At 59.3% G+C, this 54,863-nt stretch carries 63 protein-coding genes (1 of these 63 running past the window's edge); 45 read left to right on the top strand and 18 right to left on the bottom strand.

What is annotated here, in order from left to right; genetic code table 11:
• The 13 genes from flgB to ACM64M_RS12580 form a co-directional block, all read left to right on the top strand.
• Positions 1-24, top strand: the 3' end of a protein-coding gene (flgB, locus tag ACM64M_RS12640; RefSeq protein ID WP_416229061.1) for a flagellar basal body rod protein FlgB. 330 nt of this gene lie to the left of the window's left edge; the window shows 24 of its 354 coding nt (coding positions 331-354); the start codon falls outside the window, past its left edge; its stop codon occupies positions 22-24.
• 13 nt (positions 25-37) lie between these two features.
• The gene (gene flgC / locus ACM64M_RS12635; RefSeq protein ID WP_416229060.1) at positions 38-448 is read left to right on the top strand and encodes a flagellar basal body rod protein FlgC; all 411 of its coding nucleotides are present in this window, start codon (positions 38-40) and stop codon (positions 446-448) included.
• Positions 449-450: 2 nt separating this feature from the next.
• Positions 451-801, top strand: coding sequence for a flagellar hook assembly protein FlgD (locus ACM64M_RS12630; RefSeq protein ID WP_416229059.1), 351 nt, complete (start codon positions 451-453; stop codon positions 799-801).
• Between the two features lie 29 nt (positions 802-830).
• Positions 831-1,643, top strand: coding sequence for a flagellar hook-basal body complex protein (locus ACM64M_RS12625; RefSeq protein WP_416229058.1), 813 nt, complete (start codon positions 831-833; stop codon positions 1,641-1,643).
• 22 nt (positions 1,644-1,665) lie between these two features.
• The gene (locus tag ACM64M_RS12620; RefSeq protein ID WP_416229057.1) at positions 1,666-2,409 is read left to right on the top strand and encodes a flagellar basal body rod protein FlgF; all 744 of its coding nucleotides are present in this window, start codon (positions 1,666-1,668) and stop codon (positions 2,407-2,409) included.
• 33 nt (positions 2,410-2,442) lie between these two features.
• Positions 2,443-3,234 carry a flagellar basal-body rod protein FlgG gene (gene flgG, locus ACM64M_RS12615; RefSeq protein ID WP_416229056.1) on the top strand — a complete coding sequence of 264 codons (792 nt, stop codon included), beginning with the start codon at positions 2,443-2,445 and terminating at the stop codon, positions 3,232-3,234.
• 11 nt (positions 3,235-3,245) lie between these two features.
• Complete coding sequence (locus ACM64M_RS12610; RefSeq protein WP_416229055.1) at positions 3,246-3,926, top strand: flagellar basal body L-ring protein FlgH; 681 nt, start codon at positions 3,246-3,248, stop codon at positions 3,924-3,926.
• On the top strand, positions 3,926-5,029 hold the full coding sequence (locus ACM64M_RS12605; protein ID WP_416229054.1) for a flagellar basal body P-ring protein FlgI: 1,104 nt from the start codon (positions 3,926-3,928) through the stop codon (positions 5,027-5,029). Before ACM64M_RS12610 ends, ACM64M_RS12605 begins: the two co-directional genes overlap by 1 nt.
• Positions 5,026-5,319, top strand: coding sequence for a rod-binding protein (locus ACM64M_RS12600; protein ID WP_416229053.1), 294 nt, complete (start codon positions 5,026-5,028; stop codon positions 5,317-5,319). The genes ACM64M_RS12605 and ACM64M_RS12600 overlap by 4 nt, the downstream gene beginning before the upstream one ends.
• A complete protein-coding gene (gene flgK / locus ACM64M_RS12595) occupies positions 5,319-6,659 on the top strand; it encodes a flagellar hook-associated protein FlgK (protein WP_416229052.1) in 1,341 nt (446 codons plus the stop codon). Before ACM64M_RS12600 ends, flgK begins: the two co-directional genes overlap by 1 nt.
• Entirely contained in the window at positions 6,659-7,576 is a 918-nt protein-coding gene (locus ACM64M_RS12590) for a flagellar biosynthesis protein FlgL (RefSeq protein ID WP_416229051.1), read from the top strand. Before flgK ends, ACM64M_RS12590 begins: the two co-directional genes overlap by 1 nt.
• Before the next feature lie 27 nt (positions 7,577-7,603).
• Positions 7,604-8,467: a flagellar motor stator protein MotA gene (motA, locus tag ACM64M_RS12585; RefSeq protein WP_416229050.1), complete on the top strand. Its 864-nt coding sequence runs from the start codon at positions 7,604-7,606 to the stop codon at positions 8,465-8,467.
• 61 nt (positions 8,468-8,528) lie between these two features.
• On the top strand, positions 8,529-9,476 hold the full coding sequence (locus ACM64M_RS12580; protein WP_416229082.1) for a flagellar motor protein MotB: 948 nt from the start codon (positions 8,529-8,531) through the stop codon (positions 9,474-9,476).
• Between the two features lie 29 nt (positions 9,477-9,505).
• Here ACM64M_RS12580 and ACM64M_RS12575 read toward each other — a convergent pair whose 3' ends face one another.
• A complete protein-coding gene (locus tag ACM64M_RS12575; protein WP_416229049.1) occupies positions 9,506-9,931 on the bottom strand; it encodes a hypothetical protein in 426 nt (141 codons plus the stop codon).
• On the opposite strand from ACM64M_RS12575, the gene ACM64M_RS12570 reads away from it, so the two are divergent.
• Positions 9,924-10,187, top strand: coding sequence for a hypothetical protein (locus tag ACM64M_RS12570; protein ID WP_416229048.1), 264 nt, complete (start codon positions 9,924-9,926; stop codon positions 10,185-10,187). The two genes, ACM64M_RS12575 and ACM64M_RS12570, sit on opposite strands and share 8 nt — an antisense overlap.
• Positions 10,188-10,262: 75 nt before the next feature.
• Here the strand turns inward: ACM64M_RS12570 and ACM64M_RS12565 are convergent, their stop codons facing one another.
• On the bottom strand, positions 10,263-11,081 hold the full coding sequence (locus ACM64M_RS12565) for a flagellin (protein WP_416229047.1): 819 nt from the start codon (positions 11,079-11,081) through the stop codon (positions 10,263-10,265).
• Positions 11,082-11,455: 374 nt separating this feature from the next.
• On the opposite strand from ACM64M_RS12565, the gene ACM64M_RS12560 reads away from it, so the two are divergent.
• The 18 genes from ACM64M_RS12560 (at position 11,456) to ACM64M_RS12475 (ending at position 26,864) form a co-directional block, all read left to right on the top strand.
• Positions 11,456-12,730, top strand: coding sequence for a sigma-54 interaction domain-containing protein (locus ACM64M_RS12560; RefSeq protein ID WP_416229046.1), 1,275 nt, complete (start codon positions 11,456-11,458; stop codon positions 12,728-12,730).
• A gap of 17 nt (positions 12,731-12,747) precedes the next feature.
• Positions 12,748-13,074 carry a flagellar hook-basal body complex protein FliE gene (gene fliE / locus ACM64M_RS12555; RefSeq protein ID WP_416229045.1) on the top strand — a complete coding sequence of 109 codons (327 nt, stop codon included), beginning with the start codon at positions 12,748-12,750 and terminating at the stop codon, positions 13,072-13,074.
• A 3-nt stretch (positions 13,075-13,077) separates the two neighbouring features.
• Entirely contained in the window at positions 13,078-14,733 is a 1,656-nt protein-coding gene (fliF, locus tag ACM64M_RS12550) for a flagellar basal-body MS-ring/collar protein FliF (protein ID WP_416229044.1), read from the top strand.
• The gene (gene fliG / locus ACM64M_RS12545; protein WP_416229043.1) at positions 14,733-15,788 is read left to right on the top strand and encodes a flagellar motor switch protein FliG; all 1,056 of its coding nucleotides are present in this window, start codon (positions 14,733-14,735) and stop codon (positions 15,786-15,788) included. The genes fliF and fliG overlap by 1 nt, the downstream gene beginning before the upstream one ends.
• Positions 15,772-16,434 (top strand): FliH/SctL family protein, encoded by a 663-nt coding sequence (locus ACM64M_RS12540; RefSeq protein ID WP_416229042.1) that lies wholly within the window; start codon positions 15,772-15,774, stop codon positions 16,432-16,434. The genes fliG and ACM64M_RS12540 overlap by 17 nt, the downstream gene beginning before the upstream one ends.
• Before the next feature lie 6 nt (positions 16,435-16,440).
• Positions 16,441-17,790 carry a FliI/YscN family ATPase gene (locus tag ACM64M_RS12535; protein ID WP_416229041.1) on the top strand — a complete coding sequence of 450 codons (1,350 nt, stop codon included), beginning with the start codon at positions 16,441-16,443 and terminating at the stop codon, positions 17,788-17,790.
• Entirely contained in the window at positions 17,783-18,241 is a 459-nt protein-coding gene (locus ACM64M_RS12530) for a hypothetical protein (protein ID WP_416229040.1), read from the top strand. Before ACM64M_RS12535 ends, ACM64M_RS12530 begins: the two co-directional genes overlap by 8 nt.
• 366 nt (positions 18,242-18,607) lie before the next feature.
• Positions 18,608-19,831, top strand: coding sequence for a hypothetical protein (locus tag ACM64M_RS12525; RefSeq protein ID WP_416229039.1), 1,224 nt, complete (start codon positions 18,608-18,610; stop codon positions 19,829-19,831).
• Between the two features lie 35 nt (positions 19,832-19,866).
• Positions 19,867-20,442 (top strand): flagellar basal body-associated FliL family protein, encoded by a 576-nt coding sequence (locus ACM64M_RS12520; protein WP_416229038.1) that lies wholly within the window; start codon positions 19,867-19,869, stop codon positions 20,440-20,442.
• A gap of 2 nt (positions 20,443-20,444) precedes the next feature.
• Positions 20,445-21,401 (top strand): FliM/FliN family flagellar motor switch protein, encoded by a 957-nt coding sequence (locus tag ACM64M_RS12515; protein ID WP_416229037.1) that lies wholly within the window; start codon positions 20,445-20,447, stop codon positions 21,399-21,401.
• On the top strand, positions 21,398-21,679 hold the full coding sequence (gene fliN / locus ACM64M_RS12510) for a flagellar motor switch protein FliN (protein WP_416229036.1): 282 nt from the start codon (positions 21,398-21,400) through the stop codon (positions 21,677-21,679). Before ACM64M_RS12515 ends, fliN begins: the two co-directional genes overlap by 4 nt.
• Entirely contained in the window at positions 21,676-21,987 is a 312-nt protein-coding gene (locus tag ACM64M_RS12505) for a flagellar biogenesis protein (RefSeq protein WP_416229035.1), read from the top strand. The genes fliN and ACM64M_RS12505 overlap by 4 nt, the downstream gene beginning before the upstream one ends.
• Positions 21,987-22,778, top strand: coding sequence for a flagellar type III secretion system pore protein FliP (fliP, locus tag ACM64M_RS12500; protein ID WP_416229034.1), 792 nt, complete (start codon positions 21,987-21,989; stop codon positions 22,776-22,778). Before ACM64M_RS12505 ends, fliP begins: the two co-directional genes overlap by 1 nt.
• A 10-nt stretch (positions 22,779-22,788) precedes the next feature.
• The gene (fliQ, locus tag ACM64M_RS12495) at positions 22,789-23,061 is read left to right on the top strand and encodes a flagellar biosynthesis protein FliQ (protein WP_416229033.1); all 273 of its coding nucleotides are present in this window, start codon (positions 22,789-22,791) and stop codon (positions 23,059-23,061) included.
• A gap of 3 nt (positions 23,062-23,064) precedes the next feature.
• Positions 23,065-23,874: a flagellar biosynthetic protein FliR gene (locus ACM64M_RS12490; RefSeq protein ID WP_416229032.1), complete on the top strand. Its 810-nt coding sequence runs from the start codon at positions 23,065-23,067 to the stop codon at positions 23,872-23,874.
• Entirely contained in the window at positions 23,871-24,998 is a 1,128-nt protein-coding gene (locus tag ACM64M_RS12485; RefSeq protein ID WP_416229031.1) for a flagellar biosynthesis protein FlhB, read from the top strand. Before ACM64M_RS12490 ends, ACM64M_RS12485 begins: the two co-directional genes overlap by 4 nt.
• A gap of 39 nt (positions 24,999-25,037) precedes the next feature.
• Positions 25,038-26,474: a flagellar filament capping protein FliD gene (fliD, locus tag ACM64M_RS12480; RefSeq protein WP_416229030.1), complete on the top strand. Its 1,437-nt coding sequence runs from the start codon at positions 25,038-25,040 to the stop codon at positions 26,472-26,474.
• A gap of 21 nt (positions 26,475-26,495) precedes the next feature.
• On the top strand, positions 26,496-26,864 hold the full coding sequence (locus tag ACM64M_RS12475; RefSeq protein WP_416229029.1) for a flagellar protein FliS: 369 nt from the start codon (positions 26,496-26,498) through the stop codon (positions 26,862-26,864).
• Between the two features lie 17 nt (positions 26,865-26,881).
• On the opposite strand, the gene ACM64M_RS12470 is transcribed toward ACM64M_RS12475, so the two are convergent.
• Positions 26,882-27,748, bottom strand: a complete 867-nt coding sequence (locus ACM64M_RS12470; RefSeq protein WP_416229028.1) for an alpha/beta fold hydrolase — start codon at positions 27,746-27,748, stop codon at positions 26,882-26,884.
• 9 nt (positions 27,749-27,757) lie between these two features.
• Positions 27,758-28,966, bottom strand: coding sequence for a Na+/H+ antiporter NhaA (gene nhaA / locus ACM64M_RS12465; RefSeq protein WP_416229027.1), 1,209 nt, complete (start codon positions 28,964-28,966; stop codon positions 27,758-27,760).
• 245 nt (positions 28,967-29,211) lie between these two features.
• Between nhaA and ACM64M_RS12460 the strand changes: the two genes are divergently transcribed.
• Together ACM64M_RS12460 and ACM64M_RS12455 are read left to right on the top strand one after the other, a co-directional pair.
• On the top strand, positions 29,212-29,724 hold the full coding sequence (locus tag ACM64M_RS12460) for a flavin reductase family protein (protein ID WP_416229026.1): 513 nt from the start codon (positions 29,212-29,214) through the stop codon (positions 29,722-29,724).
• A 14-nt stretch (positions 29,725-29,738) separates the two neighbouring features.
• Entirely contained in the window at positions 29,739-30,344 is a 606-nt protein-coding gene (locus ACM64M_RS12455; RefSeq protein ID WP_416229025.1) for a TetR/AcrR family transcriptional regulator, read from the top strand.
• 24 nt (positions 30,345-30,368) lie between these two features.
• Here the strand turns inward: ACM64M_RS12455 and ACM64M_RS12450 are convergent, their stop codons facing one another.
• The 10 genes from ACM64M_RS12450 to ACM64M_RS12405 all read right to left on the bottom strand — a co-directional run bounded on the left by ACM64M_RS12450 (position 30,369) and on the right by ACM64M_RS12405 (position 40,471).
• A complete protein-coding gene (locus tag ACM64M_RS12450; RefSeq protein ID WP_416229024.1) occupies positions 30,369-31,475 on the bottom strand; it encodes an S-(hydroxymethyl)glutathione dehydrogenase/class III alcohol dehydrogenase in 1,107 nt (368 codons plus the stop codon).
• 311 nt (positions 31,476-31,786) lie between these two features.
• Positions 31,787-31,939 carry a cbb3-type cytochrome oxidase assembly protein CcoS gene (ccoS, locus tag ACM64M_RS12445; RefSeq protein WP_416229023.1) on the bottom strand — a complete coding sequence of 51 codons (153 nt, stop codon included), beginning with the start codon at positions 31,937-31,939 and terminating at the stop codon, positions 31,787-31,789.
• A complete protein-coding gene (locus ACM64M_RS12440) occupies positions 31,936-34,077 on the bottom strand; it encodes a heavy metal translocating P-type ATPase (RefSeq protein ID WP_416229022.1) in 2,142 nt (713 codons plus the stop codon). Before ACM64M_RS12440 ends, ccoS begins: the two co-directional genes overlap by 4 nt.
• Positions 34,074-34,535, bottom strand: coding sequence for a FixH family protein (locus ACM64M_RS12435; protein ID WP_416229021.1), 462 nt, complete (start codon positions 34,533-34,535; stop codon positions 34,074-34,076). The genes ACM64M_RS12440 and ACM64M_RS12435 overlap by 4 nt, the downstream gene beginning before the upstream one ends.
• Positions 34,535-36,106, bottom strand: a complete 1,572-nt coding sequence (gene ccoG / locus ACM64M_RS12430) for a cytochrome c oxidase accessory protein CcoG (protein WP_416229020.1) — start codon at positions 36,104-36,106, stop codon at positions 34,535-34,537. Before ccoG ends, ACM64M_RS12435 begins: the two co-directional genes overlap by 1 nt.
• Positions 36,093-37,025, bottom strand: coding sequence for a cytochrome-c oxidase, cbb3-type subunit III (ccoP, locus tag ACM64M_RS12425; protein ID WP_416229019.1), 933 nt, complete (start codon positions 37,023-37,025; stop codon positions 36,093-36,095). Before ccoP ends, ccoG begins: the two co-directional genes overlap by 14 nt.
• Positions 37,018-37,179 (bottom strand): cbb3-type cytochrome oxidase subunit 3, encoded by a 162-nt coding sequence (locus ACM64M_RS12420; RefSeq protein ID WP_416229018.1) that lies wholly within the window; start codon positions 37,177-37,179, stop codon positions 37,018-37,020. The genes ccoP and ACM64M_RS12420 overlap by 8 nt, the downstream gene beginning before the upstream one ends.
• Complete coding sequence (ccoO, locus tag ACM64M_RS12415) at positions 37,176-37,943, bottom strand: cytochrome-c oxidase, cbb3-type subunit II (RefSeq protein WP_416229017.1); 768 nt, start codon at positions 37,941-37,943, stop codon at positions 37,176-37,178. The genes ACM64M_RS12420 and ccoO overlap by 4 nt, the downstream gene beginning before the upstream one ends.
• Positions 37,944-37,955: 12 nt before the next feature.
• Entirely contained in the window at positions 37,956-39,623 is a 1,668-nt protein-coding gene (gene ccoN / locus ACM64M_RS12410; protein ID WP_416229016.1) for a cytochrome-c oxidase, cbb3-type subunit I, read from the bottom strand.
• Between the two features lie 65 nt (positions 39,624-39,688).
• Entirely contained in the window at positions 39,689-40,471 is a 783-nt protein-coding gene (locus tag ACM64M_RS12405) for a helix-turn-helix domain-containing protein (protein ID WP_416229015.1), read from the bottom strand.
• Positions 40,472-40,617: 146 nt separating this feature from the next.
• Here ACM64M_RS12405 and ACM64M_RS12400 point away from each other — a divergent pair, with 146 nt between their 5' ends.
• The 7 genes from ACM64M_RS12400 (at position 40,618) to ACM64M_RS12370 (ending at position 47,421) form a co-directional block, all read left to right on the top strand.
• Positions 40,618-41,289, top strand: coding sequence for an OmpW/AlkL family protein (locus ACM64M_RS12400; RefSeq protein WP_416229014.1), 672 nt, complete (start codon positions 40,618-40,620; stop codon positions 41,287-41,289).
• Positions 41,290-41,698: 409 nt separating this feature from the next.
• The gene (locus ACM64M_RS12395; RefSeq protein ID WP_416229013.1) at positions 41,699-42,838 is read left to right on the top strand and encodes a tyrosine-type recombinase/integrase; all 1,140 of its coding nucleotides are present in this window, start codon (positions 41,699-41,701) and stop codon (positions 42,836-42,838) included.
• A gap of 182 nt (positions 42,839-43,020) precedes the next feature.
• Complete coding sequence (locus ACM64M_RS12390; protein ID WP_416229012.1) at positions 43,021-43,812, top strand: phytanoyl-CoA dioxygenase family protein; 792 nt, start codon at positions 43,021-43,023, stop codon at positions 43,810-43,812.
• 15 nt (positions 43,813-43,827) lie between these two features.
• The gene (locus ACM64M_RS12385; protein WP_416229011.1) at positions 43,828-44,796 is read left to right on the top strand and encodes an ABC transporter substrate-binding protein; all 969 of its coding nucleotides are present in this window, start codon (positions 43,828-43,830) and stop codon (positions 44,794-44,796) included.
• Positions 44,784-45,422, top strand: coding sequence for an ATP-binding cassette domain-containing protein (locus tag ACM64M_RS12380; RefSeq protein WP_416229010.1), 639 nt, complete (start codon positions 44,784-44,786; stop codon positions 45,420-45,422). The genes ACM64M_RS12385 and ACM64M_RS12380 overlap by 13 nt, the downstream gene beginning before the upstream one ends.
• Positions 45,410-46,129 (top strand): ABC transporter permease, encoded by a 720-nt coding sequence (locus ACM64M_RS12375; RefSeq protein ID WP_416229009.1) that lies wholly within the window; start codon positions 45,410-45,412, stop codon positions 46,127-46,129. The genes ACM64M_RS12380 and ACM64M_RS12375 overlap by 13 nt, the downstream gene beginning before the upstream one ends.
• Before the next feature lie 14 nt (positions 46,130-46,143).
• Entirely contained in the window at positions 46,144-47,421 is a 1,278-nt protein-coding gene (locus ACM64M_RS12370; protein ID WP_416229008.1) for a hypothetical protein, read from the top strand.
• 783 nt (positions 47,422-48,204) lie between these two features.
• Here the strand turns inward: ACM64M_RS12370 and ACM64M_RS12365 are convergent.
• On the bottom strand, positions 48,205-48,816 hold the full coding sequence (locus tag ACM64M_RS12365; protein WP_416229007.1) for a hypothetical protein: 612 nt from the start codon (positions 48,814-48,816) through the stop codon (positions 48,205-48,207).
• Positions 48,817-48,939: 123 nt separating this feature from the next.
• Here ACM64M_RS12365 and ACM64M_RS12360 point away from each other — a divergent pair, with 123 nt between their 5' ends.
• Both ACM64M_RS12360 and ACM64M_RS12355 read left to right on the top strand, forming a co-directional pair.
• Complete coding sequence (locus ACM64M_RS12360; protein WP_416229006.1) at positions 48,940-49,884, top strand: IS1595 family transposase; 945 nt, start codon at positions 48,940-48,942, stop codon at positions 49,882-49,884.
• Positions 49,877-50,926 (top strand): hypothetical protein, encoded by a 1,050-nt coding sequence (locus tag ACM64M_RS12355; RefSeq protein WP_416229005.1) that lies wholly within the window; start codon positions 49,877-49,879, stop codon positions 50,924-50,926. The genes ACM64M_RS12360 and ACM64M_RS12355 overlap by 8 nt, the downstream gene beginning before the upstream one ends.
• Here the strand turns inward: ACM64M_RS12355 and ACM64M_RS12350 are convergent.
• Positions 50,923-51,156: a hypothetical protein gene (locus tag ACM64M_RS12350; RefSeq protein WP_416229004.1), complete on the bottom strand. Its 234-nt coding sequence runs from the start codon at positions 51,154-51,156 to the stop codon at positions 50,923-50,925. The genes ACM64M_RS12355 and ACM64M_RS12350 overlap by 4 nt on opposite strands.
• A gap of 133 nt (positions 51,157-51,289) precedes the next feature.
• Here ACM64M_RS12350 and ACM64M_RS12345 point away from each other — a divergent pair, with 133 nt between their 5' ends.
• Entirely contained in the window at positions 51,290-51,877 is a 588-nt protein-coding gene (locus ACM64M_RS12345; protein WP_416229003.1) for a hypothetical protein, read from the top strand.
• An 11-nt stretch (positions 51,878-51,888) separates the two neighbouring features.
• Here the strand turns inward: ACM64M_RS12345 and ACM64M_RS12340 are convergent, their stop codons facing one another.
• Positions 51,889-52,797 (bottom strand): recombinase family protein, encoded by a 909-nt coding sequence (locus ACM64M_RS12340; protein WP_416229002.1) that lies wholly within the window; start codon positions 52,795-52,797, stop codon positions 51,889-51,891.
• 179 nt (positions 52,798-52,976) lie between these two features.
• The gene (locus ACM64M_RS12335; protein ID WP_416229001.1) at positions 52,977-54,155 is read right to left on the bottom strand and encodes a type IV secretory system conjugative DNA transfer family protein; all 1,179 of its coding nucleotides are present in this window, start codon (positions 54,153-54,155) and stop codon (positions 52,977-52,979) included.
• A gap of 203 nt (positions 54,156-54,358) precedes the next feature.
• On the opposite strand from ACM64M_RS12335, the gene ACM64M_RS12330 reads away from it, so the two are divergent.
• Positions 54,359-54,703 (top strand): DUF3768 domain-containing protein, encoded by a 345-nt coding sequence (locus ACM64M_RS12330; RefSeq protein ID WP_416229000.1) that lies wholly within the window; start codon positions 54,359-54,361, stop codon positions 54,701-54,703.
• Positions 54,704-54,863 lie beyond the last annotated feature (160 nt).

The raw sequence follows: 54,863 nt of genomic DNA, 5'->3' as shown, positions 1-54,863 counted from the left end.
AACCGCGCCCTGAAGGGCGAATGAAGGATGAATGACTATGCCTGACAGCCCCCGGATGACGCTGTTTTCAATGAGCGAGCGAGCCATGTCCGCGCAGTTAGTGCGGATGAACGCCGCGACCTCCAATCTTGCCAATGCGGGTTCGGTCGCATCGAGCGAAGCGGCGGCTTACCGCCCGATCCGCGCGGTGTTTTCGGTCGAGTTGGACCGCGCCTCGGGCCTTTCCGGGGTTCGCAGCGACGGGCTGGTAAGGTCCGAGATTGCACCCACCAAGCAATATGACCCTGGCCACCCGATGGCCGATGAGACCGGCCATATCTACGTCTCTCCGGTCGATGAAAGCGCCGAGATGATCGAGATCACCGAAAGCGCGCGCCAGTATCAGAACATGGTGCAGGCGCTGCAAACCGCAAAGCAGCTGATGCTCGAAACCCTGAGGAGCAATTGATTATGGATATCGCCACCAACAATGCGGTGACCCCCGCCGGATTGCAAAAGACGCTGGATCAGATCAACGCCCCCGGCTCGATCACCCGGCAGAGCGCGGCCGCGTCGCTCGATTCGACTGATTTCCTGCGGTTGATGACCGCGCAATTGGCCAATCAGGACCCGCTGGAACCGCAGAGCAACGAACAGATGCTGGCGCAGCTTGCGCAGTTTTCTTCGCTCGAAAACGAGAGCGCATCAAGAGCCTCGCTCGATCAAATCGCGGCAAAGCTCGATGCGCTGATCCTGGCGCAGGAAAAAGCGAACGCCGCCAACGCTGCGGCAGCCACCAGCCAGATTGCTAATCCCACCTGAAAATACGCATTAGAACAAGGAATTGATTGATGTCATTTTACACTTCGCTGTCCGGCATGCGCAATGCCGAAACCGACCTGCGGGTCATCTCCAACAATATTGCCAATGCCGAAACGGCGGGATTCAAGAAATCCAACGCGCAATTCTTCGACCTTGTGGCGACTGGCGGCAGCACCGATCCGCGCACCACGCCGGGGATTGGCGCAGCGGTTTCGGCAATCACGCAGGATTTTGGTCTGGGGCAGTTGGAACAGACCGGGCGCGTGCTTGATATTGCGATCAACGGGGATGGCTTCATCACCACCGCCAACGCCATTTCGGGCGACATCACCTTTACCCGCAACGGCAATCTGCAACTGGTCGCCAGCGGCGAATTGCAGGACGCCAGCGGCGATCTGGTTCAGGCCTTTGCGGTTGATGCCGCCGGCAACCCGACGACCACCGTGCCGAGCAATGTCGTGGTGCCAACGGTCAACGCCGCCGGTTCTGCCTTGGCGAGCATTTCGATCGATGATCGCGGCGTGGTCGGGGCCACATATTCCGATGGCACGACCGAGCCGGTCGCCAAGATCGCGCTCGCATCTTTCCCCGCCACTGGCGGCCTACGCCCCATCGGGCAGAGCAAATGGGAAGCAACTGCCGATTCCGGAACGGCCCAGTTTGGCGAGCCGGGGATCGGCAATTTCGGCCGGGTTTTCAGCGGCGCGCTCGAACGCTCGAACGTCGATCTGGCCGAGGAAATGGTCTCGCTGCTCACCGCGCAGCGCAATTTTCAGGCGAACGCCCGCGCCATCGATACCGCCACCGCAATTTCCCAGACCGTGCTCAACCTGCAGCGCTAATCCGCCGCGTTAGGAACCCGCCATGGACCGTTTGATCTACACCGCGCTGACCGGGATGAATTCCGCGATGGACCGCCAGCGCGCGGTGGCAAACAACCTTGCCAACGCCTCCACGCCGGGCTTCCGGCAGGAGATTTTCGCGGTCACGCCCGCAACCTTGCGCGATGGATCGATCGAAGCGCGCGCGTTGGCCAAAGGGCTGGTGCGCGGGGCCGACATGACCACTGCTCAGGTCAATCGCACCAGTCAGCCGCTGGATATAGCGGTCGAGGGAGAGGCCCTTATCGCCTATCAGGCACCGGGCGGCGGCGAGGTCTATTCGCGGCGCGGCGATTTGCGCGTGGGCGCAAGCGGGCTGCTGGCCAATGGCGAAGGATTGCCGGTGCTGGGCGAAAGCGGTGCGCCAATTACCGTGCCCGCCGGCTTTCAGCTGGCGATTGCGCCGGACGGCACCGTGCTGGCCGCCGATCCCGCTGCCCCCGATGTGGCGGCGCAGGCGCTCGACAAGATCAAGCTGGTGTCACCCGAAGGCAGCCGGTTGGTGAAAGGGATCGACAGTTTCCTGACCGTGCCGGGCGGCGGCGCTTTGCCCGGTGACCCGACCGCCCGCGTCACCCCCGGAGCGCTAGAACAATCCAACGTCCAGACCGCCGAAACGCTGGTGCAGATGATCGAGGCGCAGCGCGCCTATGAACAACGCGCCAAGATTATCCAGACCGCTGGCCAGCTCGATGAGGCAGGCAGCCGCCTGCTGAGCATGAGCTGAGCGGGACAGACTGACCGATAAAGGAACCGATCCATGCCCACTTCAGCCCTTCACGTCGCCCGCACCGGGCTAGAGGCGCAAGATGCGCGGATGCGCGTTATCGCCAACAATCTCGCCAATATCGGGACCACCGGGTTCAAACGCGACCGCGCCGATTTTGCAACGCTCGCCTATCAGGAACAGCGCGTTGCAGGGCAACAATCGACCAATCAGACTGCCTATGCCGTGGGCCTTAATCTGGGCACCGGCGTGCAGGTGCTGGGCACCACGCGGATCGAATCGCAGGGCACGCTGAGCCAGACCGGCAATCCGCTTGATCTGGCGCTGGATGGAGACGGCTTTTTTCAAGTCGAACTGCCGGGCGGAGGGCAGACCGGATTTACCCGTGCGGGCAATTTCACGCTTTCGGCGCAGGGCAATCTTGTTACCGCGCAGGGGTATTCGGTGTCACCGCCGGTGCAGATCCCGGCGGGCGCGCAGAGCATCTCGATCGCCCCCGATGGCACAATCAGCGCGGTTCAACCGGGACAGGCCGCGCCGGTACAGATCGGACAATTGCAGATCGCCAGTTTCGTCAATCCGGCGGGCTTGCAGGCGATTGGCGACAATTTCCTGGTCGAAACCGCCGCCAGCGGCCCCGCCGATGTCGGTCAGGCCGGACAATTGGGGCGCGGCAATATTCGCCAAGGGATGCTCGAAGGATCGAACGTCAACGTCGTCGAAGAGCTGGTCGAAATGATCGAAGCCCAGCGCGCCTATGAAATCAATTCCAAGATGGTCAGCGCGGTCGATGAAATGCTGCGCAACGCCAACCAGACATTGTGAGGATCATGATAATGCACGCCCCTGCAAAGTTCGCTTTCGCTGCCATGGCTGCGCTGTCGCTGTCCGCTTGCATGACCGGCGGATCGCAGCGCGAGTTGGGCTTTACCGCACCGCCTCCGCCGCTTCCGGTGCAGGTCGCGGGCGCAGATCAACGCACCCAGGGTGCCATATTTCAGGCAAGCCAGGGTTATTCCGGGTTGGTGGTCGGCAACCGTGCCCGCGCGCTGGGCGATATGGTCACGATCCTGCTGGTCGAAAGCACCAGCACTTCCAAAAGCACCAGCAGCGCGACCGAGCGCAGCGGCAGTTTCGGAATTCTGCCACCCACCGCCGGTCCGCTCGATTTCCTCAACCCCAATGCCCTTAATGCCAGCGGCGAAGGGTCGTTCAATGGAGGCGGGACAGCGGCGCAGCAAAGCCAGCTGAGAGGGACAGTCGCGGTGACCATCGCCGCGATATATCCCAACGGCACCGCCGAAGTGGTCGGAGAAAAGCAGATGGCGCTGAGCCAGGGCGATGAATGGGTGCAATTCGCGGGCCGGATCCGGCTTGTCGATATTGACAGCGAAAACACGCTGGCATCCTCGCGCGTGGCCAATGCGCGGGTCATCTACACCGGCAAAGGGTCGGTGCAGCAGGCGAGCCGCCCCGGCTGGCTGTCGCACTTCTTCAACGTAGTCTCGCCGTTCTGATGCGCCGGTATCCAATCTTGGCGGCCTTTCTGGCCCTGTTCGCTGCATTGCTTCCCGCTGGCGCTTCGGCGGAGCGTATCCGCGATCTTGGTCAGTTCGAAGGCCTGCGCGCCAACCAACTGACCGGTTACGGCGTGGTGGTCGGCCTGCAAGGGACCGGCGATGACAATCTCGAATATGTCACCGAGGCGATGCGCGGCGTGTCCGGGCGGCTGGGGCTGCAATTGCCCCCCGGTGTCAGCCCCAATCTGCGCAACGCTGCGGCGGTCATCATCACCGCCGAATTGCCCGCCTTTGCCAAGCCGGGACAGCGCATCGACATCACCGTTTCGACTTTGGGTCAGGCGCGGTCCTTGCGCGGCGGGGCGTTGATCCTCGCCCCGCTATATGGCGCCGACGGTCAGATTTACGCCATGGCGCAGGGCAATGTCGCGGTTGGCGGATTGGGCGTGAGCGGGCGTGACGGATCGCAGCTTACCGTCAATGTCACCACCGTGGGCCGGATCGCAGATGGCGCATCGGTCGAACGTGCGGTTGCAACCGGCTTCGACCGCGAAGGCACCTTGCGGTTCAATTTGCATCAGGCCGATTTCCTGACCGCCGCGCGAGTGCGCGATGCGGTCAATTCGCGCTTTCCCGGCATGGCCCGGATTGCCGACGGGGTCAGCATCGAACTGACGCTGCCGTTTGGCAATGATGAACGCGCAGAAGCGCTTTCGCAGATAGAGATGCTGCCGGTCACGCCTGCCCCGGTGGCGGCGCGGGTGATCGTCAACAGTCGCACTGGTACCGTGGTCATCAACCAGGCTGTGCGGCTTGCCCCGGCAGCGATCAGCCACGGGAAACTGGTGATCCGTATCGAGGAGTCGCCGCGCGTCGTGCAGCCCGAGCCGTTTGGCAATGGCCAGACCGCGATCGAGGAGAATAGCGAGATTACCGTTTCCGAACGCGGCGGAAGGGTTGCCCTGATGCCAGGTGCGGCCAATCTTTCTGAGATTGTCGATGCGCTCAATCTGCTTGGTGTGGGTGCATCGGATCTCGTGGTGATACTCGAAAGCCTCAAGCAGGCGGGGGCCTTGCAGGCCGAAATGGTGGTGCTGTGATTGCCGCCACCACCTCTGCCATCGTGCCAACTGCGCTCAGCCCGGAGCGGCAAGAACTGCGCGATGCGGCGGAGGGTTTTGAGGCGATCATGATCCGCAAATTGCTGGAAAGCGCGCGCGCATCGAGCTTTGCCGAGGATACTCCGCTGACCGGTGGGGGCATGAAACAGTTTGAAAAAATGCGCGATGAAAACTTTGCTGACATTGCCGCGGCCTCGGGTGCCTTCGGGTTTGCCCGGAGTATCGAGGAACAGCTTGCGCAATATGTTGATGGCACTGGGGAAGAATAATGCCCACCAGCCTCATCACAATCGGTCGCAGCGGAGTGGCGGCAGCGCGCGCCAATATAGAGCTGACCGCGCAAAACATCGCCAATGCGGCGGACCCCAATTATTCGCGGCGCACCATCGGGCAAAGCGAATTTGTCGGCTCGGCGCGGATCGACCGGCTTCAGCGCAGCACCTTGAACGGGGTGCGGCTGGACGGGGTGCAGCGCGCCGAAAACGAATTCACCCAGCGCCAGGTCCGGCTGAGCACGGCGGATCTCGCGCGGGTTGAGGCCGAAATGGCGGGCCTGCGCGATGCTGAAACCGCGCTCGAAGGGTCAGGCCTGTACGAAGGGCTGGTCGATTTCGAAGCCGCGCTGACCTTGTTGGAAAGCGACCCGACCGATTCTGCGCTGCGCATTGGAGCGCTCGAAACAGCGCGGCAATTGGCCGAAACGTTCCAGTTTGCCGCGACCGAGCTGCAAAACGCGCGCGGTCTGGCCGAAGCCGAAGTGGCCAGCGGAACTGAGCAGGTTAACGCTGCCGCCAGCGAACTGGCGCGGATCAATGTCGAACTGGTCAACGCACGCGAAGCCACCGCCGGCCGCGCAGCGCTGCTCGATGCGCGCGACGCAGCGCTGCGTGACCTGTCCGATGATCTGGGGATTGAGGTCAGTTTCGATCAGTTTGGCGCAGCCGAAGTGCGTATCAATGCACCCGGCAACCCTGTTCTGGTGAGCGGCAACAGCGCCGCCGCCATCGGGACGACCATCGCCGCTGATGGATCGGTTGTATTCGACATTGGCGGTGCCGCTTTTTCCCCGGCAGCAGGCGCGCTCGCCGGACATTCGGCGGCGCTGGCGGGCGTGGCCGCGCGGTCGGCAGAGCTTGACGCCGCCGCCGCTGACACGATCACCCGCGCAAACGCTGCGCAGGCCTCCGGAGCCGCGCTGGACGGTTCGCCGGGCCAACCGCTGTTTTCGGGTGGCAATGCAAGCGACATCGCGCTGGCCCTCTCCAGCGGTGCGGGCCTTGCTCTGGCGCCCGCAGGGTCGCCCGCAGGCAGCCGCGACACCGCCAATCTCGGCAATCTGATCGCCGCCCTTGGCGCAGATGACGGCCCGATTGCCTCGATTGATCGCACGCTGTTGACGCTGTCCAGCCGGATCGCCGGGCTGGATACCACCCGCGACGGGTTGGCTATCATCAAATCCAGCACCGAGGCGGCTTTGCTCAATGAAACCGGAGTCGATCTGGACGTCGAAGCGGCCAATCTGATCCGTCTGCAACAGGCGTTTGAGGCGAATAGCCGCGTAATTCAGGTCGCCACCGAATTGTTCGACACCATTCTGGGGCTGGGCTGATGACCACGATAGGCAATTCCACCGGCGCATTCTTTGAACGCTCGCTGGGACAGATGAGCGCTCTGCGCACTGCGATTGAGCGGTTTCAGAGCGATATTGCCACGGGTGAAAAGATTCAGCGCGGGTCGGACGATCCGGTCGGCGCGGCGCGGCTGCGGGCTATCACTCGGATCGAACGGCGCGGCGAAACCGAGGCGGAAAACGCCGCTCGGTTAGGGCAGGATCTTGGCGAAGCCTCCAATCAGATCGAAGGCGTGGTGTCGATCCTGCAACGCGCCCGCGAACTGGCGGTGGCGGCGGCCAATGATCCGGTCGGCGAAAATGGCCGCGCGGCGATTGCCGACGAGCTGGAACAGATGGCAGACGAGATGTTCGCCCGCTCCAACACCCTGTCAATCACCGGTGCGCCGCTGTTTGCCGGGACCGCCGGATCGCCCGCCTTTGTCCGCGATGCCAGCGGCGTCGTCAGCTACAATGGCAATGGGCAAAACGGCACAGTCCCGGTCGCTCCGGGCACAGAAATTGAACGCGGGGTAACCGGCGATCAGCTCTTTGAATTTGACGACAATGGCACGCCGGGCAGCAATTTTGCCGTGCTTAGCGCCCTGGCAGCGGCGCTGCGCGGCGGCGCGGCTAATCCCGCGCAGGCGGCGCAGGATGCGCTTTCGGGGATCGATGCCGCGCTGGATAACGCCAATCGCAACCAAACCGTGATCGGCACGAGGCTCGCCTGGGTCGAGGCGATACAGCAGGATCAGCAGACCCGCGCCATCGACGTGGCGGAAAAACGCTCTGCCATCGCGGACACCGATATCGCCGATACAATTGTGCGGCTGCAACAGACGCTGACCGCGCTGGAGGCCAGCCAGGCCAGCTTTGCCCGCGTCAGTTCGCTGACTTTGTTCAACGCGCTTTGACCCGCGCCTTTATCAAGGATTGATCCAGTGTACGCCGGGATAGGTATCGTTGTTCTGCTTGTGATGGTGTTTGGCGGCTTTACGCTGGCAGGCGGCGCTTTGGGGCCGGTGCTGAAAGCGATGCCGCTGGAATTGATGATGATTGGCGGGGCGGCGATTGGCGCGACCGTGATCGGCAATTCGCTGCACGAACTCAAACTGCTAGGCGGCGGGCTGGGCAAGGTGTTCAAGGGCCCCAAATACACCGATCAGGATCATATCGATGCCATTGCGCTGACCAGCAAGTTGATGAAGGTGCTGCGGTCGGATGGCGCGGTGGCGCTGGAAAGCCATGTGACCGAGCCCGAAAACTCCGCGATCTTTAGCGAGTACCCACGGCTTCAAAAAGACCCGGTGGTGGTCAATATGATCTGCGATCCGCTGACCTTGATGGTCGTTTCATCGGGCACGCTCGATACCCATGCGGTGGAGGATGTGATCGACAATGCGATCAAATCGCAGCTGCATGAAATGGACGAGCCCGCACATGCAATCCAGACTTTGGCCGATGCTTTTCCGGCGCTGGGGATTGTGGCGGCGGTGCTGGGCATCATCAAGACCATGGGCGCAATCGATCAACCGCCCGCAGTGCTGGGCAAGATGATCGGCGGCGCGCTGGTCGGCACGTTTCTGGGCGTGTTGCTCGCCTATGGCTTTGCCGGGCCGATGGCGGGGCGGCTGAAACAGGTGAATGCGCATGACCAGCAAATCTATCATTCGATCAAACAAGTGATTGTCGCCAGCCTGCATGGCTATCCGCAGCCGCTCGTGCTTGAAGCGGCGCGATCCGGCCTACCGCCTGCGCATCGCCCGAAACTGACCGAATTGCTCGATCAGATGCGGGGCAAATGACATGCCACCAAAAAGCGTAACGGCAAATCCGACCCAGTCGGGCGAGGGCAGCGTTGCAGCGATGCTCGCCTCTATCATCGTCAAGAAAATCATCGTCAGCGGCGGCGACGGACACCACGGCGGCGCGTGGAAGGTTGCGTATGCGGATTTCGTGACCGCGATGATGGCGTTCTTTTTGTTGCTGTGGCTGTTGGGCGCGACCGAGGAAGACCAGCGCAAGGGGATCGCCGATTATTTCACCCCCACGCTAATCAAGACCCGCGAACAAAGCGCCGGGTCGGACGGGCTGCTGGGAGGCAGCTCCTTGACCGATGTTGACAATTATCCGCACGCGGCGGGCCAGACGGGCACCTTGTCGATCACCATTCCGCGTGATGCCGAAGGCGGTCCAGTCGAAGGCGGGAGCGATGCCCAATCGGCTGAGCAACGCACCCGCGCGCTGCGCAAGGAAATCGAGGAAAAGCTCGAAGCACAGCAGAAATTGTCGCGGTTAGTGCGTCAGGTGCGGGTGATGCGCGCGCCCGAGGGCATTCGCATAGATCTGGTCGATGATGCCGATTTTTCGATGTTCGCGCTGGGCACCACAGTGCTGACCGATGAGGCGCGCGGATTGCTGCAGGTGATTGGTGAGACGCTCGATAGTCAGGGCAGTCCGGTGATTTTGCGAGGTCACACGGATTCGCTGCCGTGGCGCGACGGGATCACCGCCAACAATTGGTCGCTGTCCGCAGGGCGGGCCGAGGCGACGCGGCAGCAATTGATCCGCAGCGGCATCGATGGGGACCGCTTTGCCCGGATCGAAGGGGTGGCCGATACCGAGCCGTTGATCGCTGACAATCCCGCTGACCCGCGCAATCGCCGGATTTCGCTGCTGTTGCTGGACGAAGCGGGCGGGCGTCCTCGGCCGCGCAGCCGCCCCGGCCCCGCAACTCCCGGCAACCCGGCTGATCCAGAGCCCTCGCAAAGAGACATCCGCACAGTCGCTGAGGCGCGCGCTCCGACCCGGTAAACCATGCCTGTTTGGCACGGCCTTTAACCTCACCGCGCGATTGCTGCAGATGATGCAGCGTGTTTGTGCAATCGCGCGCGCCGGGCATCCTGAAATGCGCCGATCCGGCGGCAGCCGTGCTGGTCAGGCCGCAGCGGCTGGAGGATGGGGCGGGGAGAACAGGCCCATGGCGTTCCCGCTGCCGCTCGCCCCGATACCCTGCCAAAGGAGACCCCCGCGTGATCGATTCGCTGATCCATTCCATGGCCGAATTTGCCAGCCTGATATTGCCTTGTCTCGATGAAACCAAGGCCAGCGACATCGTCGAGATTGGCAGCGGGTCTGGCGGCATGTCGAAATTGCTGGCTGAACACGCGGGCAACCATGGCGGCACGCTGACCTGTATCGATCCCGAACCCGCACCCGGCTTTGCCGAATGGGCCGATACCGCGCGGACCGCACAACGGCGTGCTCACGGCGGTCGAGGATTTCCTGAAAGAGTCCGATGGGGATGCGCGGCCGCTGTATTATGTTCATGTGCCTGCGGTCTTGGGGCTCGGAATCATTTTTGACGCGGCGGCATCCTGGTCAAAGGCGCTCGCGCAATTCCTGCTGCCCTATCACGCCAATCCGTTGATCGCGCGGCAGGAGGAAAGCCGGCTGCGCAACTGGATCGAAGTGATCGATTGGCAGGACCACAGCGCCGCCGCACCGCAGGTTGAGGATCGCTGAAACGCAAGAACGCCCGGAACCCTGTAGGTTCCGGGCTTTCCCTGCTGACCAGGAGGCAAGCCTTGACGGGTCAGTTTACCGCAGCAGCGAGAGGACGTTCTGCTGCGACTGGTTGGCCTGTGCGAGCATCGCTGTCGATGCCTGACCAAGGATCTGAGCCTTGGCGAGCGCAGTGGTTTCCGATGAATAGTCGGTGTCCTGGATCCGCGAACGGGCATCGGACAAATTGGTCGAAGTCGTGGTCAGATTGTTGATCGCCGATTCAAGCCGGTTCTGGCCTGCACCAAGCGAAGAACGTGCGGTGTTCACATCGCTAAGCGCAAGGTCGACATTGGTGATAGCCGTGGCAGCATTTGTTGACGAAGACACGTCCAGCGCGGTTGCGCTGATATTGGTGCCGTCAATCGCGGTGCTGGTCAGGGCAACGCTGCGACCGGCATCAATCTGGATCGAAACCGAAACGTCTGTGCCAGCGGTGGTGCTGAACAGGGTCACGCCATTGAATTCAGTGTTGCCCAAAATGTCGCCGATCTGAGCGGCAAGCTCTGTCACTTCGGTGTTGAGAAAGCCGCGATCTTCGGCATCCAGAGTGCCGTTCTGCGATTGCACGGCCAGTTCACGAACGCGCTGCAGCATGTTGGACACTTCGTCCAGCGCGCCTTCTGCGGTCTGAGCCAGCGCAATACCGTCGCCAGCGTTGCGGATGCCCTGATTGAGCGCGCGAATGTCGCTGGTGAAACCGGTGGCGATCGAAAGGCCAGCGGCGTCATCGGCGGCGCTGTTGATGCGGCTGCCGGTTGACAGACGCTCCATCGCGGTGCCGAGCATTTCATTGGCACGCATGCTGGCATTCTGAGCGCGCAGGGCCGAGGTATTGGTGTTGATAACGGACATTGGTCAAACTCCCGTGGGTCTAGTGCAAGTGGTATGAACAGAGCGACGAGAGCCGCAGCTGCTGGAGCTTAGAGCGACCATCCGCTGGAATGTTTAAGGCACTTTTTTGCCTCTTTCTGAAATTGGGTAACCCTGAAGGCTAACGCTGATTTGCCTTTATATATGGCGGTTCCAGAGGCGCAGGCGGGTGCAGCCTAGGGACTTCTACGATGCCTTAAATTAGCCATATCTTGGCCGTTGGGGCGGCAAATCCTTTCCACCAGAAACAGGCGGGTGGAACAATGCGGGCATTTCATACAGATCAACATGGGCACGGTTCGGTTAACGGTCCGGCGTCGCGGGGTGACCAAGCAGAGGTTAACGCCAATACTCGCATGCCAGACATTGCCGCGCATGGCGCGCTGGTCGATCCAACCCTGCCCTTGCTCGCACAAAGCTGGCAACAGGAACGGCTGGTCCTTGGGCATGAGGGCACTTTTGCGCCGCAACCCGCTCCCCGGCGCAGCGATATTGTTGCCATCATTCTGGTTCATTCCGATCGCCCGGCGCTGACCCGGACTGGCTCTGCCCGAATAACGCTTGCCTATGGAGCCGCCGCGCTGGTCCCGGCGCGGGCTGCGCTGATCGCCAGCGCCGCCGATGGTGGCTGGCCGATTGCGGGCGACAACGAAAGCCTGGCGCTGCTCACCCTTGCCGAACGGATTGCCGCCAGCGAGATTCCGGTTTTGCTTGAAGGGCCAACCGGCACCGGCAAGGAAGTGATTGCGCGCTTCGTTCATCGCATGAGCCCGCGCGCAGACGGTCCCTTCATCGCGGTCAATTGCGCAGCCATGCCAGAGGCGATGCTCGAAGCATTGCTATTTGGCCACCGCAAGGGCGCTTTTACCGGCGCGTCAGACGCTGGCGAAGGATTGTTCCGCGCTGCCGATGGCGGCACCTTGCTGCTCGATGAGATCGGCGAATTGCCGCTGGCGCTGCAATCCAAATTGCTGCGCAGCTTGCAAGAACGCGAAGTGCTGCCGCTGGGCGCGACCCGGCCCATCGCGGTCGATGTGCGGATCATCGCAGCCACCAATCGCACCTTGTCCGCAGAGGTCGAAGCGGGCCGTTTCCGCGAGGATCTGCTGTACCGGCTCAACGTATTTCCCATGGCGTTGCCGGCCTTGCAAAGCCGGCCCGGTGATATTGCTCCGCTCGCCTTTGGCATGCTGCTGCGCCATGCGTGCCAGCCGGGAATGCCTTGCTGGATTTCGGTTCAGGCGTTGGCTCTGCTGGAGGCGCATGTGTGGCCCGGCAATGTTCGCGAGCTGGAAAATGTCATCCGCCGTGCGATCCTCCTCGCGGGCAAGGAACGGCACATCGGCTCTGAACATATCGTGTTCGATCGGCCCGCGCGGGCGGTCGGGGATGAGCCGCGTTACGATGCTGCACCGACGCTTGCTTCGCATGTTGATACAGCCTCGCTGTCCGATGTTGCCTTCCGTTCCGAAGCGCAGGCGATCCTGAGTGCGCTCGGTCACAATGGTGGGCACCGCGGCAGAACCGCGCGCAGCCTAGGAATTTCTGAACGCACCTTGCGGTACCGGCTCGCCTCGATGCGCGAATCCGGTCTGATCGCACCGCTTGCCATTGCCGGAGACGCAGCGTGAACGGGGTGCAGCAAGTGATGGCGCTCAGGTCGGAAATCATGTCCCGCAGCGAAGCCTTGCAGGACGTGCGTGCGGCCAGCGGCAATCCGGCCAGCGGCAATGCAGTGAACGGTGCGGGTCCGGTCGGCGGATTCGCCGATGCTTTAACCGGGGCCTTGCAACAGGTGAGCGCGGTTCAAGCTCACTCCGGCGACATGCAGGCCAAATATGAGCGCGGCGAAGTCACCGATATCGCACAGGTCATGCTGGCCCGGCAGGAGGCTGGGGTGGCTTTTGAAGCAACCTTGCAAGTCCGTAACAAGCTGATGTCTGCCTATCAGGAAATCATGCGGATGGGGAGCTGATAGATGGCTGATACCAATGTTCCTGTGCCCACTGGCGGCGCGGTAACGATGAATGCCGCGCCGCAGATGCTTGCGCCAAACTGGCGCGCGATGCTGTCCGGCTTCACCGGCCAGCCGGCCTTGCGGCGGGCTATGCCGGCGTTGGTAGGTGTGGGAGCAGTTGGGATCGTCGCAGCGCTGTATATGACGATTGCGCAGGGGCCGCAGCGGGTTCTTTACACCAGCCTGACCGATAGCGAGCGCGCTCAGGTTACCGCCACGCTGGACACCGGCGGGATCACCTATGCCATCGACAATTCCACCGGCGCGGTGAGGGTCGCCGAAGACGATGTCTATCGTGCGCGGATGCTGGTGGCGAGCGATGCGGGTCTTGCTGCTCCGGCAGGCGCCAGCGAAATGCTCGATGCGATCCCGCTGGGGTCCAGCCGCACACTCGAAGGCGAGCGGTTGCGGCTGGCGCGCGAGCGTGAATTGATGCTGACGATCCGCGAGATTGACGGAATTGAATCGGTGCGCGTGCACCTTGCAACCCCCGAACGATCGGTATTCGTGCGCCAGAACAGCGCCCCGACTGCCAGCGTGATGGTGCGGTTGGCTGGTGGACGTTCGCTCAACCAGTCGCAGGTTGAGGCGATCGTGAATCTGGTATCGGGCTCGGTCCCCGGCATGACCTCGGATTCGGTTCGGGTGGTCGATCAGAATGGCCGCCTGCTGTCCTCCGAACACGACGAGACAATGGATGCGCTGCTGCTGCAACGCGAATTCGAAGGCAAGTTGCGCGAACAATTGACTACCTTGCTGATGCCGCTGCTGGGCGATGGCAATTTCTCCAGCCAGGTGCAGGTGACGCTGGACCAGTCCGAAATCACCTCAGCGCGCGAAAGCTACGATCAGGAAGGCGCAGTTCGCAGCGAAAGCGAGCGCAATTCGACACGGTCGGCGGGCGCGGGCACCGGCGGTATACCGGGCGTCACTGCCAACACACCGCCAGCCGCAGCGCAACTTGTCGACGCCGTACCGGATCCGGCTGCGGCTCCAGCGGATGGGGCTGTCAATGTCGCCGCGACCGGCGACAGCGAAAGCGCAGTGCAGCGCAACTATGAACTGGGGCGCGAAGTAGCCGTTACCAGCACCCGCCCAGGCGGATTGGTAAAGCTGTCAGTCGCGGTCGCGGTCAGCGATGCCGCGCTCAAGGCTGCCGCTCCCCTGACCGCAGAAAAACTGCAATCGCTGATCGGTGCCGCCGTGGGTGCCGACACCGCACGCGGGGATCAGGTGCAGGTCGTGGTGAGCACCTTTGAAAGCACCGAAATGCCTGAAATGGCATTTTATGAACAGCCATGGTTTGCGGCCATCCTGCGCTATAGCGCGGCCTTGATCGCGGTGCTTTTGGTGTTGCTGCTTGCGGTGCGTCCGCTGATTGCGCGGATGCGGGGGGGCTCTGCCAAGTCAGGTGAGGATACAGCGGGAGAGGGCCGCGCGTTGACCGATCAGAGTGAAGGTCAATCCGCCGCCGCATCCTTTAGCCCGGATCAGGTCGATCTGCCGCAGCGGGTCGAACTCGCCCGGCAACTCGCCAAGTCGCAGCCCGACCGCGCGGTCGAGGCGCTGCAACGCATGCTCGAAAACCCCGCTGACCTTGCACAAAGGGTATCGTGATGACCAGCCAAGATGCAGCAGTCATGAGCGATGGGGCCGAAATGGGCGCGGCTGCGCCAGCCTCGCTGCTCAGCCGGACCGACCGCGCCGCTGTATTCCTGATGCTGCTCAGCGATGAGGAGGCCGCAGCCCTTTTGGCGCGGCTTGGCCCTGACGAACTGGAACAGATCGGCGCGGCAATGTGCCAATTGGGTGAGATCGACCGTGACGCCATGGCCGAGGCGCTGGAGGACTTTGTACGCGAAAGCTCCCGCGAGGTGTTGGCAAAACAAGACCGCAGCACTCAGGTGCGCGCCTTGCTTGAACGCTCGATTGGCCAGGCCAAGGCCGAAAGCATGATGATCAAGATCGCGCCCAAAGGCCCGCCGCGTTCGATCGAAATGGCGCGCTGGCTCGCGCCGTCGGTGCTGATCAAACTGGTTGAGGACGAACATCCGCAGGTAATCGCGGCGCTGCTGCTGTTGCTCGAACCCGGAGCCGCCGCAGAGGTGCTTTCAGCGCTGCCGCAGGATCTCCAACCGCAGGTGGTCGAACGCATCGCGCGCATCGGGCCGATTTCGCAGCAGGCGGTGGCGATGATCGACGCACTTTTGTCGCAGCGCATCGGTGCCAGCTTTGGCGCGGATACATTGACGCTGGGTGGCCCGCGCGAGGCCGCGAACCTCATCAACCTTTCCGCTGGCGATATGCGCGGCACCGTGTTGCCCGCTATCGCGCTGCGCGATGGACCGCTGGCCGAGCGCATCGAAGACGAATTGTTCACTTTTGAAATGCTGTTCGATCTTGAACCGCAAGCGATGGAGCGGCTGTTGCGCGATGTCGACAACGAAGCGCTGATCGATGCGCTGAAAGGCACGAAGGAAGACGAACGCACGCCGTTCTTCAGAGCGATGTCGAGCCGGGCCGCCGATGGTATCCGCGACGAGATCGACATGCGCGGTCGGTTGTCGCGCGGCGAAGTCGATGCGGCCAAGCGCAAGATTGTCGAAATTGCCCGCGCACTGGCCGATCAGGGTGAGATTTCGATGGGGGGCGACGATGCTGAATTCGTCTGATTGGTTCGCTGCTTTGCATGAGCCGGAAGGATCAGTCGAAGCCAAAGCACCGGACTGGATCGACCAATTGACGCAGCCGGGCGGCTTTGTTGAAGGCGGTCCCTTTGGCCGTTTGGGTGAACGGGAACGTCAAACTGCGCCCGCGCCCGAAATGTCGCCCGCGGCTACACCCGCGCACAACCTGCCAGAACCCGACCCTTTGGCTGAGGCTTTTGCCCGAGGCGAAGCAGCGGGACGCGCCGCCGCCGCCGCAGAGCATACTGCGGTGCAGGACCAACAGCGCGCCTTGCGCTTGTCCTTCCGCGAGCTTGATCAGACCGCGATGGACAGTTTGGCGGGCGAATTGGCCGAGACGGTGATCGCTCTTTGCGAGCAGGCGCTAAGCGAATTCGTGCCCGAGCCCGGACAACTCCTCAAACGCTGCCATGCCGCAGCGCGGCGACTAGGCAGCGCCGCACAGGATTGCGCGCTGCATCTGAACCCGGCGGACATTGATGCGCTGGCCCGCGAAACGCGGGATAATTGGCGCGTCGTGGCCGATGATACAATTGCGCGCGGTGGGCTGAAATTTGAAACCTCCGATGGTTCAATCAGCGACGGACCGTCCGAATGGCGGCGGGCGATTGCCACTGCATTGCGCGGGTAGGCGGCGATGCTGGCGGAATTGCAGATCGAACTGGCGCGCTTTCGCTCCGCACAGGTGGCGAGCGGACCAGTGCTCTCAGGGACGGTGGTCGCCTGCGACGGCGGCTTGATCGAAGTCGCGGGGCTGGCTCTGCCGATCGGATCGCTGGGAGCCATCGAAAACGATGTGGGTGACGAAGCGCTTGCTGAGGTTATCGGTTTTCGGCGCGGACATTCGCTCATGATGTTGCTTGGCGATACGCAGCTATTGCGCCCGAGTGCCAAGGTGCGCGCGGTCGGCTCGCCCGGCACGGTGCGAGTCGGCGATGCTCTGCTGGGCCGCGCAGTGGATGGGCTGGGACAACCGATTGACGGAGGCCCGCCGCTTGACCTGACGCAGAAATGGCCGCTGTCAGGCAAGCGCGAGGCGGCGTTGGAGCGCGCCCCAGTGCGCGAGCCGTTCGATTGCGGAGTGCGCGCGATCAATGCACAGGCGACGATGGGGATCGGACAGCGGCTGGGCGTTATCGCCGGATCAGGGGTCGGCAAATCGGTTTTGATCGACACGGTCGCGGGCCATGCCGTTGCGGATATCACCGTGGTAGCGCTGATCGGAGAGCGTGCCCGCGAAGTCTCGGATTTCGTCGCGCGGCATATGACCGGGGTGCAGCGCGGGCGGATGGTTGTGGTCGCGGTTCCCGCCGACCATGCGCCCAATCTGCGGCTGCGCGCGGCCCAATATGCGACCGCGATTGCCGAACATTTCCGCACTCAGGGAAAGCGGGTGCTGTTGGTGCTCGACAGCCTGACCCGCGTTGCCCATGCCGCGCGCGAACTGGCGTTGGTGCTGGGTGAGCCGGGGGCGGCACGCGGTTATCCGCCGTCAGCGCTGGCGGCGATCACCAGGCTGGTCGAACGCGCGGGCAATTCGGCCACATCCGGCGGCGCGATCACCGGGCTATATACCGTGCTGGCGGATGGCGACGATACTTCCGACCCGGTGGTCGATACCGCCCGCGCAATTCTTGACGGTCATGTCGTGCTGTCGCGAGCGCTGGCGCAGCGCGGACATTATCCGGCGATCGATATTCCCGCATCCTTGAGCAGGGTCATGGACGATCTGGTTACGCCGGACATCGCCGAGGCAGCGCGCAACCTCAGGGCGCTTATTGCCGCGCGCGAAGACAATCGCGATCTGGTGATGATGGGTGCCTATCGCACCGGGTCCGATCCGGTGCTCGACCGCGCACTGGCACATTCGCAGCAGATCGATGCATTTCTGATGCAGGCGCGGGGTGAGGCGGTGAACCTTGCTGACAGCCTGAGCGGGCTGGCGGCCCTGACGCAGATGACCCACGGCGAGGCGGGCCATGAGTGACGCACAGGCAAAGCGCCGTCTCACTTTGGCTAGCCGTCAGTTGACGCTGGCCAAGATTGCCCGGCGCGATGCGATGGCTGCGCTGGCCAATGCTGTCAGCGAAGCTGCCCGCAGCGAGGTGCTGGCGCAGCGCAGCCATGAACTGATGCGCGATTATGGCGGCCGCCCGGCCAGTTCGACCGGCGCGGGCCTGCGGCAGGAAAGCGGCTTTGTCCGGCGGCTTCAGGAGGTCGCGCAGCAAGCCGATCAGGCGCGCAAGGACACCGACCTTCAGGCCCAATGGCAGGCGCAATCACTGGCCGCAGCGGAAACCCGCGCCACCCGGTTTGAAGAACGGATGGAAGCCGCGCGCCGCGACATCGAAGCGCGCAAGGCCAACCGCGAACTGGCGCATGCTCCGGTTATGGCACGCAAGTTGCTGTCTTCCCGGCGAGACACTGACGAGCCTTGAGCGCGCAATTTGAAAAGGACCGCTTCGTTGATTTCCAATCTGCCCGAACTGAACGCTCGCCCGGCTGCACTGACGTCTGCAATAGCTCCCAATTTGCGGCGGGGAACAGCCAATTTTCCCGCGTTGCTGGGGGCGACGCAGGTCTCGGATGGCGGCGTTCCGGGGGCTCTGGGCAAACCTCATAGCACGGCCGAGCAAGGCTCAGATGGGCATGATGACACTCTTGCCGAGGATATAGGGCTCTCTGCCCTTGCGTTCCAATCTCCCGATCAACTCCGCATTGCTGTGCCGCCAAACGGCAAGGCTTTGCCACAATCCGGCAGTCCGGTTCCGCCCGTTGAGCCTGCGCCACTGCAAGAAACGGCGGTGGCTTCATATGAAGTTGTCCCAACCACCCAAAATCCAGCCAAGGCGAAGGTCCTGCCCAAAGGCGCAGCCGCGCCTGCGCCACTGCCGGGCGTTGCGGTTGCCCCGTTGAACGAACGCGGGCCAAAACCGGAGCGGATTGAGCACGAAGACCCCAAACTTGCATTGGCGGACAAGGGCTTGCCACCTGCATGGTCGCCGCAAGCCGCGCAGGGTGCTGTTGCTATCGAGCTGCCCGAAAAGGCGCAAGGTTCCGCCGAGCCAGCGGGGCCAGCTTCGGTTGACACCATAAGGCCAGACCCGGCGAACAAACCTGAACGCGCCGAAGTTTCGCCCACGCCTGCACTGCCCAAAGCCGACGCCTTTCAGGTGATCTCAGCGCTTGCCATTCCAGGCGCAGCTCCTGCAATCGCTGCGGCTGATGCCGCGCTGCGCGTGACCCTTGCGCAGGACGCATTGCCGCGTTTAGCGAAGGGTGAAAAAGCGCTCGGGCGGAGCATCGAACCACCGGTGCGTTTCCTGGCCGAGGCAGATGCCGCCGATCCGGGGCGCATAGGCGGGACGGCGGGTGAAAGTTCCCTGCAGTCGCAAACACAGCTGCAGTCACAGGGGCAGACATTTGGCGCTGCACCGACCTCATCATCCCTGCAGGGTTCTGCGACCCTGGCACAGGCCGCGCCGCTGGTTTCCGGGCCAGCCACCGCTCCAACGGCCCTCGGCCTTGGGGCAGAGCAACGTGGCGAGGGCCGCCCGGCACAAGCGCTTGATGCGATTGTCAATCAACTATCCGAAGCCCGCGAAATGGGACGTGCCGCACGGCCTGAAATGACCGTCAGGCATCATGAATTCGGCGCGATCACCATGCGGCTTGAGGCCGCAGGAACCGACCTGCGCGCGACCCTTTCCAGCCGCGATCCGGGGTTTGTCCCGGCTATACAGGCGGCTCTTTCAGACCGTGCTTCCGCTGTAGCCGAAACCGCGCCGGGGCAATCGCAGCGGGGCCATGAGCAGGGCGGCAATGGCGGTTCGGGAAGCGGCCCCCAATCCGGCACCGGCAGCTTTACAGAGCGCAACTACGGGTCTTCCCCAGGGTCGGGGCAAGGATCGTCTCAACCATACCGGGACCAAAGCAGTGGCAACGGAAACAAGCGCGAGAGCCCGGAGCGATCCGGTTCGGCCGATGGTGATCCCTCAGGCCTGCGCCAAGCCGGCCTGTTCGCCTGATACCGAGCGCCGTTTGAACAAGGAGCTGACATCGCATGGCCAAGTCTGACGACACCGCCGCTGCAGACAAGCCCAAGGGGGGCATGATGAAGATGGTGCTCGGCGCTGTGCTGCTGCTCGCGGTCGGTGCGGGCGGTGCGTACGGTGCATTTGCCGCAGGCCTAATCGGCGCACATCAGGAAGGCGGCCCAGATCTTCCCAAATTGGTGCGCAAGGGCGAGACCGACCCCTATGCAATGCCGACGGATAGCAAGGATGCAGCCGCACCCGTTTATGGAGAAGGCGGGAGCGAATATCGCACTGCCTATTACAGTTTCGAGCAAACGTTCACGTCAAATCTGGCGGATTCACCTGCCTTGATTCAGGTTGATCTGGCCGTGTCGACCCGCCGGGATGGGCGCGTGCTGGGTTGGGTCAAGAACCACGAACTTGCCATCCGTTCGGCCGTTCTGGTGCAGCTTGCCGCGACCCCCGAGGCGGACATTTACGATGTCGAGGGCAAGGATGCGCTGTCGAAGCGGCTGACCGATGCCATCAATGCAGTGCTTGAAGAAAACGAAGGGTTTGGCGGCATTGAGGCGGTGCATTTCAAAGGGCTGTTGGTCCAGTGAACATGTCCCCGCAATTTGCGTCGTCCTTTGCCGATGCACGCCCGCTGGCGCAGCATTGCGCCGAGCTTACTGCGCGCAGTGGACCGCGTCCCGAAGAGCGCGCTGAAGATCTTGCTGTCTGGTGCCGTGATCTCGGTCGGGAACTGGCGCAAGAATTTGGCCAAATCCTTTCAGGCGGCAAGCTGAAAGTGACGGTGGCCATGCCTGAGATCATGCTGGGCAGCGCGGTGTTCGAACGAATTGGCCCTGTTGCGGCCAACAGTCTGCTGCGCTGCGGCGATGCTGGTCAGACCATGCTGTTTTCGGTCGATATCGCCACAGTGATTGCGCTGACCGATTATTCGTTTGGCGGCGATGGCACCTTGCCCGATACTTTGCCGCCCCAATTGCCGCGTTCTGCCGCGATGCTGGCCGAACAAATGGCGGGTCTGGTCGCGCAAGTGATTGCCGTAGCCAATGGCGCGGCAGACCGCAGCAGCGGCGATGTGTTGGTTCGCAGTGAAAGCGTGACCCGGCTTAAGCCTTTTGATCCCGCTGCTGAGGTCGCGTTGCTGACCGTCACGATGGTGATGGATACAGGAACGCAGTGGAGCGCGGTGCTGGCGGTTGCTGCCGACCGGCTAGACGCGCTGCTGCCCGGCGCGGGTTCGGCGCAAGCCATGCGCGGAAACACCGCCGCCCGCAGCAACGCTTCCGATGGAGCCTTTGACGCGGTGCCATTGCCGCTCGAAGCGGTCTTGAGCCAATTTACAATGTCGCTGGGGCAATTGGAACGGCTCGCGCCCGGCGATGAAATTCCACTGGCGATCCCGCGCGAATTGCCGCTGAAAGTGGGCGAAGAAACGCTCGCCCACGGCACGCTGGGCACGCTGGAAAACCGTATGGCGCTGCGCATCACGCGCTTGCCTGGACAAATCCGGGAAACACAGTTCAACGAAAATTTTGGGGCCGCCGCATGAACGCTATCAATCCCGCTATGCACCGCTTTGGCGATGTGACCGTGCGTCTTTCGGTGGAACTGGGGCGCACGGACATGCCCTTGAAGGAGGTGCTTGCCCTAGGTGAAGGCAGCGTTGTCGCGCTCAACCGGCTGACCGATGAATTGCTCGATGTGACCGCCAATGGCCGGATCGTCGCGCGCGGCGAGGTGGTGGCGCAGGATGGCCGCTTTGCCTTGCGCATCGTCAGCCTTGTGGGCGAAGAGGAAGTGTCTGCACGCGGGAACCAACCGTCATGATGGTCGAATATTTCCTGCGGTTGGCGCTGCTGTTGCCGCTGCTGGCGGCTCTTATTTGGGGTAGCCTGCGGCTCACCCGGTTCTTGCAGACGCGATTGGTGGGCGCGCATGGCACCGGGCAGAGCGTCGCCTTGATCGAAACGACGATGCTGTCACCGGGGTTGAAACTGGCGGTCGTTCGGTTTCACGATACCGAAATTCTACTGGGTTGCACCCGCAACGGATTGGTGCGGCTAGGCGAAGCTCCGGGCCGGGCCCCGGCGCCCACGCTCGCGTCGACAACAATCAGCGAAATCGGGCAAGCGTGATGAACCATTTCCGCAGGCTCGGTGCCGCATTGTGTGTTTTGGCGTTAACCATGTTTGCGCTGGCAGACCCTGCCATGGCAGCGATAGCGACGGCGGCAGAACCAGCCGGAATTGGCGGCGCGATTGAACGCGCCCTGGGCAGCGGAGGCGCGGGCGAAGGCGCGCCGCTGAGCTTCTCGATCCAGCTCCTGCTGGTGATGAGCCTGCTTACGATCCTGCCCGCGATCGTGCTGATGATGACCAGTTTCCTGCGTATTCTCATTGTGTTGTCGATCCTGCGTCAGGCGTTGGGCCTGCAAGGCTCTCCGCCGACACAGGTGCTGGTGGGGTTGTCGCTGTTCCTGTCGCTATTCGTGATGGCCCCAACCATCGACACCGTGAATGTGGTCGCCATCGCGCCCTATTCCGCCGGAACGATCGGTGCCGATGCCGCCATCGCCAGCGCGGGCGAAGCCTTTCACACCTTTATGTTGGCGCAGACACGCGAGGCCAATCTGATCATGTTCTCGGATATCGCAGGCGTGGGCCAATTTGATGACCCGGCGAAGATCCCGTTCTCGATCCTGCTGCCCTCGTTCGTGACCAGCGAGCTCGAAACGGCGTTTCAGATCGGTTTCATGCTGTTCCTGCCGTTCCTTGTCATTGATCTGGTGGTCGCCAGCGTGCTCATGAGCCTGGGGATGATGATGCTATCGCCAACGATTATCTCGTTGCCATTCAAGCTGCTGCTGTTCGTGCTGGTCGATGGATGGGCGCTGCTGATGGGCAGCCTCGCCATGAGTTTTGCCTGAAGGACCCGCGATGCAAGAAGACGCACAATTGCTGGCGCTGGCCGATCAGACGCTGTGGGTGACGGCGCTGATTGTCGGCCCGGTGCTTTGCGCTGCGTTGATTGTGGGGCTGCTCGTCGGGATCATTCAGGCGGCGACTTCGGTTAACGAACAGACGCTGACATTCGTGCCCAAATTGGCGATCACCGCGCTGGTTTTCGTGGTTCTGGGGGGCACGATGATGGCATTGCTGGGCGATTTCCTGCGCGAGATTTTTGCGCAGATTGCACAGATTTCGGCCTGATCCATGACTGTCCTCGATCTCGGCTTTGGCGGGCTGGAGGAGCAATTGTGGCACATTCTCTTCCTTTCGATCCGCTGCGGCGCGGCCTTGCTCGCAGCCCCGATGATCGGCGGCATGGCGGTGCCGCCGCAATTGCGCGCACTGCTGGCAATTGTCTTTGCGCTGTTCGTCGGCATCTGGATGCCTTTGCCGCAAGTGCCCGAGATGATGAGCTTTGCCGCAGTTCTGGCGGTGGTCCAAGAGGTCATGATCGGCGCCGCACTGGGTTTTTTGTTGCAAGTTTCCTTTGCCGTGCCGTTGATTGCGGCAGAGCAGATCGCGGGCACAATGGGGCTGGCCATTGCAACGTCGATTGACCCATCCAGCGGCGCACAATCGGGGGCGCTAGGCACCTATTTCGGATTGATCCTGACATTGCTGTTTTACGCCATTGGCGGCCACTTGCTGTGGTTTGAGCTGCTGATCGAGAGTTATCGCGTGCTCCCGGCAGGATCGTTTGCGGTGGGGAACGTGGAAGCGCAGGCGATTGTGATGTTTGCCGGATATGGATTTGCCACCGCCGCCGCGATTGCGCTGCCGGTGGTGTTAGTGTTGCTGTTGGTGCAAGTCGTCACCGGCACGATCTCGCGCTCCGCCCCCGCGCTCAACCTCTTCGCGCTGGGTCTGCCTGCCGGGGTGCTCGCCGGGATCGCCGCGCTGATTATCGTTATGCCGATTGTGGTTGAACAATTCATCGATCTGCTGACCGTCACGCTTGAACAATCCGCCAGCCTGTTCGGACCCGGCGCGCTGGCATTGGGGGGCGCGGGGTGAGCGAGGAGACCAGCGGCGAAAAGAGGTTTGATCCGACCCCAAAGCGCAAAAGCGACGCGGCGAAGAAGGGCGACGTTCTGCGTTCAAAGGAAGTCGCCACCGCCGCCGCCATGGCGACTGGCGTTTTCATGCTGCCCTTTATCGGCCCGTGGTTGATGGATGGAATCTTAGGCGTTGCCCGAAACAGTTTTCGCTTTGACGCGGCGGGATTGGGGGAATTCGCCCCGGCTACGCTCATCATGGAAGCAGCGGGCGCGATTCTGCCACCCATTTTCGTGCTTGGTCTGGGCGTGATGATTATCACCGTGGGATCGCAAATGTTGCTCGGCGAAGGGCGCTTCGTTCCCGAAAACCTCTTGCCCAAAGGATCGCGCATCAATCCGCTGTCGGGAATGAAGCGGATTGTTGGGGTTCAGGGCCTGATAGAATTGGGCAAGTCGATCCTAAAGCTGGCGTTGCTTGGATCGATCGCGTGGTATTGGGTGTCGAACAATCTGACTGGATTGTTGGGTATCGGGCGCGGTTCGCTGGACGCGCAGCTTGGTTATGCGTGGGATACCGGGGGCGCGTTGGCGGCGATGCTGGTTGGCGGGCTGCTGGTGATCGCAGCGGTGGACTATCCGCTCCAGCGGTTTCAGCAAAACAAGCGGTTGAAAATGAGCCATCAGGATATGCGCGATGAGCACAAGCAATCCGAAGGTTCACCCGAAATGAAGATGGCGCGGCGTCAGCGGCAGCGTGATCTGGCGCGCGGAAGCGTCGGCAAGGCCATGAAAGAGGCGCAATTCGTGATCGTCAACCCGATGCACTTTGCCATTGCACTGACCTATGATCCTGCGCTTGCCCCTGCGCCGGTTGTGCTGGCCAAAGGGCGCGGCGAAACCGCGCTGGCGATGCGCGAACTCGCAAGCGAGGCGGACCTGCCGGTGCTGCATTATCCGCAGCTCGCCCGCGCCATCTATTTCACCACCCGCAACAATCAGATGGTGCGTGAGGAATTGTATATTGCCATCGCTGCATTGGTGGCGTTCGTGCTGTCGCTGAAGCGCGGGGAGAAACCACGGATGCCGCGTGTCGAAGTGCCCGCAGAATTGCGTTTTGATGCGGACGGAAGGCCTGAATAAATGGCTTAAGCCCATGCGCAAACGTCCGTCCTGAAGCGTATGGATAATCCCGGCTCATCAATCATCTCGGCCTTTGGCGCAGGCAGCGGCGTGGACTTTGTCCAGCTTGCCAGCGATCTGTCGGAGGCCAGTTTCGGATTTCAGCGCGGCAATATTGAGGCGCGCAATGAAGCGCTGACCGCGCGTATTTCCTCCGCTTCATTGCTGCGCAGCGCGTTGACGGACCTCGCCAGCGCCTTGGGCGACCGGATTCGCACGGGCGATCTGGCCCCGCGCGCCGCCATCGGCAATCCGGCTGTGGCGAGCGTTTCGACCACACCGGGGCTGACCCCGACGGGCACCTATTCGCTCGAAGTCAGCCAACTCGCCAGCAGTCAAACCTTGGTTTCCAAAAGCTTTGGCGCGAGCAGCGATCTGGTTGGCGAGGGCACTCTGCGCATCAGGTTCGGCACCGTCGATGGCGCGACTTTTGCCGAAGACGGCGCGCAAGCTCCGCTCGAAATCACGGTTGAGGCGACCGACACGCTGGCGACGCTGGCGGCAAAGATCAACTCTGCCGGCGGCGGCACGCTCGATGCCTATGTCGCCAACGGCACTGGCGGTGCCCAGCTGGTGATAAAGGGACAGGAAGGGGCCGCAAACGGCTTTACTGTCGAAGGGGAAAGCAGCGCATTGTTGCCGATCCCTGCGCAAGGCGACCTGTCCTATCTGTCGTGGCAGCCCGCCACCGATTCAGGGGAGTTGCGCGCGACTTCGAAGGACGCGCTTTTCGCGCTCGATTCGGTGCCTCTGAGCAGCGCGAGCAATGCGGTGACGGGCCTGCCCGAAGGGATCCGTCTGAACCTTACGGGCACCAATATAGGCGCGCCGACCACGATCAGCTTTGCCAACGATTCTTCGGCGATCACCAGCGTGATGACCGATTTCACCGCCGCGCTCAACGATCTGGCCGGATTGCTCAATGCAGAAGGCGCGGCCTTTGGTGGGACTTTGGGCAATGATCCCGGCACACGCGAATTAAAGCGCGATCTGGCGCGGCTGACCAATGAAACGGTGATGCCGGGGGCTGATGCGGGAGAGCCTTCGACGCTGGCCGATCTTGGCCTCTCGCTCAATCGTGACGGGACGTTTGAACTGGATGCGGCGCGGCTGAATGATGCGATAAATTCCAACCCCGATGCGGTCGCCGCCATGTTCACGACCGGCGCATTCGGAGTGTTTGCCACCATGGACAATCTTGCCCGTGACAACAGCCTGCGCAGCGATCCGGGATCACTGGGCGGGTCGCTGGTGCGGTATGAAGCGCAGATTGAACGCAATGATGACCGGTTGGCGCGGATTGCCGATCAGCAGGAAAATCTGCGCTCGCGCCTGACCCGCGACTTGATCGCAGCGGAGCGCCGTGTAGCAGGCTCTCAGTCCACGCTCAGCTTCCTTCAGCAGCAGATCGACGCCTGGAACGGTTCGTCCAACTAGGTTGACGATGCGGTGATGCAGATGCTTTTTCAAAACCCAGCGCAGGCCTATCGCCGGGTCGACCTCGACGCGCGGATCGAGGCGTCGACGGGTGAAAAACTGACGCTGATTTGCCTTGAAGAAGCGATTTCGGCCTTGGCGCAGGCGCTGCTTGCGCTTGAACGCGGACGGGATCGTTCGCCGACCGAGCCACTGTCGCGGGCGCATGGAATTGCCATGTGGCTGGCGCGCAGCGTTGCTCCGCAAAACCCTCTTTATGGGCCGATGACGCAATTCTATGGCGGGTTGGCGGCTGCCATAGCGCGCAACATGCAGCAGGCTTCGCTCGAAGAATTGGCGCAGGTGCGCGAAGATTTCGCCGATCTGCTCGCCGCTGCAAAAGCAGTCTAGGCCGGGATCTGAGATGCTTATGCGTCGGCGATTATCCGCGCGGCATCATCGGGGTCTTCGAGCGGGTGGAAATGGGTGCGGTCGGGGCGATAGAGGTCCCGGCCATTAGGCAACAGCGCCGAGAGTTTCGGCCATGTTGGCGAGCTCTTGAAATCGTTCAGATCGCTCTGCTGTGCCCGCACCACCAATGCTGGCGCCGCAACTTTTGAAGCCGCATCGAGAATGCCCCGATTGCTGCGGCTGGAGGCGTAGACGCTGGCCTCCATCTCAGGCGAACAGGCGAGCACATAGCCGCCGCTTTCAACCTGCTTTAGACCATAGCGGCAATAATCTTCAAACACGCGGGCATTGAACAGAATATAGGGATCACGCGGAGCAAAGCGCTCCATCATGGCCTCGGGTGAGGCAAAGTCGCGTTTCCGGCGGATTGCAGGATGCGGCGCGTCCGCTGTGTATGGCGCAGCGTCTTCGGCATAGAATTCTGGTGCAAGAATGACGGGATCGAACAGGACCAGCTGGCTGAACGCTTCCGGCCGATCAGCCGCGCATTGCACCAATGTGTGCGCGCCCATCGAATGGCCAATGCCCACTGCACGGCGAATGCGCAATTGATCGAGAAAAGCGCTGACATCGTCGGACAATGTGCGCCAGTCGTCGATCGGCCCGCCGTCGCTGCGACCATGGCCGCGAATGTCTAGCGAGATCACCCGGCGGTCGGGGAAATGTTCTGCCACCGCATCGAAAACGCGCCCGTGAAAGCCCGTGGCATGCGCAAAGAGCAGCGGCGGCTGCTGGTTGCCGGGCTTTGCGCGCCACTCGTAATAGGTAAGACTAATGCCATTGACCCTGACAGTGCGGGTGGTGGGCTGACCCAGTGTTGGCATCAAAGCGTCCTAATCAAGTGCTGGATTGGCACCAGCCTTGGCTTGCCCCGCAGCTTCGGGCAAGGCTGCTTTGAGCAGAAAATAGCCTCCAATCGCGGCTATCAGCGATCCCGAAAGGACGCCCAGCTTGACCGCATCGACCAGTTGAGGATCAGCAAAGGCGAGATTGCCGATAAACAGGCTCATCGTGAAGCCAATCGCCGCGAGCAGCGAGAGCCCGTGGATCTTGCGCCAGCCCACGCCTTCGGGAAGCTTGGCGATGCCCGCCTTCACCGCCAGCCAGGCAAAGCCGACGATGCCCACTTGCTTGCCAATCAGCAGGCCCAGCGCAATTCCCAGAGGCAGCGGCGCAAGCAAGTCGGCGAACGATAGACCAATCAAGGTCACGCCCGCGTTGGCAAAACCAAAGATAGGGATGATGACGAATGCGACCCATTTGTGCAACGCGTGCTCCATGTGTTCGAGCAGGCGAGAACCGTCGCGCGCCGCCATTGGCACCATCATCGCGGCGGTCACTCCAGCAAGCGTGGCGTGCACCCCGGATTTGAGCACGAACACCCACAGTACGACCGTCAGAAGGACATAGGGGATGGCGCTGGCGATCCTCAGTCGTCCGATGGCAAACAACAACGCGAGGGTGATACCGCCGCCGATCAGCATATCGAGCTTGATCTCGCCCGAGTAAAACAGCGCGATCACCATAATCGCTCCGATATCGTCGATGACCGCGATAGCCAGCAACAATGCTTTCATCGCCACCGGCACGCGCGGGCCGAGCAGTGACAATATCCCCAGTGCAAAAGCGATGTCGGTTGCCGCCGGGATTGCCCAGCCACCAATGCTTTCTGGCGAATTGAAATTGAACGCGGCGAAAATAAGCGCCGGGATTGCCATCCCGCCAATCGCAGCGGCCAGCGGGAGCGAGGCCTTGTCCCAGCTCGACAATTGCCCGCCCATAATCTCGCGCTTTACCTCGAGGCCGATCAGGAAGAAGAAGATCGCCATCAGGCCGTCATTGATCCAAAGGATCAGAGCCTTGTTGATGGCGAAGTCGCCAAAGGACACATTCAGCTTTGTCTCCAAAGTCCCGAAATATGCCGGCGCAAGCGGCGTGTTGGCGATGATTAAAGCCAGCGCCGCCGCCGCGATCAGCACGATGCCGCCGGCGCTTTCCTGTTTGAGAAAATCCTTGAGAGCTTCGCCGACGCGGTCGATCATGTGGACTGCCAAACCAATATGTTGCGGATACTTGGTTACGAGAACGTTCAGATGGTGCATCGGTGCCCGAAAACATGCCGCAACATTGTGGAACCTATCCCGGACCTGCGGATTGCGCGTCAAACATTACAATAAAAAGGGCGCTTGCAAGATTTGACGTTACATTGACAATTTGCGCGCCCTCGTCGAACGCGCCAGTAACAAACGTCGTCCGGCCCTATTTCCCCACTTTTTTGGAGTTCCCGTTGCGCAACGCCCAGCATGCAGAACCGCCAGGCATCGCCGAATACCGGCAGGTGATGGGGCTGTTTGCGACCGGGGTTTGCGTGGTTTCCGTGCCTGAAGGTCCGCATGGATTGACCGCGATGACCGTCAATTCGCTGGTGTCCGTTTCGCTCGATCCGATGCTGCTGTGCTGGAGCCTGCAGAATTCCTCGGGCCGCTATGCCGCCTTTGCCGAAGCAGACCGTTTTGCGATCAGCATTCTGGCGCTTGAACAGGCAGAGCTGGCAAGGCGATACGCGGCGCATGGCGACAGTCTGCTGCGGCTCGAAGATTTTGCCTCAAGTCCCGGCGGCCTGCCGATTGTTGTCGGCTCGATGGGACATATCGAATGTCGTCGCTGGTCGGACTATCCGGCAGGCGACCACACCATGATCCTTGGCGAGGTAACTGGATTGGGCGCATTGGCGAGCATGGGCGAAGCGGGCAATCCGCTTGGCTTTTTCAATGGCCAATTTTGCTCTATCGCCGGTTGATGGTCGCGGAAAACATGGAAATCGTTCAAGATACCGCGCGTGAAAGGCTGCTGGCGGCTGCGCATCGTCAATTCGCCGAACGCGGGTTTTACGGGGCGAGCATCGCGCAGATTGCCGGTGAAGTGGGCCTGACAAAGCAGGCGCTGCTTTATCATTTTAGACGCAAGGAAGATCTCTACCGCGAGGTGTTGAAGGGTATTGCGTGGCGATTGCTGGGGGCGATGCGCGCTGGAGTGGATACGGGAAAGCCGCCAGAACAGCAATTCGAAGATATGATCCTCCGTATCTACGCTGCCGCCCGCGCAAATCCGCTCGATTCAAAAGTCCTGATGCGTGAACTGCTCGAAGATCAGCGCAGCCAGGCGCCTGCAGACGAATGGTTTTTCAAGACATATCTCGACCAGATAGTCGACATGCTCAATCAGATCGAAACGCTGAAACCGCTGACATTCGCGCAGAAATTCGCGCATCTCTATTCGCTATTGTCGGCAATTGAATATTTCGTCGCCTCCGAGGCAACTCTTGTTCGGTTTTATGGAAGAGATGATTTTAATCGAATAGCGGACAGTTATCCCGACCAGTTGCGCGCGCAGGTCCGGCAGTTTCTGGAGCCCCGCTAACGCTCTCTAGGCTGCGATGAGGCATCAAAAAACGACCACGCTGCGAATGCTTTCGCCGCTATGCATCAAGTCGAACCCCTTGTTGATCTCCTCCAAACTTAGCGTGTGAGTGATCATCGGGTCGATTGCGATCTTGCCGTTCATGTACCAGTCGACGATTTTGGGTACGTCGGTTCGGCCCTTGGCCCCGCCGAACGCCGTACCGCGCCAATTTCGGCCGGTCACCAATTGGAACGGGCGAGTGGAAATTTCCCGCCCAGCTTCGGCGACACCGATGATGATCGACGTGCCCCAACCCTTGTGACAGCATTCCAGCGCATCGCGCATGACTTCGGTGTTGCCAGTGCAATCGAACGAATAGTCCGCCCCGCCATCGAGCAGTTCGACCAGATGCGCCACCACGTCGACGGTTTCGCGCGGGTTTACGAAGTGGGTCATCCCGAACCTTTCACCCCATTCGCGTTTCGCCGGGTTGATGTCTACACCCACGATCCGGTCAGCGCCCGCCATCCTCGCGCCCTGAATAACGTTGAGCCCGATCCCGCCGAGCCCGAACACCACCACATTGTCGCCCGGCTTCACCTTAGCGGTGTTGACCACCGCGCCCACGCCCGTCGTCACCCCGCACCCAATGTAGCAGGCGCTGTTGAAGGGTGCATCGGTGCGAATTTTGGCTACTGCGATTTCGGGCAGGACGATGAAATTCGAGAAGGTCGAACAGCCCATATAGTGATAGATCGTCCGCCCCTTGTAACTCATCCGCGAGGTGCCGTCTGGCATCAGCCCCTTGCCCTGTGTCGCGCGAATTGCACTGCAGAGATTGGTCTTGCCTGACAGGCACATTTTGCATTGGCGGCATTCTGGGGTGTAGAGCGGGATGACGTGATCATCCGGCGCGACGCTGGTGACGCCGACGCCCACTTCGCGGACGATCCCTGCGCCTTCGTGACCCAGTACGCTGGGGAAAATCCCCTCGCTGTCGAGCCCGTCGAGTGTATAGGCATCGGTATGGCAGATGCCGGTCGCCATGATTTCTACCAGCACTTCTCCCGGCTTTGGCCCTTCCAGATCTAGCTCGACGATTTCGAGTGGCCTTTGGGCTTCGAATGCCACAGCGGCGCGGGTTTTCATGGGCGTTTCTCCGGTTAATCGCGCCGCGCTTGGCGGCATTCTTTCCCGGAGCCATAGGGACAAGACCGCTTTGGTGAAAGCGGGTTTGGTACGCGGTCAGGCGGCCTGCATACGGAGGTGTTTAGCCCTTTGGCGGCAGCTGCCCGCATGGCAGCCTTGTTGGTGACAATCGCGTCCTTGCCCGCTGTTGCCGTCTTCCAGCGGGATTGCAATGTCCCCGCCGTTGCACAAGCTCAGTGTAAGTGTGCGGTCTATAGCCGGCAGCGGGCCGAGCGAGATTGGTGTCATCGCAAGGAGCAGTAGCACAAGTTTCATACGCCACTCTCCTCATCTTCGATCAGGATCCGAGCGGCCGCGCCGTCCATGTCTTCATATTGACCGCTGCGCATTGACCACAGAAACGCGACCAGCCCCGCCGCTCCCATCAACAAGGCGATGGGGATGAGCAGCACCAGCCCGGTCACCGCGCGCTCCCGTCATTCGCGGCTCCTGCCAATCTCAGCGAATTTCCGACCACCACGATCGAGCTTAACGACATCGCAAGCGCTGCAATAAGGGGTGTAACATGGCCCAACAGTGCCAACGGGACGGCAAGTGCATTGTAAAGCACCGCAAAGCCGAAATTTTGCCGCACGATCGCCATGGCCCTGCGCGCCACGCGTATCGCCTGTGCAACCGGCATCAATGCTTCACCAATGAACACGGCATCGGCGGCTTGCTGGCTCGCGTCGCTGGCGGTGCTTGGCGCAATAGAGGCGTGAGCAGCAGCAAGCGCGGGTCCATCGTTTAGGCCGTCACCGATCATCAACGGCTTCTTGCCCGCCTCGCGCAGACCCTCCAGCACAGCGAGCTTGTCCCGCGGCGAAACCTCGCTTGCGAACGCAAGGCCAAAGAGGGCCGCAACCGCTTCCACCGGCGCGCGGCGATCGCCGGAAAGAATGCTTGAGTCGATTCCGAAACGGCGCAAGCTGCTGAGCGTCTGCGCGCAATCGGGGCGCAAAGGGTCGCTGAAACTGATGTCGGTCACTCGCTCGCCGATGCGCAGCCGCGCGGCGAGCGCGCCCCCAGAGGCATCTCGATCGGGTCGTTCAAGGGCAACCTCAACGCCATTCCAGCGCCCATGCAAGCCATGCCCACCGACTTCTTTGATATGTGTAACAACGGCAGGCGAGGCACCCACCTTGATCAAGGCCTCCGTGAGTCCCCGGCTGAGTGGATGGCGGCTGTTCTGTGCCAGTCCCAGCGCCACTGCGCGCGCGGTAGAATTCAGCGGAGATAGGTCCGCTCGCGGCTCTCCGATGGTCAGGGTCCCGGTCTTGTCGAACACAGCAACATCGACCTCTGCCAGTCGTTCGAGTGCGCTGCCGTCCTTTACCAACATACCGCGTTTGAGCAGCGCGCCTGATGCCACCACTTGGGCCGCAGGCACCGCCAGTCCCAAGGCGCAGGGGCAGGTGATAATCAGCACTGCAATGGCAATGGTCAGCGATTGGTGCCAGCCCGCGCCCGCGATCATCCACCCGGCAAAGGCCAGCAGCGCCAAGGTGTGGACCACCGGCGCATAGAGGCGCGCAGCGCGATCGGCGATCCGCACATATTGGCTGCGCGATTGCCCCGCTTCGTCCATCAGCCGCGCGATTTCTGCAAGCGTAGTGTCATCGGCGGTGCGGGTCAGCCGCATCTGGAACGGGACCGACAGATTGATCGCCCCGGCATGAACCGGCGACCCTACAGTCACCGCCTCGGGTGCGCTTTCGCCGGTCAGCATGGAATTGTCGACGGCGCTGCTGCCCTGCTCGACTGTGCCATCGGCGGCCAGCGCTTCTCCAGCGGAGACCAGCACCAGCATACCGGCTTCAAGGTCGCGCGCTGCAATCCGCCGGGCCGATCCGTCCGGCCCGATGACGCTTGCGCTTTTCCCCATCCGACCCAGCAATGCGCCAATCCCGGCGCGGGTGCGGGTGCGCATTTCGGCATCGAGCGCGCGCCCCGCGAGCAGAAAGAACAACAGCATCACTGCGCTTTCGAAATAGGCATGGCCCCCGTGAGTGATCGTTTCATACAGGCTGAGGGCCGCAGCGAGGATCACACCGATGGAAATCGGCACGTCCATATTGGTGCGCCGGTATTTGAGCGCCATCCATGCAGAGGCAAAGAACGGACGGCCCGAATAGGCGATGACCGGCAGTGCAATCAGCGCCGAAAGCCAGTGAAACAGCGCGCGCGTTGCGCCGTCTGCGCCCGACCAGATGCTGACCGATAACAGCATGATGTTCATCATGCCAAAGCCAGCCACACCCAATGCGCGCAGCAGCGCTTTGCGCTCCTGCGTCTCTTGACCCAGCGGATTTTCGGCTACGGGTTGTGCTTCAAAACCAAGCCTCAGCAAGGCTTCGGTCAGAGCGGCTTCTGTGACCTCAGGATCGTGTTGCACCGCGACGCGTTTGGCTGAGAAATTTACGCGTGCTGCATGGATGCCATCGAGTTTGGGCAACTCGCGCTCGATCTTGGCGATGCATCCGACGCAGCGCATTCCAGGCACGGTGAAACGTGTGCCCTTTGTCGCGGTGCCTGGGTTGGGGAGCGATGCAGGGGCGTTCACTTCAACTCGCTTTCTTGCGCCCAACGCTGGTCACCGGCTTCGATATACAGGCGCAGGGTCCAGCGTCCCTCGGCAACAGGCTTGGTCGAGCGATAAAGGCCCGTGCCCGCGGGCTCAAAAGTCACTGCGGCGAATTCATGTGCGCCAAGCGGGCGGCGCAGCTGCGCGGTTATGGCGGCGCCTGCGGGCAGATCTCTTGCCGAAACCATCACGAAACCGCCCTCATCCCGGCTGATCTCTGCGGTCCAGCCCAGCGCGCGGGAGGCTTCGGCTTGTGCCAGCCAGCCGTTGAAGCGCTGGCTGGCAACATAGGAATTTTCGACCACCACCCCGTGAAAGCCGCCGACCGCGAGGCTCGCCATGGTGAAATTGACCGCAATAACGATGCCGAACCCGCCAATCATGGCCAAAGCCATGTGCCGCCCGGTGAAGGAGCCTTTGCCTTGCGTATCAGCCATCAATTTCCTCCGGGAGTGTTAAAGGTCGTTTCGGCGAGGTCTTGTTCGCGCTGTTCATCGAGCGAAGTCAGCTGGAACGTGAAGCGATCTGCGCTGGTTCCGGCGGGGATCGTCACATAGGTGCGCACAACGCGGGTTTCGTCAGCCGGAACCTTGATCGTCTGCACAGCGGCGGCGGCATCGCTGCCGATCCGGTCGGTCCACATGACCGCGCCATCGGGGAGGCCGATCAGCGCCACCTCCATATCGCGCGGGCGAGCCTCCATATTGCGCAGCCGCAGGGTATAGGCGTTGCGCACCGACCCGTCCTTCATCAACATATAGGGTGGATTGCGATCGGGCGACACTGTGAGGTCAGTGTGCGAGCGCGTGCCAAGTGCAAACAGCATGGCAAGTCCGATTGCGCCCCAAATGCCAAAATAGATAAAGGTGCGCGGTCGCAGCAGCGCCATCCACGCGGGCGTCGCCTCAGCGCCGCCGGCTTCGGCCTCGCATTGATCAAGCGTTGCGTAATCGATCAGTCCGCGCGGACGGCCAATGTCTTGCATCACACGGTCACAGGCGTCGATACACAATGCGCAGGTGATGCAGCCGATCTGTTGGCCTTCACGAATGTCTATACCCGTCGGGCACACCGCGACACATTCGCGGCAATCGATGCAGTCGCCGTATTTCTCCGGTTCCTTCAGAGCCTTCTTGAGGCTGCCGCGCTGCTCTCCGCGCCAGTCCTTATACGTCACGATCAGCGAGTTTTCGTCGATCATTGCGCCCTGGATGCGCGGCCAGGGGCACATGTAGATGCACACCTGTTCGCGCATGAATCCGCCCAGCCAGAATGTCGTGCCGGTCAATATGGCGACCGTCATATAGGCTAGCGGATCGGCGTTGAGCGCGAAGAAATCCGCGAACAGTGTTGGGGCGTCAGCAAAATAGAGAATCCACGCGCCGCCCGTTAGCAGGCTGATAATTAGATAAATCGTCCATTTGCCCAAACGGCGTGCAAATTTCGCTGGACTCCAGGGTGCCTTATCCAACCGCGCGCGGGCGTTGCGATCCCCGTCGATGAAGCGGTCGATATGCTGAAACAGGTCGGTCCACACGGTCTGCGGGCAGGCATAACCGCACCATGCCCGGCCCACAGCGCTGGTGACCAGAAACAGGCCAATCCCTGCCATAATCAGCATCCCGGCGACGAAATAGAATTCGTGCGGCCAGATTTCGATATCGAACATATAGAACCGGCGGTTGGCCAGATTGATCAGCACCGCCTGATCCGGCGCATAGGGCCCGCGGTCCCAGCGGATCCACGGGGTCACGTAATAGATCGTCAGCGTGACGAACATGACCAGCCATTTGAACCGGCGAAACGGTCCGTCGATACGCTTGTTATGAACGCTGGCGCGGGCTTCGTAGAGATTGCCGTTTCCGGCAGGCCTCGCGGCGACCGGCGGCTTTCGCAGCGCAGGAGAAACCGGCAGGGCGGCGCGCTCGGTTACGCCTGCCTCGCCGAGTGCTTCCTGCCAATCGCGCGCGGGCTTCGGGTCGTCAGGGTCGACTTCAGGGGCGATCATCGTCTCCGGCCCCTTCTGCCTGTTCCGGGTTTTGGGTGGGCGCCGCGCTTTCCGCCATTTCGCCGCCGCCGCGCGAGTGGACATAGGCGGCCAACATGCGGATTGTGACCGGGTTGAGCTTGTCGCTCCAGCCGGGCATGATCCCGTGCCGCGGCGCAAGGATTTGCTGGCGAATATTCGCCGCACCGCCGCCATATAGCCAGATTGCGTCGTCGAGCGCGGGCGCGCCGATTGCACGGTCGCCTTCGCCGCTGGCCTGATGGCAGGCTGCACAATTGTCCGAGAACAATTGCGCCCCCGCTGCGCTGCCAGCCCCATCACCGCTTAGCGAGCGGACGTGAACGACCAGTGCATCGATTTGCGCGCGATCAAATATTCCTTCGAAAGCAGGCATATAGGTTACCCGCGTTTCGTCCGACCCTTCCCAGCGAACACCGTGGGTCAGGGTGTATTCGATATCGGTCAGTTTCCCGCCCCAGATCCAGTCGTCATCGTTGAGGTTGGGGTAGCCATATTGTTCATATCCGGCGGCCCCAGCGCCATGGCACTGGACGCAGTGTTGTTTGAACGCCGCCGCACCGCCAGCAATCGCCTGTCCCAGCAGGTCGGCATCCTGTCCAAGCGCGGTGATGTCGGTTGCGGCTATCCGTTGATAGGTCTGCGCACGTGCCGTCTCCACCGCAGCGATGTCATCGGCTAGTTCGCGGCGCGAGGACCAACCCAAGGTGCCCTCGGTCGCCTGTTCGACCATCGGCCAAGCAGGATACAACACGACATAGACCAAAGACCACGCAATGCAGGCATAAAAGGTCCACAGCCACCAGCGCGGCAGCGGGGTGTTGAGTTCCTTGATCCCGTCCCATTCGTGGCCGACGAATTCGGTGCCCGTGGCTTCATCTGTGTGGTCTTGGTCAGACATCGTCGTCTTCCTCGAAAATCGAAAGTTTCGCCTGTTCAACTCCCGCGCGCGAATGCGGCAGGAAATGCCAACCGCAGAGCAGCAGATAGGTGCCGAAAATGATCGCCAGACCGTAGCTGTCGGCAAAGTGGCGCAAGGCTTCGTAAAGGTTCATCGGCCTTTCTCCTCCGCCAGTTCGGCCTGCGCCGCTGCGCTTTCGACATCGACCAGCGTGCCCAGCATCTGGAGATAGGCAATCAGCGCATCCATTTCGGTGACGCGCGCTGGGTTGCCGTCAAAGTCGCGGATCTGTGCCTTGGGATACCGGGTTGCCAGATCGCCTGCATCGAGCTCGGGATTTGCCTGTGCGAATATGTCGGTTTCGGCCGCCGCAATGTCAGCCTGGGTGTAAGGCACGCCGACCCGGCTGAGCGCGGTCAGATTGGCCGAAATATCCGCCACTTTGAGCGGCGTTTCAGCAAGGAAGCTGTAGCTGGGCATGATGCTTTGCGGGACAACGCTTTGCGGGTCCTTGAGATGTTGGACATGCCAGCTATCCGAATAGCGCCCGCCGACCCGCGCAAGGTCTGGCCCGGTGCGTTTCGATCCCCATTGGAACGGATGATCGTACATACTTTCCGCAGCGAGACTGTAATGGCCGTAGCGTTCGACTTCGTCCCTGAAAGGCCGGATCATCTGGCTATGGCAAAGATAGCAGCCTTCGCGCACATAGATGTCGCGCCCCGCCTGTTCGAGCGGAGTGTAGGGGCGCATCCCCTCGACCTTCTCGATCGTGTTGTCGATCCAGAACAGCGGCGCAATTTCCACGATCCCGCCAATGGCCACGGTCACAAGGGTCGCTGCAGCAAGCAGGGTGATATTCCTTTCAAGCTTCTTATGGCTTTCAAATGCGCCCTGATTTGGAGAGGTGTTGCTCATCTGAATGGCCCCTTATTCTGCCGGTTCGGCGTGCGGTTGGGTGGGGATCGGGCGATCTGCGGCGGGGTCGTATGCGGTGTCGCCCATGGGCGCTTCGGCACGCTGATAGCCGGCGATGGTCATCCAGATATTATAGGTCATGATCGCCGCGCCCAAGAGATAGAGCAGCCCGCCAAAGGCACGCATCCAATACATCGGCGCGAGCGCGGCAACGGTGTCGACAAAGCTGTTTACGAGGTAACCGTCAGACCCATATTCGCGCCACATCAGGCCCTGCGTAATCCCGGCGACCCACATGCTGGAGGCGTAGAAAACGATCCCCAGCGTCGCGAGCCAGAAGTGCCAATTGATCATCCGCAGCGAATACAGCCGCTCTTTCTGCCATAGCCGCGGCACGAGATAATAGACGCACGCAAATGTGATCATCCCGTTCCATCCCAGCGCGCCGGAATGGACATGGCCGATGGTCCAGTCGGTGTAATGCGACAGGCTGTTCACCGCCTTGATCGACAGCATCGGACCTTCGAACGTGCTCATCCCGTAGAAGGCGAGCGCTAGCACCATCATGCGGATGATCGGATCGGTGCGAACCTTGTCCCACGCGCCGTTCAAGGTCATCAGACCGTTGATCATCCCGCCCCAGCTAGGCATCCACAGCATGATTGAGAACACCATGCCCAGCGTCTGCGCCCAATCGGGCAGCGCGGTGTAATGGAGGTGGTGCGGGCCCGCCCAGATATAGAGGAAGATCAGCGACCAGAAGTGGATGATCGACAGGCGATAGGAATAGACCGGGCGGTTCGCCTGCTTGGGCACGAAATAATACATCATCGCCAGAAAGCCTGCGGTAAGGAAGAAACCAACCGCATTGTGGCCATACCACCACTGGGTCAGCGCATCCTGCACCCCGGCAAAGGCGCTGTAACTGCGCGATCCCAGCAGGCTGACCGGCATTGCCAGATTGTTGACCACATGCAGCATCGCAATCGTGACGATGAAGGCTAGGTAAAACCAGTTGGCGACATAGATATGCGGCTCGCGGCGGCGCAGCAGAGTGCCGACAAACACCGCCAGATAGGCGAGCCAGACGACAGTCAGCCAGAGATCGACGTACCATTCCGGCTCGGCATATTCTTTCGATTGGGTAACACCCATCAGATAGCCGGTCGCGGCAAGGACGATGAAAAGCTGGTATCCCCAGAACACGAATCGCGCGAAGCCCGGCAATGCCAAGGTGGTGCGGCAGGTGCGCTGAACAACATAGAAGCTGGTGGCGATCAGCGCGTTGCCGCCGAACGCAAAGATCACCGCCGAAGTGTGCAGTGGGCGCAAGCGGCCAAAATTGAACCAAGGTTCGATATTGAGCGCGGGGAAGGCCAATTGCAGCGCGATGAACACTCCTGCCAGCAAGCCCGCCAGACCCCAGAACATTGTCGCAATCACTCCCCAACGCACCACATCATCATCATAGCGTGATGGACCCGGGGGCATCTTGAAGATGGCTTGTGCCTGTGCGAGCGGATCAAAACTGCGCAGGGTAACCACCATCAGGACGGCGGCGACCGCAGCGATGATGCCCATATGGACGGCAAAGCCCAAATCCTGCGCGCCCGCGATTGCGGCAATCGCGGCACACAGGATCAGCGCCCACATTCCAAACCGTCCCAATACTGATTCCATGGCTTAATTCCCTATTGCTGCGCGCCATGACTAGGCGGCGGCGTGCGTGACGTATTTGATCCAGATCAAGTTTGGCGGTGTGGCTGCGGTTTTGCGCTGCGGCTCGTTTCTCCGATGAGCCTGCCGATATCCATCAGCCGGACGATGCTGCGGCCATGTGTGGTGATCAGCCCTTCGGCGCGCAGGTCGGCGAATTGTCGGCTCACGGTTTCGATTGTCAGGCCCAAGCTGTCGCCAATGTCACCCCGGCTCATCGGCAGCACCAATTCGCACGCCCCATCCGCGCAGCAACACAGCCGTTCGGCCATAGCGACGAGAAAGCTTGCGACCCGTTGACGCGCGGATTGATGGCCGATCTGCAACATCCGCGTGCGGCTGCGATGCAAGGCCTCCAGCGAGCGGGTAAGGACATTGCGGATCACCGTCGGGTCATCTTGCGCAATGTCGAGAAATCGGTTCGCTGAAAAAACGATCACATCCATGTCGCACAGCGCCGCTAGGCGAAAATCGTCCTTGGATTTTTGCGGGACCGAAACGATCTCCCCGCGAAAGTGAAACGCCAGAATATGGATATTCTTGCGGCATTCGCGGGCGCTGAGTGCGAAACCATCTCGACGGTTCATCGGCACAGGCACGCTGCACCCCAGCAGCTTCGCCGCGCCTTCCGCTATGAATACCAGATGATCGTCCTGTGGGTCAGCCTGCAATTCTCCGCCGCGCGGCAACAATCGGTATTGCCCCAATTCGCAAAGACGCACGGCCGTGTCCGAAGATGCGGCATCGCGCCCCACGAGGCCACGCAGCGCTTCCATGCTGGTCACTGCAGGGGAATGAAACACGGTCGCCATGATACTGAGCGATGTGCCGCAAGTCTTTGTCGACGTCTTTGATATCAATCAATGAAATGGGCGGCCGCATTCGTCATTGCGCGCCCTTGGACGGCAAGAACCCTGGGCTGCAAAGTGCAGCCGCTGCCGTCCACCAAGGATCAAGGATGAAATACCTGATTGTTACTGCCTGCGCTGGGATTGCGCTGGCGGCCACTCCAGTTGCGGCACAGGACCGGGCGGGCGATTTTCAGATCAAAGTCATGGCCACCGGGGTATTGACCGATGGTGAAATTGAACAGGTCAACGTTGATCTGGTCGGATTGCCAGCGGGAACCAACACTACCTCCAACGACAATCATATTCCCACAATCGCGGTCGAGTATTTTGTGACCGACAAGCTTTCGATAGAGACGATCGCGGGAACAACGCAGCACGATGTCGACGCCATTGCCGGACTTCCCCCAGGCGCAGAGTTGGTGTCGGACGCATTGCTGTTACCCGCGACGGTCACGGCAAAGCTGCATTTCGACCTCCTCGGCACAAAGCCCTATGTTGGTGCAGGCCCCGCCTACTTTATCTGGCTGAGCGATAAGCCCGGCGCTGCGGTCGTTCCTCTTGGTGTGACCGATACCGATTTGTCCGATGAGCTTGGCATTGCGCTTCAAGCCGGGATCGACGTTCCGGTAGGCAAGGCCGGCTTTGGCCTTACACTGGATGCCAAACGATATTTCATCAGCACCACGGCGACATGGTCTGCCGCTGGCACAGTGGTGATCCAAACCGAGCACAATCTCAACCCGTGGGTTCTAAGCGCCGGAGTGTCTTATCGTTTTTAACATGCACCTAAAGTCCGAAGCAGAGGGTTCCCATATTTCGGACTGCAAGAGCCTGAGCAGATCAAGCAACGGCAGATCCGTCTGAAACTGGGGCGAAAGGAGCGAAGCAACAGACCGAAAATGTTGGTGGAATTAAGACCAACGCAATCCCATCGCCAATTCTCGCAGTCAGCGGCCAGATCGCTAACCTGTTGTCAGGCAAGATCTGCGTTCCCTCAAAGAATGTTTGGTGCGGTCGAGATGCCTATTTTCAAGACTCTAACTCAGCGCATTTCAGCACATAGCTGAACATCTTCAAAGCATTGCTATATATACCCTTTACCCATACCTAAACATGGAATAGCATGCCTTTTCGTTCATAGGGGTGGACTGAAGGGTGGGCCAGAAATTGGCCTAAAAAGGTGGGCTGGTGCTGCATAACGCGCTTGGACAGCTTCGAGCAAAGAACCTCGGAACGGGGAAGCATCCTGATGGCCAGGGTCTTTGGTTGGTGAAGCGTAGCAAGGAAGCTGGCAAGTGGATTTTGCGGGTCTCGATAGGCGGCAAGCGGCGGGAGATGGGGTTGGGGCGTTGGCCAGATGTGTCGATTGCTGAAGCGCGCGAGCGGGCGGCAGAGGCGCGCAAGGTGCTGCGCGACGGCCTCGATCCGATAGCTGAGCGCGGAAAGTCGAAACACAAGCCGCATCGCCTTACCGTGAAAGAGGCAATCGAAGGCTGCTTCGAGGCGCGGAAGGCAGAGCTCAAGCGCGATGGCGATGCGGGCCGATGGATGTCCCCGCTCGCCACGCACATCATTCCGAAGATCGGCAAGCTGCCGGTGGAGGATGTGGATCAGCATACGTTGAAGCGGGTGCTTGATCCGCTCTGGCATACCAAGACAGAAGCGGCGGCAAAGGCCCTCCAGCGCATGAACCTGACCCTGAAGCATGCTGCCGCCTTGGGGTTGGACGTTGATCTCCAAGCGACCATGAAAGCGCGGGCGTTGCTAGGAAAGCAGCGCCATAGCGTGACGCACATTCCTTCAATGCCGTATCAGGATGCTCCGGCATTCTATGAGTGGCTCACCGAACAGAGGGGTACGGCTGCACTAGCGCTTCGTTTCCTGATCCTGACACTTGCTCGCACAAGCGAAGTTCGCCTCGCCACGTTTGACGAGGTTGAAGGCGATATTTGGACGTTGCCGCCGGAGCGGACAAAGACGGGCAAGGAGCACCGCATTCCGCTAGCCAAAGAGGCGCTCAAGATCGTGGCACTGTGCCGCGAGTTATCTCCAAACGAGTTCCTCTTCCCTGCCTACAAGGGCAAACCACTTTCCGACATGGCTATGTCTTCGTTGATGAAGCGGGAAGGTTATGAAGCCCGACCGCATGGCTTCCGTGCCACTTTCCGCACGTGGGGAGAGGAATGCACCGATGCGCCGTTTGAAGTGAAGGAAGCCGCTTTGGGACACGCTGTGGATGCGGGGGTTGTGGGGGCGTATCAAAGGTCGGATCGTATGATCGGTAGAAGGAAGCTTGCCTCATCGTGGAATGAGTTTTTGTTGGCATGATGTCTGTTCTAATCTAAGCGCATGAAGGTTGCATTCCTCGGCTTGGTGAATTGCTATATGCGTTGCCTCAGAGTGCAATCATGCCAATGACGCCACTATCGTTGCGGGAATTGACAAAGATGAAGCAGGGCTGCTGGCAAGCGAAAGCAGCAGTAAAGTGACGGGGGAATATAAATTCGTAGATGATGAGCAATACATCAACGCAATCTCTCGCCGAAACAGCGCTTGGGAAGCTATCTGAGGACGGCTTTGTAATTCTGCCAAGCGTTTTCAGTGCGGAGTATATCCAAGCTCTGGCTGATGATATTGATCCGTACTTCGAATTCACTGGTCGGAATGATTTTGAAGGCCGATCCACACAGAGAGTCTATAGCTTGGTAAGTCGCACACGAAGTGCCGACCCGATCCTTGAGAATGAGATAATCCTCGACATTGTGCGTTCGGTGCTCGGTCGTACGCCTTTATTGATGAGATCCCAGGGGATTCGTGTCCTTCCCGGAGAAGTGAGGCAGGATCTGCATCGGGACGATGTTTGTATCCCAATCGATCACAAGAACCAAACCTTGAGCGTTTCCGTTATGGTCGCCCTGAGTTCCTTTCGAAATGAAAACGGCGCGACGTGGGTAGCACCTCGAAGTCATCGAGATCGGTCTGACCAAGCGGTTTCAAATTGGCCAACTGCTGTTCAAGTGGAGATGGAGCCTGGCTCTGTGTTGGTCATGCTTTCCGAGTTATTGCATGGGGCCGGCGCAAACTCCACTAGTGAGCCGCGAACCGGCGTTTTTGCAAACTATTGCGTCCCTTGGCTGAGGACACTGGACAATCACTATCTGCCTTTCTCAAAATCCGGAGTGGATCGTCTTTCACCGACGATGCTTGGGTTATTGGGCTACGATGTCGCAATAGAAGGCGGTATCGTATACGGGGTCGTTGAAGGTAGGCATCCTTCTAAGTTTCTGAATCTCATAAATTAATGGTAAGATGATTACATGAGAAAGTTTCTTTTCCCACTGTTGTTAGTACTCCTAACCATCATTGGCGGTGTCTACTGGGTTGCGCAGTCCGACCCGACTGATCGCGACCCAATCAAGGTGGCATATCTTCCTATCGGCGCCGGTTTGCCGATCTTTGTGGCCGAAGAGCAAGGCTTCTTCGATGAGCAGGGCCTGTCCGTAGATTTGATCGAATTTAAGACCAGCAATGACATTGCAGCCGCCGGACTTTCCGGTCGTGTCGACGTCATCGGCACTGGCGCAACGAACGCTATGCTCGATGCAAATTCAAACGCCAACGGTCAATTCCGGCTCTTCTTGGCAAATAACTACGTCAAACGCGCCGACGGCCAATCGACGGATTTTGTGATCGCTAGGAGTGACTCAAACGTCGAAAACTACGCGGATTTCAAAGGGCGGACTGTTGCGATTTTTCCTGGGTCGGTTGGCGAAGTCTTCCTCGCTGCCGTTAGCCCAAAACTCGGTCTTGAGCCAGACGAAGTAGAGACCGTTGCTATGCCTCCTGCTCAGTGGCTACCATCTTTGCAATCAGGCAGCATCGATGGGGTGTTTGGGGCTGTGGAGCCGTTTGCGACCTTCATCTTAGACGAAGGCGTTGGAGAGATAATTGTGGATGGCTACTATGCTGAGTTAATGCCCGACGTGCCTGCGTCCGGAGCCTGGTTCATTTCACAAAAGCTAACGGAGGACGAAGAGCGACGCTTTTATGCTGCGATCCAGAAGGCTGTTCGATTCATTGCCACGGACGAAGTGGCTGCCAGGCAGGCTTTAGCTGGTTACACTGCTATCCCTGCCGAGAAATTGTCGAGGATTCGTCTGCAGGAATGGCGCATGTCTGGAGATGACGGAATGTCTGAAACGCTCAGGACGTTTGCGGAAACATTCTATCGCCAAGGTGGATTGGCCGAACAACCGACGTCCGATGATTGGATATGGAAGCCTTGATGGGGGTTGAAATTGTCGCCGGGGGGTTGCGTTTTGAAGACTTCCGCCTTGAAATCAACGAATGGAGGTCGAAGCCAGGCGTAACGACAGTTGTCGGAGCAAACGGCTCTGGCAAGAGCACTTTTCTCAAAAGCGTTCTGGGTTTGATACCCCTTGATGAAGGCCGAAGAAAAAGTTCAGTAGCTGACGCTAAGCTCGGGTATGTTCCTCAGAATTATAGGCAATCTCTGCTCCCTTGGCAGACTTGCAGCCAGAACTTTGAGCTTATTCAAGGCATCGAATTGGATGAGGCGCAGGCGATGCTTCACGATTTGGGCTTCCCTAAATCGGACTTCCAAAAGCGCCCATCTCAGTTGAGTGGAGGTCAGTGTCAGAGAATTGCTATCGTTCGGGAGTTATCCCTCGATCCAGACTTGATCGTATTTGACGAACCATTTGCGTCGCTCGACACCAAAACTATCGTATTAGTGTCTAAGCTAATAGCGAAGTTCGTTAACGCAGGCGGCACAGCGCTAATTGCTAGCCACCAAGAGCTTAATACGCACCTGTCGCACCTGGTGAATCAGGAACTTACCATCACCAGAAAATCCGAAAATTTGGCATCACTATCTATATGCGAACACTGATCTATTCCATAATAGCCTTGGCGTGGCTCGTTGCGAGCTATTTCGCCAACCTGAACGATTTTTTCCTTCCAGATGCGATAGGGCTTCTGGCGGCGATCTTCACTACCTCCTTGATCCCGGACACGCTTGGGCACATCGGGATCACATTCGGGCGCGTCCTTCTCGGGAGTATGATTGCAGTATTGGTCGGACTGCCACTCGGTCTTTGGATGGCGAAGAGCGACCCGGTACGCGAATTGCTAGAACCTATCTTCGACTTCATGCGCGGAATACCCGTTGCGATGCTTTTCCCCTTATTCATTGTTTTTGTTGGATTTGGCGAACTTTCGAGAGCGTTGATTGTGGTCACACTCTCGTTGCCGATTATTATTATTAGTGTGATGGTCGCTTCGCGCCCGAATAGCGATAATGAAGAGCGCCTAGCCTACTTTAGGTTGAGACAGCAGCTCTTGAGTCGCAAAACCAAAGTTAGGATGATGCTTTGGGAGGCTCTGCCGGGTGTGATTACAGGCCTTCGAATTGCCCTGTCTCTCGGTCTAGTCGTCGTCATTGTGACTGAAATGTTCTTCGTCGCTTCATCCGGCATCGGTTGGTTGGCTTATCGGGCATATGAAGGCTTCCAAATTGACGCGCTCTATTTCTATATACTCATTGCAGGGCTTATAAGTATCGCAGTAAATATTGTGATCAATCGAATTCGTATTTGAGAGAGCGGCGAAAAATGAAAATAAGACATCGTGAGGAGATAAGTCTGGACTGGGCGAAACGCAGTCGAGACATCCTAGGTGAACGTACAGGCGCGCTGTTGTGGTGGGTATTTGTCATCATGTCAGGGGTTATTGGATGTCTAGCAATCATTTGGCTGAGTTCGTCGCTGTTTTCAGGCAAATTCTTGAACCTACATGAGCGCGATGTCGATGCCACCAACCTCGCCGTATTTAGCAGCATTGCAGGATTTCTGATTGCAGCGTTAATCTTTGTCCTGACTGACAGGATTCAGAAATTCTCTCAATACCTCCTTGGCTATCTTGCGCGCTCTTGGGCGGGCACTCAGACAGATTATGGAGCTGGCTTGGTCAGCTCAAGACAGGACGCTCCAAAGGAAGTAGTATTTCATCTAGATGATATCGAGCGAGGATTCCTCGTCCCCAACGACATCGATCTAGATGAAGTGAATTTGGTGGTGTCGTCATTGGCGTATGGCATTGAGCATAGCCCGGAAACCCTGGGCAGGTTCCTGAAAGTTTTGAAGTTTGTGACCACACACCCTCAGACCACGAACAACAATAAGCGGAAGATCAGAATTGCCATATGGCCAGAGCTTGAACATCAAGTCATTTGGGGTGCAAAACGATCCCTGCTGACCAACGAGTTTCAACCGAAATTGGCCGACACGCCGTCTGTCCAGAAAATCGTTGGAAACGATACACTAGTTAACGGGAATAGGTGGGACGAAGCTCTTCCGAATTGGTGTGAGAGCAAGAAGCGAACTTGGGAGACAATAAAGTGTCTTCAGGAACTGATAAAGGTCTTCGAGCACTGTAGGAACTATGACCGTCGGATTGAGATAGAGATCAATGAGATAGAGCAGTGGAGCGGTAGAGCGTTCTTCGCTAAATATGGGGCGAACCAATATTTCACACACTATATCGCTACGACACCTATCAGCAGTTCTACGCTGTGTGCCACACATTGGACAACAATGGGTTTCACAAGCCAAAATTCGATAAGCTACCGACAACTTCGTCATATCTATGATACATGTGTCTTAGCGCGGTATTCGGACAGCGAGGCAACAAGCTCGCAGCCTAATGTAGACCCAGCGATTGAAACTCAAAATAGTGATGCCGTTGTAAGAGTGACTCGGCAATTTCTTGAACGACCAGCAGAAACTCTTGGGCGATATTTCTTGCTGCCAGATGGCTGGGAAAAGTGGAAAAAGTTTGGAAACGAATTCTGCGAGTTTGACAAGCAATTGGCACCTTTTCGCAAAGCCTAAGTTCGTTCGTGATCATTGGGCGTTCTTAGATGGCCATTGAGGTTTGCGAGGTGCTCGACAGAGCGGAGGACGCTCGGGTCAAAAGTTCGAGAATTGTCCCTTGTATGTGCACAGTAGAGGGCAGCGATGCTGCCGAACAAAAACACTGCTCAGTTGAGCGGTGTTTTTGTATGTGCGGGTTCAAGCCTTTTTGATCGCAGTCGTCCTTGTTGAAACGTAAGGCTCATTTGGTTCGAGTCCTCTCATGTCTCTCCAGGACTTTGTTCAAGCTTCCTTCTTCTTTAAGTCTCGTGAAGACGGACGCACAAAGCTGGATGTACTCTTCCAGCCATTTGTCGTGGGTCATGAGTGTACTGTAGCTCTGATAAGACGCTCTGTAACTTGACAGGTTATTATTATATGATTGTATTTACGTAGGTTTTTCTCGGACTAACCATCCGCCAACTCAAATTGAGTTGGCGATGGCTGGCTCGAGAGGTAGATCATGTTTCTTCTAAGGTGCTCCGCATTAGCCGTTCTTGCGGTTAATAGTTTAATAGTGATAGCTGGAACTATCTTTCTGACAACTTTGAAGGTCCCCCTCCCGGTAATTGTCGAACTCATCATGGCGTTCGGCATCTATATCGGAGCACTCGGATTTTCCGTTTCTGTGACATGGATTCTTTGGGAGTATGTGGAAGCGATACACAGGGAGATATCGACCCTAAGTTCTAGGGAACGTCACCTACACCTTCAAACAAAAGGCCCCGACATGTGCATACTGTCGGGGTTTTGTTATTCAGACTAGCTTCCTGTCAGATTTCTTCGATTTTTGCTGTACGCACTACTCTTCACAGCTTTTCCAATCTCTAGCTGTTCGAGTGAACGAAGCACTTTTAGATCAAAAGTTCGAGAATTGTCCTGTTTATGTGCACAGTAGAGGGCAGCAAGCAAAGCCTTGGTGCCCGTGAGCCAATTTGATGGCTCAAAACATACAGATTTTCCGGTCGCTGTCCGGTTCAAGGTCGCCCATTCGACGATGCGACGTTTTTCATGCTTGGTGGCAGAATCATAAAGCCCTGCAAGGTTCGTTGTGAGTTCAAGGAATCTGCGCACATTTGCCTCATCCACGGCGCTCAGCCCGGCGACCTCAATCTGCTCTTCAATTCGACGTTGCTCAACCAGCAGGATCGCCTTCTTGTTCTGGAACCCCTCGCCGTCAATCAGGCCATCTAGGTGCATATCAGTGAGGCGATCCAAGCGCGCACTTATCTGATCCAATTGAAGGGATAGAGCTGCGACCTCCTGACCGTTGTTTTCCTTCTTCACTACCTCTGGCAGTCGCTTGTGCGCCATGGCAAGGTCAGCGGGCGGCAGAGTGAGATTCTTGAGCAGGCCCTTTATCGTCTCACTCACCGCATCCTCCCTGACCGATTTAGTATCGCAGCCCATTGTTTGGCAGCGATAATAAAGGGACCTATATACCTAACTAGCCAAATTTAGCTTGACCTTCTAGCCGTGATTGGCTAGTTAGGTTTCATGAACAGCAAACAAGACAAGCCTGAGACGATTAGCCTCTACCAGTTCTTCGAACGGTTCCCGAATGAGGAAGCCGCTCGTTTGTATTTTGAGCGCAATCGCTGGGCCGATGAACCCGCTTGCGGTCACTGTGGCAGTCTCAACGTCCATGAGTGCAAAGACCACAAGCCGATGCCTTATCGCTGCCGCGATTGCCGCAAGCACTTCAGTGTCCGCACCGGCACCGTCCTTGCCGAGAGCCGCCTTGGCCTGCACAAGTGGCTCATGGCCATCTACATGATGACTACAGCGCGCAAGGGTATCCCTTCTACCCAGATGGCCCGCGAACTCGGCATTACCCAGAAGTCCGCATGGTTTCTTGCACAACGTATCCGTGAAACTTGGCTTGCTGGTTCCGATGACAGCGATCTTGGCGATCATGTCGAAGTCGATGAAACTTACATTGGCGGCAAAGAGAAGAACAAGCACGGCTCTAAGAAGCTTCGCGCTGGTCGCGGTGCCGTAGGCAAGATAGCCGTTGTCGGCATTCGCGGCGAGAACTCACAGGTTCGCGCAACTCCTGTTGCCGATACGTCCGCGCTCACTCTCAAGTCCTTCATCAAGGCCAATGTCCCGCAGGGTGCTGCCGTGGTCACTGACGAGTTTGCAGCCTATCGCGGCCTTAGCGATGTTGGTTACACTCACCACACCATCAATCACACCGCTGGCGAATATGTCCGCCACTATTGCATCCACACCAACGGCATCGAAAGCTTTTGGGCACTTCTTAAGCGCGGTCACTATGGCATCTATCACTTTATGAGCCAGAAGCACCTGCACCGCTACGTGAACGAGTTTGCCTTTCGCCAGAACACGGCACAGGATGGCACCATGAAATTCATCGACAAGACGATTGCCCGCATGGTCGGCAAGCGTCTCACCTATAAGGGTCTCATCAATGCCTGACGACAAAAAGATTATTGACCCGCTTAACGCAGATTTTGACGAAGTGGCGAAGGCGCTAATTCGCGGAAATGATCGAAAGGAAATCACCCCCAAAGCCGCAGAAATCCAAGTGTTAGCACCCAAATCCGGCGGATTGGAAATCACCCCAAACGAGCCAGAATTAGACCTTGGTATCGAAGCCGAAAGAGACGTAGGCGGGATCGGAATGGGCGTGCTTAAGGATGGCACACCCTACCTTAACCAGCGCGGCCTAGCTAAACTTTGCGGCGTCCAGAATGCCCATATTGGCACGATCAGTTCTCAGTGGAACGAGGACGACCAGAAACCCCGAATTAAGGCCATTAAGGCGATCATCGACAAGATGGGGCTTCACGCGAGCCGCGCGCACATTGAGACCATGCACAACGGCGTTGTGCATTACTGCTATCCTGCCGAAGTGTGCCTTGCAGTGCTGGAATATTATGCCTTCGATGCGGGGACGAACTGCCAGCCCGAAGCTCGCGACAATTTCCGTCTGCTTGCGGGGACCAAACTCAAAGAACTGATCTACGCTCAAGTCGGTTACGACCCGACTGGTAGGCAATCAGACAAATTCAAGAAATGGCATGACCGCATCGCATTGAATTATCAGTCAGCGCCGAAAGGCTATTTCCACGTGTTTAACGAGGCTCACACCGTCATCTACGAACTGATTATGGCCGGAGCGCCAATCGACGAAAAGTTCGTAGTTGATATATCAATCGGCCAGCACTGGTCTAAGTTCTGGGAAGCAAATGGGATGGATCAAACCTATGGAAAGCGTAAGAAGTATCCGCACCAATACCCCCAGGATCACCCTCAGTCGGCTGCCGGAGCGCTTCCGGCATGGTGTTATCCGTTAGCTGCGCTGGGAGACTACCGACTGTGGCTGCAAGATGAATATATAGAGGGCGGAAAATTCAAGAACTATCTAGAAGGTAAGGTAAAACGCAATCAGTTGCCGCCTTCCGTCGCACAGCTAGCGATTAGTGCGATGGACCAAAAGTCACTGCCAGCGACCTAAGCGCTAACACGAAGTCCCAATAGGTCCATCATCCGATAGCCAGCATCTGGGCTTGGCACCGACGCCAGCACGCGAATGCCAAAGCTGTTTGCAGCTTCACAAGCCTCATATAGATACAGGCCACCGGAAGTATTCAACAAGCCATTATCGGCCAAGGTCTTGCCCGATAACTCCGAAAGGTAGATGCTTTCACCATTTGGCGCTGTGCCAATTGCTAGGAAGTCTTCCATGGCCCGAACCCCTGCCCCACGCGTTAATCCCCGTCTTTCTGCATCGCAGCTAGCCGATTACCTCAGCGCAGCCACGCCTGTGGCACAACTAGGAATCTTGCGGCAAGCGAAAAATCCCGGACCAAACCGGCCCATGATCATCCAATACCACCTTGCCAGACGAACTATTGCAGAATGCCTAAGGGATCGGGGAGCCATAAACCGGATAGCCGCCAACTCAATTGTCGCACTTGAGGAGCGTCGAGACAACAATGACAATGGCCCTCTGGTTCGTGATGACGCGCAGCGTTGCATTGACGTTGTGGAACAGTTCCAGCGAACTGCAAACGCTCTCGACATCTGGGACGCAGAGTATCACGAGCCGCATCAACCATCACCGCCGCTCAACATAAACGGGGTGGAGATTTCAGTTTTCCCAGATATTTTGGTTTTGGACAACCGTAGGCAGCGGGTTGGACAGGCGTTCATTCGTTGCACGATTGGCACCAGCGGCGATGCAGCCGAGAACCGCAGGCAGGAAGCCAATGTGCAACTCGCCACAATCGCTCACATGCACACACTTCAATATCTCACGGACCTTGGGCAGCCGCACCCTCAAACCTCGCTGGTCCTCGATGTGTCGCGTGAATTGATATTCAGGTCGCCTGCCAACTCTGCCCGCAGGATTGCTAATATCGAAGCGGCGTGCACCATGATCGCCGCAATCTGGCCGAGCGTCTAGCGGCCCCACGGCTAGTTAGGTATATAGGTCCCATAATAAACACGGCCCTTGTGCAGCTCACCAACCAATGATCGTTCGCAATGCTGGCACCGGAATAACCCGCGATACAGGTGATTGTGCCGGGTGAACTTCTTGACCTTCTTGCCGGACTTGATCTCCTGCACTCGCTCGAAAAGCGCCGCTCTGATGATCGGCTTATGCGCGCCCTTGAATGTCTCGCCAGTCTTCCGCACCCGGATGATACCGCAGTAGAATGGGTTGTTGAGCATCTTCTCGATGCCACTCTTGTTCAGGGGCTTTCCGCCGTGGCTGCGCAAGCCACGCTTCTCCATTTCTGTGACCAATGTTCTGATTGAATGGGTGCCGCTGGCATACAACTCGAACGCTTGTTTGACCCGTGGTGCCATGACCGGATCGGGTGTCTTTGCTTTGGCGGCGCCATTATTCTGATAACCGACAGGTGCCGCCCACGGGAGCAAACCAATCTTGAGCTGACCCAACTGACCTTTGCGAACCTCGGCCTTTAGATTTCGAACGTAGTTCGCTGCAACAACAGCCATGAAGTCCGCTGCCATGCGCCCGCCGTAGGTGTTGAAGTCGAAGCTCTCGGTGGCGATGTGGAATTCGATGCCGTTGTCCGCGAGATCGCTGATGATTGCCCAGTCATGGTAGTTGCGAGCTGAGCGGTCGATTTTGTGGGTCACCAAACCTTTGGCTTTACCCTGCTTGAGAATGGTGACCATACGATTGAAAACAGGCCTGCCTTGCTTGGCAGCGGTTTCTCGTTCTTCCCACCATTCGCTTATGGTCAGGTTTTTGCGCCTCGCATATTCGAGGATTGCTTCTTTCTGGGCTTCAAGCGAAACGCCGTCGCCCTGCTTGACCGTCGATACGCGGACATAGCCAAAACATGATTTCATAGATTTTCGGAGTTACCGTCCGAATCTACCACATCCTCAGAATTCGTCGAATCCTCGCGCCACGGCCAGGTGCCATCACGGTGCATGCGCTCAAACATTGCCTGGCAAATGGCGAGAAACTCTTCGAGATGCTCGTCGTGCGTCATGGCGATATTGTCACCCGCGCTACCATCCCGATTCTAGGACGCGGGATATTGCCTTGGCACATCGGGCGGGGGCCATGTCTGCATGGAGAATGGACGGGTCTTTTGTCCATAGACCATGAGCTGCACATAGGCTCGATGGTTCGGAAGCCAGGTCAGGTCTGACGGCTGCACATCTCCAAGCTGACGTGAAAAAACCGGGGTATCCTGAGCGCCCAAACGGAACACGAGCAGCGTGCCGGTGTTACCCAAGACCGCGTCAAATACCGGGCGCTCAATCTGAGAGATATGCTGGTGCGCCAAGGTGAGTGACAGACCATACTTCCGGGCCTCAGGCAGCAAGCCAGCGAAGGCTTCGGTTGTGAAGGACGGGAATTCATCGATGTGGAGCGCAAACGGCTGACGCGCCTTTTCTTCGCTTCCATGGCGCGAAAAGGCCGCCAGCATGATGGTGGAGACAATCAGTCCGCCCATGATGTTCGCCATGTCGGTACCCAGCCTGCCCTTGGCGAGATTGACGATGAGGATGCTGCCTTCGTCCATGATCTTGCGAAAGCGCAGTGGCTCTCCTGGTTCGCAGACAGCCCGGCGCACCACCGGATTGGCCAGAAACGCTCCCAGCTTGTTGGCGATCGGAGCTACGCCGTCGATGGCATTCATGTAGTTCATGTTGGGAAATTCCTTCGTCCAGAAGGCGCGGACCTGCTCATCAGCTATCCGGGCCACCACCACCTTGCGAAAGTCCTTGTCCACGTAGAGCCGCACGATATCGCGAATATCGGCCTGTGGTTGATCTAGCAGGGCGAGAATCGCGTAGCGGAGCAGATGCTCCATGCGCGCTCCCCAGGAATCGGCCCACTGCTTCTTCAGGGTTTCAATGAGGCCAGAGGCCAGAAGCGGGCGGAAGGATCGATGCACTCGCGTGAGAGGATTGTATCCAAGCTCGCAGGCCGGGTCGGCAATGTCGAAATAGTGGTGCGGGACGGCAAGATGCTGGTGCAAGGCGAGCGCCAAATCGCCGTGCGGGTCGATCAGACAGAAACCGCGTTCGGCACGGGCATCATGCAACGCGAGGTTCAAGAGGAATGTCGATTTCCCGGTGCCAGTCTGCCCGATCACATAGAGGTGATGCATCCGGTCGGCCTGTCGAATACCAAAAGGCCGGTCGCCATAGCGATGATAAGCAATGCCGAGCGGTGTGAAGTCTGATTGCATCGGGCGATTGTCTCGCAGGCAGTCGTTTCATCCTAGGCGGCTCACCATAGCCAAAGCGGATATTGCGAAGCGGAATGATGCGCGGCCTAGCTGCGTCAATTGCCGCGCCATAGACTGTCGGCAGACCAGTTCCTCGTCCCGTCATCGCCGGTCGAGCGGTGCGCCCGAATGCCTCGGACGCGCCGCAACGACTGGAGATGACCATGGATAAGCAATCAAAGGAATATCGCGCTGAGGTTAGGCGGCTGAATGATGAATTCCGCCGTTTCGGCATCGGCAATGGCTCGGTCATGCTGACCGCTGGCATTCACGAAACCGGACCAAAATTTGTGGAGGAAGTGATCGCCAAGGTGCAGAGCTTCAATGACTTCACCCGCGACAATGATCCATACAACGAACACGACTTCGGCAAGTTCGACATTGATGGTGAGCCGCTGTTCTTCAAGATCGACTACTACTCGCTCGATCTGCAAGCCCACTCGCCGAATGCTGCTGACCCGGCGGTGACGCACCGAGTGCTCACCATAATGCTGGCAAGCGAATACTAAACCTGGCCGCTCCCCTCGGAGCGGCCTTTTCATCGGCCATACGAGCCATATTGACCGTATATCATTCATATGCCATATAGGACCTGAACCGCCCCGGGATTGCCGGAGGCCATTTGGTTTAAGTTATGCTGCCATGGCGGTATCGTCCAGCATGGCGTAG

Origin of the sequence: Qipengyuania sp. ASV99 (assembly GCF_047872805.1) — a bacterium.
Lineage (GTDB): Bacteria > Pseudomonadota > Alphaproteobacteria > Sphingomonadales > Sphingomonadaceae > Erythrobacter.
The sequence above is the reverse complement of the archived record's forward strand: the minus strand, read 5'-3'. Positions and strand labels throughout refer to the sequence as shown.

Excerpts from the sequence above, each read along its gene's own strand:
- flgC (WP_416229060.1), top strand. The coding sequence starts at position 38 with ATGCCTGACAGCCCCCGGATGACGCTGTTTTCAATGAGCGAGCGAGCC.
- ACM64M_RS12630 (WP_416229059.1), top strand. The coding sequence starts at position 451 with ATGGATATCGCCACCAACAATGCGGTGACCCCCGCCGGATTGCAAAAG.
- ACM64M_RS12625 (WP_416229058.1), top strand. The coding sequence starts at position 831 with ATGTCATTTTACACTTCGCTGTCCGGCATGCGCAATGCCGAAACCGAC.
- ACM64M_RS12620 (WP_416229057.1), top strand. The coding sequence starts at position 1,666 with ATGGACCGTTTGATCTACACCGCGCTGACCGGGATGAATTCCGCGATG.
- flgG (WP_416229056.1), top strand. The coding sequence starts at position 2,443 with ATGCCCACTTCAGCCCTTCACGTCGCCCGCACCGGGCTAGAGGCGCAA.
- ACM64M_RS12610 (WP_416229055.1), top strand. The coding sequence starts at position 3,246 with ATGCACGCCCCTGCAAAGTTCGCTTTCGCTGCCATGGCTGCGCTGTCG.
- ACM64M_RS12605 (WP_416229054.1), top strand. The coding sequence starts at position 3,926 with ATGCGCCGGTATCCAATCTTGGCGGCCTTTCTGGCCCTGTTCGCTGCA.
- flgK (WP_416229052.1), top strand. The coding sequence starts at position 5,319 with ATGCCCACCAGCCTCATCACAATCGGTCGCAGCGGAGTGGCGGCAGCG.
- ACM64M_RS12590 (WP_416229051.1), top strand. The coding sequence starts at position 6,659 with ATGACCACGATAGGCAATTCCACCGGCGCATTCTTTGAACGCTCGCTG.
- ACM64M_RS12580 (WP_416229082.1), top strand. The coding sequence starts at position 8,529 with ATGCTCGCCTCTATCATCGTCAAGAAAATCATCGTCAGCGGCGGCGAC.
- ACM64M_RS12565 (WP_416229047.1), bottom strand. The coding sequence starts at position 11,081 with ATGTCCGTTATCAACACCAATACCTCGGCCCTGCGCGCTCAGAATGCC.
- ACM64M_RS12560 (WP_416229046.1), top strand. The coding sequence starts at position 11,456 with ATGCCAGACATTGCCGCGCATGGCGCGCTGGTCGATCCAACCCTGCCC.
- fliE (WP_416229045.1), top strand. The coding sequence starts at position 12,748 with ATGGCGCTCAGGTCGGAAATCATGTCCCGCAGCGAAGCCTTGCAGGAC.
- fliF (WP_416229044.1), top strand. The coding sequence starts at position 13,078 with ATGGCTGATACCAATGTTCCTGTGCCCACTGGCGGCGCGGTAACGATG.
- fliG (WP_416229043.1), top strand. The coding sequence starts at position 14,733 with ATGACCAGCCAAGATGCAGCAGTCATGAGCGATGGGGCCGAAATGGGC.
- ACM64M_RS12540 (WP_416229042.1), top strand. The coding sequence starts at position 15,772 with ATGCTGAATTCGTCTGATTGGTTCGCTGCTTTGCATGAGCCGGAAGGA.
- ACM64M_RS12535 (WP_416229041.1), top strand. The coding sequence starts at position 16,441 with ATGCTGGCGGAATTGCAGATCGAACTGGCGCGCTTTCGCTCCGCACAG.
- ACM64M_RS12530 (WP_416229040.1), top strand. The coding sequence starts at position 17,783 with ATGAGTGACGCACAGGCAAAGCGCCGTCTCACTTTGGCTAGCCGTCAG.
- ACM64M_RS12520 (WP_416229038.1), top strand. The coding sequence starts at position 19,867 with ATGGCCAAGTCTGACGACACCGCCGCTGCAGACAAGCCCAAGGGGGGC.
- ACM64M_RS12515 (WP_416229037.1), top strand. The coding sequence starts at position 20,445 with ATGTCCCCGCAATTTGCGTCGTCCTTTGCCGATGCACGCCCGCTGGCG.
- fliN (WP_416229036.1), top strand. The coding sequence starts at position 21,398 with ATGAACGCTATCAATCCCGCTATGCACCGCTTTGGCGATGTGACCGTG.
- ACM64M_RS12505 (WP_416229035.1), top strand. The coding sequence starts at position 21,676 with ATGATGGTCGAATATTTCCTGCGGTTGGCGCTGCTGTTGCCGCTGCTG.
- fliP (WP_416229034.1), top strand. The coding sequence starts at position 21,987 with ATGAACCATTTCCGCAGGCTCGGTGCCGCATTGTGTGTTTTGGCGTTA.
- fliQ (WP_416229033.1), top strand. The coding sequence starts at position 22,789 with ATGCAAGAAGACGCACAATTGCTGGCGCTGGCCGATCAGACGCTGTGG.
- ACM64M_RS12490 (WP_416229032.1), top strand. The coding sequence starts at position 23,065 with ATGACTGTCCTCGATCTCGGCTTTGGCGGGCTGGAGGAGCAATTGTGG.
- fliD (WP_416229030.1), top strand. The coding sequence starts at position 25,038 with ATGGATAATCCCGGCTCATCAATCATCTCGGCCTTTGGCGCAGGCAGC.
- ACM64M_RS12475 (WP_416229029.1), top strand. The coding sequence starts at position 26,496 with ATGCTTTTTCAAAACCCAGCGCAGGCCTATCGCCGGGTCGACCTCGAC.
- ACM64M_RS12470 (WP_416229028.1), bottom strand. The coding sequence starts at position 27,748 with ATGCCAACACTGGGTCAGCCCACCACCCGCACTGTCAGGGTCAATGGC.
- nhaA (WP_416229027.1), bottom strand. The coding sequence starts at position 28,966 with ATGATCGACCGCGTCGGCGAAGCTCTCAAGGATTTTCTCAAACAGGAA.
- ACM64M_RS12455 (WP_416229025.1), top strand. The coding sequence starts at position 29,739 with ATGGAAATCGTTCAAGATACCGCGCGTGAAAGGCTGCTGGCGGCTGCG.
- ACM64M_RS12450 (WP_416229024.1), bottom strand. The coding sequence starts at position 31,475 with ATGAAAACCCGCGCCGCTGTGGCATTCGAAGCCCAAAGGCCACTCGAA.
- ACM64M_RS12435 (WP_416229021.1), bottom strand. The coding sequence starts at position 34,535 with ATGGCTGATACGCAAGGCAAAGGCTCCTTCACCGGGCGGCACATGGCT.
- ccoG (WP_416229020.1), bottom strand. The coding sequence starts at position 36,106 with ATGATCGCCCCTGAAGTCGACCCTGACGACCCGAAGCCCGCGCGCGAT.
- ccoP (WP_416229019.1), bottom strand. The coding sequence starts at position 37,025 with ATGTCTGACCAAGACCACACAGATGAAGCCACGGGCACCGAATTCGTC.
- ACM64M_RS12420 (WP_416229018.1), bottom strand. The coding sequence starts at position 37,179 with ATGAACCTTTACGAAGCCTTGCGCCACTTTGCCGACAGCTACGGTCTG.
- ccoO (WP_416229017.1), bottom strand. The coding sequence starts at position 37,943 with ATGAGCAACACCTCTCCAAATCAGGGCGCATTTGAAAGCCATAAGAAG.
- ccoN (WP_416229016.1), bottom strand. The coding sequence starts at position 39,623 with ATGGAATCAGTATTGGGACGGTTTGGAATGTGGGCGCTGATCCTGTGT.
- ACM64M_RS12405 (WP_416229015.1), bottom strand. The coding sequence starts at position 40,471 with ATGGCGACCGTGTTTCATTCCCCTGCAGTGACCAGCATGGAAGCGCTG.
- ACM64M_RS12400 (WP_416229014.1), top strand. The coding sequence starts at position 40,618 with ATGAAATACCTGATTGTTACTGCCTGCGCTGGGATTGCGCTGGCGGCC.
- ACM64M_RS12390 (WP_416229012.1), top strand. The coding sequence starts at position 43,021 with ATGATGAGCAATACATCAACGCAATCTCTCGCCGAAACAGCGCTTGGG.
- ACM64M_RS12385 (WP_416229011.1), top strand. The coding sequence starts at position 43,828 with ATGAGAAAGTTTCTTTTCCCACTGTTGTTAGTACTCCTAACCATCATT.
- ACM64M_RS12380 (WP_416229010.1), top strand. The coding sequence starts at position 44,784 with ATGGAAGCCTTGATGGGGGTTGAAATTGTCGCCGGGGGGTTGCGTTTT.
- ACM64M_RS12375 (WP_416229009.1), top strand. The coding sequence starts at position 45,410 with ATGCGAACACTGATCTATTCCATAATAGCCTTGGCGTGGCTCGTTGCG.
- ACM64M_RS12370 (WP_416229008.1), top strand. The coding sequence starts at position 46,144 with ATGAAAATAAGACATCGTGAGGAGATAAGTCTGGACTGGGCGAAACGC.
- ACM64M_RS12360 (WP_416229006.1), top strand. The coding sequence starts at position 48,940 with ATGAACAGCAAACAAGACAAGCCTGAGACGATTAGCCTCTACCAGTTC.
- ACM64M_RS12355 (WP_416229005.1), top strand. The coding sequence starts at position 49,877 with ATGCCTGACGACAAAAAGATTATTGACCCGCTTAACGCAGATTTTGAC.
- ACM64M_RS12350 (WP_416229004.1), bottom strand. The coding sequence starts at position 51,156 with ATGGAAGACTTCCTAGCAATTGGCACAGCGCCAAATGGTGAAAGCATC.
- ACM64M_RS12345 (WP_416229003.1), top strand. The coding sequence starts at position 51,290 with ATGATCATCCAATACCACCTTGCCAGACGAACTATTGCAGAATGCCTA.
- ACM64M_RS12340 (WP_416229002.1), bottom strand. The coding sequence starts at position 52,797 with ATGAAATCATGTTTTGGCTATGTCCGCGTATCGACGGTCAAGCAGGGC.
- ACM64M_RS12335 (WP_416229001.1), bottom strand. The coding sequence starts at position 54,155 with ATGCAATCAGACTTCACACCGCTCGGCATTGCTTATCATCGCTATGGC.
- ACM64M_RS12330 (WP_416229000.1), top strand. The coding sequence starts at position 54,359 with ATGGATAAGCAATCAAAGGAATATCGCGCTGAGGTTAGGCGGCTGAAT.